43 protein-coding genes (1 of these 43 running past the window's edge) are annotated in these 57,671 nt (G+C 35.2%); 17 read left to right on the top strand and 26 right to left on the bottom strand.

The window, feature by feature from the left end; all coding sequences use genetic code 11:
- From T1L09_RS03555 to T1L09_RS03535, 5 genes are all read right to left on the bottom strand, one after another.
- On the bottom strand, nucleotides 1-133 hold the 5' end (the start) of the coding sequence (locus T1L09_RS03555) for a ComEA family DNA-binding protein (RefSeq protein WP_322549577.1). Its footprint begins 746 nt before the window's first position; only the first 133 of its 879 coding nucleotides appear in the window; it begins with the start codon at nucleotides 131-133; its stop codon lies off the left edge, out of view.
- Nucleotides 134-144: 11 nt separating this feature from the next.
- On the bottom strand, nucleotides 145-300 hold the full coding sequence (locus T1L09_RS03550; protein ID WP_322549576.1) for a hypothetical protein: 156 nt from the start codon (nucleotides 298-300) through the stop codon (nucleotides 145-147).
- A 28-nt stretch (nucleotides 301-328) separates the two neighbouring features.
- Nucleotides 329-2,149 carry a sodium-dependent transporter gene (locus tag T1L09_RS03545; protein ID WP_322549575.1) on the bottom strand — a complete coding sequence of 607 codons (1,821 nt, stop codon included), beginning with the start codon at nucleotides 2,147-2,149 and terminating at the stop codon, nucleotides 329-331.
- A 78-nt stretch (nucleotides 2,150-2,227) separates the two neighbouring features.
- Nucleotides 2,228-2,449: a PspC domain-containing protein gene (locus tag T1L09_RS03540; RefSeq protein ID WP_322549574.1), complete on the bottom strand. Its 222-nt coding sequence runs from the start codon at nucleotides 2,447-2,449 to the stop codon at nucleotides 2,228-2,230.
- A 28-nt stretch (nucleotides 2,450-2,477) separates the two neighbouring features.
- Nucleotides 2,478-3,746, bottom strand: coding sequence for a DUF2851 family protein (locus T1L09_RS03535; RefSeq protein ID WP_322549573.1), 1,269 nt, complete (start codon nucleotides 3,744-3,746; stop codon nucleotides 2,478-2,480).
- Nucleotides 3,747-3,812: 66 nt separating this feature from the next.
- Here T1L09_RS03535 and T1L09_RS03530 point away from each other — a divergent pair, with 66 nt between their 5' ends.
- Nucleotides 3,813-5,483, top strand: a complete 1,671-nt coding sequence (locus tag T1L09_RS03530; protein ID WP_322549572.1) for a GLPGLI family protein — start codon at nucleotides 3,813-3,815, stop codon at nucleotides 5,481-5,483.
- A gap of 87 nt (nucleotides 5,484-5,570) precedes the next feature.
- On the opposite strand, the gene T1L09_RS03525 is transcribed toward T1L09_RS03530, so the two are convergent.
- From T1L09_RS03525 to T1L09_RS03500, 6 genes are all read right to left on the bottom strand, one after another.
- Entirely contained in the window at nucleotides 5,571-6,932 is a 1,362-nt protein-coding gene (locus T1L09_RS03525) for a pyridoxal-phosphate dependent enzyme (protein WP_322549571.1), read from the bottom strand.
- A 196-nt stretch (nucleotides 6,933-7,128) separates the two neighbouring features.
- Complete coding sequence (locus T1L09_RS03520) at nucleotides 7,129-9,021, bottom strand: putative porin (protein WP_322549570.1); 1,893 nt, start codon at nucleotides 9,019-9,021, stop codon at nucleotides 7,129-7,131.
- A gap of 181 nt (nucleotides 9,022-9,202) precedes the next feature.
- Nucleotides 9,203-11,095: a S8 family serine peptidase gene (locus T1L09_RS03515; protein WP_322549569.1), complete on the bottom strand. Its 1,893-nt coding sequence runs from the start codon at nucleotides 11,093-11,095 to the stop codon at nucleotides 9,203-9,205.
- A 206-nt stretch (nucleotides 11,096-11,301) separates the two neighbouring features.
- Nucleotides 11,302-12,060 (bottom strand): hypothetical protein, encoded by a 759-nt coding sequence (locus tag T1L09_RS03510; protein ID WP_322549568.1) that lies wholly within the window; start codon nucleotides 12,058-12,060, stop codon nucleotides 11,302-11,304.
- Between the two features lie 58 nt (nucleotides 12,061-12,118).
- On the bottom strand, nucleotides 12,119-13,510 hold the full coding sequence (locus tag T1L09_RS03505; protein ID WP_322549674.1) for a RagB/SusD family nutrient uptake outer membrane protein: 1,392 nt from the start codon (nucleotides 13,508-13,510) through the stop codon (nucleotides 12,119-12,121).
- A 54-nt stretch (nucleotides 13,511-13,564) separates the two neighbouring features.
- Nucleotides 13,565-16,597, bottom strand: a complete 3,033-nt coding sequence (locus T1L09_RS03500) for a SusC/RagA family TonB-linked outer membrane protein (RefSeq protein WP_322549567.1) — start codon at nucleotides 16,595-16,597, stop codon at nucleotides 13,565-13,567.
- A gap of 193 nt (nucleotides 16,598-16,790) precedes the next feature.
- Between T1L09_RS03500 and T1L09_RS03495 the strand changes: the two genes are divergently transcribed.
- A complete protein-coding gene (locus T1L09_RS03495; protein ID WP_322549566.1) occupies nucleotides 16,791-17,450 on the top strand; it encodes a ribonuclease HII in 660 nt (219 codons plus the stop codon).
- A 157-nt stretch (nucleotides 17,451-17,607) separates the two neighbouring features.
- Here T1L09_RS03495 and lipB read toward each other — a convergent pair whose 3' ends face one another.
- Complete coding sequence (gene lipB, locus T1L09_RS03490) at nucleotides 17,608-18,303, bottom strand: lipoyl(octanoyl) transferase LipB (protein WP_322549565.1); 696 nt, start codon at nucleotides 18,301-18,303, stop codon at nucleotides 17,608-17,610.
- A 303-nt stretch (nucleotides 18,304-18,606) separates the two neighbouring features.
- On the opposite strand from lipB, the gene lysS reads away from it, so the two are divergent.
- Both lysS and T1L09_RS03480 read left to right on the top strand, forming a co-directional pair.
- On the top strand, nucleotides 18,607-20,304 hold the full coding sequence (lysS, locus tag T1L09_RS03485; protein ID WP_322549564.1) for a lysine--tRNA ligase: 1,698 nt from the start codon (nucleotides 18,607-18,609) through the stop codon (nucleotides 20,302-20,304).
- A 70-nt stretch (nucleotides 20,305-20,374) separates the two neighbouring features.
- Entirely contained in the window at nucleotides 20,375-21,238 is an 864-nt protein-coding gene (locus T1L09_RS03480; RefSeq protein ID WP_322549563.1) for a T9SS type A sorting domain-containing protein, read from the top strand.
- Nucleotides 21,239-21,374: 136 nt separating this feature from the next.
- On the opposite strand, the gene T1L09_RS03475 is transcribed toward T1L09_RS03480, so the two are convergent.
- Nucleotides 21,375-21,752, bottom strand: a complete 378-nt coding sequence (locus T1L09_RS03475; RefSeq protein ID WP_322549562.1) for a hypothetical protein — start codon at nucleotides 21,750-21,752, stop codon at nucleotides 21,375-21,377.
- A 142-nt stretch (nucleotides 21,753-21,894) separates the two neighbouring features.
- Between T1L09_RS03475 and T1L09_RS03470 the strand changes: the two genes are divergently transcribed.
- The 3 genes from T1L09_RS03470 to T1L09_RS03460 all read left to right on the top strand — a co-directional run bounded on the left by T1L09_RS03470 (nucleotide 21,895) and on the right by T1L09_RS03460 (nucleotide 24,357).
- Nucleotides 21,895-22,482 (top strand): Crp/Fnr family transcriptional regulator, encoded by a 588-nt coding sequence (locus tag T1L09_RS03470; protein WP_322549561.1) that lies wholly within the window; start codon nucleotides 21,895-21,897, stop codon nucleotides 22,480-22,482.
- The gene (locus tag T1L09_RS03465; RefSeq protein WP_322549560.1) at nucleotides 22,482-23,711 is read left to right on the top strand and encodes a hypothetical protein; all 1,230 of its coding nucleotides are present in this window, start codon (nucleotides 22,482-22,484) and stop codon (nucleotides 23,709-23,711) included. The genes T1L09_RS03470 and T1L09_RS03465 overlap by 1 nt, the downstream gene beginning before the upstream one ends.
- 88 nt (nucleotides 23,712-23,799) lie before the next feature.
- On the top strand, nucleotides 23,800-24,357 hold the full coding sequence (locus T1L09_RS03460) for a fasciclin domain-containing protein (RefSeq protein ID WP_322549559.1): 558 nt from the start codon (nucleotides 23,800-23,802) through the stop codon (nucleotides 24,355-24,357).
- 99 nt (nucleotides 24,358-24,456) lie between these two features.
- Here T1L09_RS03460 and T1L09_RS03455 read toward each other — a convergent pair whose 3' ends face one another.
- From T1L09_RS03455 to T1L09_RS03415, 9 genes are all read right to left on the bottom strand, one after another.
- On the bottom strand, nucleotides 24,457-24,900 hold the full coding sequence (locus T1L09_RS03455; protein WP_322549558.1) for a copper resistance protein CopD: 444 nt from the start codon (nucleotides 24,898-24,900) through the stop codon (nucleotides 24,457-24,459).
- Nucleotides 24,897-25,271 (bottom strand): group III truncated hemoglobin, encoded by a 375-nt coding sequence (locus tag T1L09_RS03450; protein ID WP_322549557.1) that lies wholly within the window; start codon nucleotides 25,269-25,271, stop codon nucleotides 24,897-24,899. The genes T1L09_RS03455 and T1L09_RS03450 overlap by 4 nt, the downstream gene beginning before the upstream one ends.
- A 70-nt stretch (nucleotides 25,272-25,341) precedes the next feature.
- Nucleotides 25,342-26,109 (bottom strand): ABC transporter permease subunit, encoded by a 768-nt coding sequence (locus tag T1L09_RS03445; RefSeq protein WP_322549556.1) that lies wholly within the window; start codon nucleotides 26,107-26,109, stop codon nucleotides 25,342-25,344.
- Nucleotides 26,093-26,815, bottom strand: coding sequence for an ABC transporter ATP-binding protein (locus tag T1L09_RS03440; RefSeq protein ID WP_322549555.1), 723 nt, complete (start codon nucleotides 26,813-26,815; stop codon nucleotides 26,093-26,095). The genes T1L09_RS03445 and T1L09_RS03440 overlap by 17 nt, the downstream gene beginning before the upstream one ends.
- Nucleotides 26,812-28,041: a nitrous oxide reductase family maturation protein NosD gene (gene nosD, locus T1L09_RS03435; RefSeq protein WP_322549554.1), complete on the bottom strand. Its 1,230-nt coding sequence runs from the start codon at nucleotides 28,039-28,041 to the stop codon at nucleotides 26,812-26,814. Before nosD ends, T1L09_RS03440 begins: the two co-directional genes overlap by 4 nt.
- 6 nt (nucleotides 28,042-28,047) lie before the next feature.
- Complete coding sequence (locus T1L09_RS03430) at nucleotides 28,048-28,467, bottom strand: nitrous oxide reductase accessory protein NosL (protein WP_322549553.1); 420 nt, start codon at nucleotides 28,465-28,467, stop codon at nucleotides 28,048-28,050.
- On the bottom strand, nucleotides 28,467-29,051 hold the full coding sequence (locus tag T1L09_RS03425) for a hypothetical protein (RefSeq protein WP_322549552.1): 585 nt from the start codon (nucleotides 29,049-29,051) through the stop codon (nucleotides 28,467-28,469). The genes T1L09_RS03430 and T1L09_RS03425 overlap by 1 nt, the downstream gene beginning before the upstream one ends.
- A gap of 65 nt (nucleotides 29,052-29,116) precedes the next feature.
- Nucleotides 29,117-31,099, bottom strand: coding sequence for a Sec-dependent nitrous-oxide reductase (nosZ, locus tag T1L09_RS03420; RefSeq protein WP_322549551.1), 1,983 nt, complete (start codon nucleotides 31,097-31,099; stop codon nucleotides 29,117-29,119).
- 62 nt (nucleotides 31,100-31,161) lie between these two features.
- Entirely contained in the window at nucleotides 31,162-31,632 is a 471-nt protein-coding gene (locus T1L09_RS03415; RefSeq protein WP_322549550.1) for a c-type cytochrome, read from the bottom strand.
- Nucleotides 31,633-31,794: 162 nt separating this feature from the next.
- Between T1L09_RS03415 and T1L09_RS03410 the strand changes: the two genes are divergently transcribed.
- Together T1L09_RS03410 and T1L09_RS03405 are read left to right on the top strand one after the other, a co-directional pair.
- A complete protein-coding gene (locus T1L09_RS03410; RefSeq protein ID WP_322549549.1) occupies nucleotides 31,795-32,241 on the top strand; it encodes a hypothetical protein in 447 nt (148 codons plus the stop codon).
- 74 nt (nucleotides 32,242-32,315) lie between these two features.
- A complete protein-coding gene (locus T1L09_RS03405; protein ID WP_322549548.1) occupies nucleotides 32,316-32,636 on the top strand; it encodes a hypothetical protein in 321 nt (106 codons plus the stop codon).
- Between the two features lie 90 nt (nucleotides 32,637-32,726).
- Here the strand turns inward: T1L09_RS03405 and hemL are convergent, their stop codons facing one another.
- From hemL to T1L09_RS03385, 4 genes are read right to left on the bottom strand one after another with little or no spacing between them, the layout of a single operon-like run.
- The gene (gene hemL / locus T1L09_RS03400) at nucleotides 32,727-34,013 is read right to left on the bottom strand and encodes a glutamate-1-semialdehyde 2,1-aminomutase (RefSeq protein WP_322549547.1); all 1,287 of its coding nucleotides are present in this window, start codon (nucleotides 34,011-34,013) and stop codon (nucleotides 32,727-32,729) included.
- A complete protein-coding gene (locus tag T1L09_RS03395; RefSeq protein ID WP_322549546.1) occupies nucleotides 34,013-34,870 on the bottom strand; it encodes a glucosaminidase domain-containing protein in 858 nt (285 codons plus the stop codon). Before T1L09_RS03395 ends, hemL begins: the two co-directional genes overlap by 1 nt.
- A complete protein-coding gene (locus T1L09_RS03390) occupies nucleotides 34,863-35,771 on the bottom strand; it encodes a 1-aminocyclopropane-1-carboxylate deaminase/D-cysteine desulfhydrase (RefSeq protein ID WP_322549673.1) in 909 nt (302 codons plus the stop codon). The genes T1L09_RS03395 and T1L09_RS03390 overlap by 8 nt, the downstream gene beginning before the upstream one ends.
- A gap of 51 nt (nucleotides 35,772-35,822) precedes the next feature.
- Nucleotides 35,823-37,658: a T9SS sorting signal type C domain-containing protein gene (locus tag T1L09_RS03385; protein ID WP_322549545.1), complete on the bottom strand. Its 1,836-nt coding sequence runs from the start codon at nucleotides 37,656-37,658 to the stop codon at nucleotides 35,823-35,825.
- 583 nt (nucleotides 37,659-38,241) lie between these two features.
- Here T1L09_RS03385 and T1L09_RS03380 point away from each other — a divergent pair.
- From T1L09_RS03380 to T1L09_RS03345, 8 genes are all read left to right on the top strand, one after another.
- Nucleotides 38,242-40,491 carry a beta strand repeat-containing protein gene (locus T1L09_RS03380; protein WP_322549544.1) on the top strand — a complete coding sequence of 750 codons (2,250 nt, stop codon included), beginning with the start codon at nucleotides 38,242-38,244 and terminating at the stop codon, nucleotides 40,489-40,491.
- A gap of 3 nt (nucleotides 40,492-40,494) precedes the next feature.
- Entirely contained in the window at nucleotides 40,495-44,607 is a 4,113-nt protein-coding gene (locus T1L09_RS03375; RefSeq protein WP_322549672.1) for a GEVED domain-containing protein, read from the top strand.
- 232 nt (nucleotides 44,608-44,839) lie between these two features.
- A complete protein-coding gene (locus tag T1L09_RS03370; RefSeq protein WP_322549543.1) occupies nucleotides 44,840-49,447 on the top strand; it encodes a GEVED domain-containing protein in 4,608 nt (1,535 codons plus the stop codon).
- 188 nt (nucleotides 49,448-49,635) lie between these two features.
- Nucleotides 49,636-51,081 (top strand): hypothetical protein, encoded by a 1,446-nt coding sequence (locus T1L09_RS03365; RefSeq protein ID WP_322549542.1) that lies wholly within the window; start codon nucleotides 49,636-49,638, stop codon nucleotides 51,079-51,081.
- Between the two features lie 460 nt (nucleotides 51,082-51,541).
- Complete coding sequence (locus T1L09_RS03360; RefSeq protein ID WP_322549541.1) at nucleotides 51,542-51,718, top strand: C1orf53 family protein; 177 nt, start codon at nucleotides 51,542-51,544, stop codon at nucleotides 51,716-51,718.
- A gap of 80 nt (nucleotides 51,719-51,798) precedes the next feature.
- Nucleotides 51,799-53,784: a urocanate hydratase gene (locus T1L09_RS03355; RefSeq protein ID WP_322549540.1), complete on the top strand. Its 1,986-nt coding sequence runs from the start codon at nucleotides 51,799-51,801 to the stop codon at nucleotides 53,782-53,784.
- A gap of 57 nt (nucleotides 53,785-53,841) precedes the next feature.
- Nucleotides 53,842-54,360 carry a DUF4136 domain-containing protein gene (locus T1L09_RS03350; RefSeq protein ID WP_322549539.1) on the top strand — a complete coding sequence of 173 codons (519 nt, stop codon included), beginning with the start codon at nucleotides 53,842-53,844 and terminating at the stop codon, nucleotides 54,358-54,360.
- A gap of 123 nt (nucleotides 54,361-54,483) precedes the next feature.
- The coding region (locus T1L09_RS03345) for a beta strand repeat-containing protein (RefSeq protein ID WP_322549538.1) at nucleotides 54,484-57,671 on the top strand (3,188 nt) is incomplete at its 3' end.

The raw sequence follows: 57,671 nt of genomic DNA, 5'->3' as shown, positions 1-57,671 counted from the left end.
GTTTCTGATTTGCAAATAATTTGTCCGCAAATAAGAAATAACTCATTTGCACGATAATAATAAAGAAAAATAACAAGAAAATCCCACTTCGGTGTTCTCTTGAAAACTGGAAGTAGGATTTTATTTTATTCATTGTATCTGATATTAATTTTCTTTTCTAACTAATTCATCATCATTTTCAGAAAAGGAATCTGGTTCTTGTTTTGGCGGAATTGTCAAAACTTTATAGAAAAAATAAGCAGCAAAAGAAACGACAATTCCTTGAGCACATATCATTGTTATTAATGCTGATGTATTCATATTATTTTAATTTAAATATTAATAAAATCTAAAAAGTAGCTCTTCCTTCTCTTGCTCTTTTCTTATAGGCAAAGTAAACAATTAAACTAATAAAAGCAAATAACGAAAGTAACAACATTCTACCCATAAACTTATACAAGGTGTCGTTTGTAAAATCTCCTTTAGCAATTACATCTTTTGGCTTAACGATATCCCCTTTTTTAACCGACACTATTTGATTTTTATCTGAATCAAAACTATATTCTTTATAATTTTTGAATTCAACTTCTTTTATTTTTTCAGTTTCTCTATCAAATACCTTTTTGGTATCCATAAATGAAAGCTTGATTGTTTTATCAGTTGCTTCTTCCACTACACCACTTTCTGTTCCATTGCTTCCAAAACTTTCAGCATAATAATCACTTGCGAACCATTCTTTATTGTTGGTGTCGGCATCTCTTACTTTATCAATCCAATCCGGCACACTTGAAACTAAAACCCATCCTAAAAGTGCTGGTGTTACAATTAAAATCACATACTTAAAAAAGATTGGCACTTTGATATCGGCACCCAAATTAATTTCTTCCCATCCTTTCTTAATTCCGAAAATATACGAAAATAAAATTGTTTCTAGGAAGGCGAAAACAACTAAACTTACCGTTCCTGCCCAATAATCATACTGGTCAAAAAGACCTTCATTATAAAAAATAACTGTTGGTAATCCCATTATTAAAACTAAACCTCCAAAAGACCAAGCGCCTTTATTCTTACTCCAATTAAATTCATCTTGCATGAAACCCATCCAAGGTGTTCCCATCGCTAAAGAAGACGTAATCCCTGCAAAGAACAACAATCCGAACCAACATACACCAGCAACAACAGCTAATACAGGCCCCCATTGTTGGAACAAATAAGGCATTGTTTGAAAAGCCATTCCAAAACCAGCGTTTTGAATTACCCAATCTAATCCTAAATAACCTGCAGCAATAGGAATAACAATTAAACTTCCTAACACCACTTCTACGAATTCATTCATAAAACCAGCAGAAACAGCATTTAAAGCAATATCATCTTTAGTTTTTAAATAAGCTGCGTAACAGTGAATTGTACCCATCCCTACAGATAAAGTGAAGAATATTTGACCAGCAGCGGCCAGCCAAACTTTCGGGCTTGTTAGTGAATCGAACTGCGGCGTCCAAAGGAAATTCAGACCATCCCAAGCATTTGCATCTGGAAAAATATCAGAAGCACCAGAAGTACCCAACGTTAAACCTTTAACGGCCAATACAACCCCAAAAAGAATTAATAAAGGCATTCCGATTTTGGCCACTTTTTCAACGCCTCCTAATCCTTTTGATAAGATAAATGTATTTAAAAGAAGACATAAAACATAAAATACGACCGCTTCATAAGGAATACCAGTGGTAGATTGCGAAATATCAACATAAGAATTAAAGAATCCTGCTACTTCTCCCTGGCTCATTCCATTGAATGTACCAGATAAAGTATGATAGACATAAGACATTGTCCACGATTCAATATAACAGTAATAAGCAGCTACTGCAATATTAGTAAAGATTCCGAAAACACCTACGTATTTCCATAGTCTACCTTTTACCATTGAGTCAAGGATATAAGGTGTACTGTGATTTCCGAACCTTCCGCCAAATCTTCCTGAAGACCATTCGATGAATAATAACGGAATACCCATCACCAAAAAACATATTAAATAAGGAATAATAAAGGCGCCTCCACCATTTTGAACTGCTTGTACTGGAAATCTAAGGAAGTTTCCTAAACCAACAGCATTTCCTGCCATTGCTAAAATTAGGCCAACTCGGGATCCCCAAGAATCTGCTTTTGTAGACATATAATTATATTGGTTGTTTATTTTTCAAAGATAAGAAAACAATCTAAAAAACAAATAAAACTTACATTTAATGTAATTTTACAAGTCAAATACTGAACTTCTTTTAGTTTTAATCATATCTTTTAATTTTAAAAGAAAAGCTAAGGTTAAATAAAATCCAAAACCTAAACCTACTGTGACGAAGGAGATATAAATAAAAAACAAACGAACATTAGAGGTACGCATACCTAATCGATCCGCTAATCTAGAGGCTACAAAAAAACCATGTTTTTCGAAAAAATGTAAGAGATTTTGTATCATTATTTTATTTTAGTATTCAAAATTACAATTAATTTTTGAGCAAATGAATACCAACAGCACATTGCAAGCATTTTTTTTGTTCACAATAATCCTTTTTCAATTGCAGTAAGGCTTGTGTTTGAAAGGCACTTTTCGAAATAATTCCTATTTCTTTAAATTTATCGATGATTATATTTTTCTCGGGCGGAATAGCCATCGCTAAATCAATAATTTCTTGTGAAATTTCCTTATTTAAACTTTGTTCATAAGCAAATCGAACGGGAATTATGGTATTTATAAGAATTAAATCGATAAATGAAGTAGTCATTTTTTTTTTCTTTTTCACGCTTTTTTTGTCGAAATTATAATGCGTTTCCCAATAATTACTAATTTCCAACTTAAACAAATCATAAATTTGCTCAATTGAAGTGACGCTCATTACTTTCGAAAACAAATTTTGTTCTTTATGATACAAAGCAGCTAATTGTGCCAAACGAATAGTGGGGAAATTATCCGGACGGTGTTTGAAAAACTCCACTTTATCGAAGATACTTTTTTGGATATTATGTTTGTATCCTAAATAATCAAACTCCTTTTGCAATTCAATAACATAACTATCTTGAAAATCGGAACCTAACATATTGGCTTGGCCGAAGAATAAAGCTTCTAAATTTTCAACTGCAAACGATTCTTTTCTAATTACGGAAAATGGAATTGATTTGGCCATTTTTAAAAACAATGCTCCATTAGTATTTAATCCGAAATTCTTGGCCAATAGACAAAATAGTATTGCTTCCCAATCATTATTCGATGCTTCTAAAAGCTGTAAAATTTCATTAGATTTTCGTTCTAATCGTTCAAAATACAAACGTTCTTCCCAATTTTTAAAAATAAAATCGGTTACAGAATGCAAATCGTTTTCACAATAAATCCAATTCTTTTGCGTAATTAAAGATTGATATTTACTTAAATCGGAAAGTTGGACGTAATTTTTTAGTTCTAACGTCGGAATTTCCGTGTTATTCTTTCTGAAAATAGGAGTATCGTGGTCCCAAACAACGTGTAAAATTACCGAATCATAATTACTGTCTTTTTCGTGATTGTGTACATACCAATCAGACGACTTGAGATGAATTTCGATGTTGCCCGCCCATTTTTGCTGGCCGATAATAATTTGTGCATTGAAAAAATCAGGCCCGGCAAGTTGGAGATATTGGCCTGAATTTAAAATCTGAATGGATTCTCCTGTAGTAGTTTTCAGATCAGTAACAGCAAATTTCTTATGCTGCCACAAGTGGTGCAGATAATCTTCTTTCATTTTGTATGGCGTATAGAGTTGAATAACAAATATAAAAAAATTATATTTGCTAACCAACACTACAGAATGAAAAAAATTATAACTATTGCATTACTAAGCCTTTTTACTTTTACGCAAGCTCAAAAGGGGATAAAAGTCACTTATTTAAAAAGTTCAAACGGAACACTTATTGAAAATCAAGATCCAATTTTACTTTTTACCAACAAAACGGAAACCTTACTAACTTCAGAAAGCATTCACAAACGAAAAGCAAAATTTCCTTTTGAGCAATCGTTGATTTTTCGTTCGGACGATAAGATTATGCAAATTACCCAATTACAAAAAACAAAATCAGTAACCACAATAGATAGTTTTTCTTTAGGTAAACAGCGCTTTGAATTTACTAACGAAACTAAAACGATACTAGGTTATAAATGTAAAAAAGCAAAAACTGTAATTAATTCTAATACAATCGAACTTTGGTATACTGACGATTTAAAGGTAAAGGGTGCACCAACAACTTTAGGTCAAAATCTAGGATTGGTTTTAGAGATGGTACGCAATGGAAATTATGCGATTACTGCAACTAAAGTTGAAAAAGCAAAATCGGTAAATCCAAAGCAGATTTTAGACCGAAATACAACAAAAAGTAAAGCAATAGACGGTTTGTCATATCGCGATTTGGTTTGGAAAAGTCGTTTTACTACGATAAAAGTATTTGAAAACGAAACTATTAATTTTTCAGACAAATCAAAATCGAACGATAGTATTTTAAAATTTGCTAATGGAACGCTAATTCTGAAAAAAGTTACATTTCCTGAAATTAAAAAAGGAGATTTGGTTTTTGTCGATTTATTAGAGCAATCTCAAGGCGATGCTTACGATAGAACAGGTTCCGTTTTTATGATTCCCGAAGACAAAAAACAATCTTTTTTTGATGGTTTGCAAAATGGTGCGAAAACTTTACCTATTTATGAAAATGGTAACAACAAACAATATCAAGGTGTAATTGCAACTTCGGAATATGCACCGCTAATCGAATTAATGCGATTTTTTACGCCTTTTGGGATTAAACAATACAATCACATTCAACTCAAAGATAAAACTTGGCACGAAATGGTTCCTTATCGTTCTGAAATTACAGAATTGAAAGCTAATTTATCTGGAAAATCGGTTTATGTGGGAACTTTTATTTCCAATTATCACCAAGGCGGACACAAAGTTTCATTGCATATCACTATAAACCCTAGCGAAAGCAAGTTAGACAAAACTAATTTCTCCCTTCCTTTATTTAATACAATGAATGTGATGGAAATGGCAAGTCAAGAATATGCGACAATGTTTAATAACGAGAAAGGTTTGGAAGTTCACTTTGTATTAGACAAAGACATTAAAAACGCAAAGTTACGCTATATTACTACTGGTCACGGTGGTTGGGAAAATGGTGATGAATTTGTACCAAAAAGAAATACTATTATTTTAGACGGAAAAGAAGTGTTTTCATTTCTTCCTTGGCGACAAGATTGTGGCAGTTATCGCTTATTCAATCCGGCATCTGGGAATTTTAATGACGGCTTGTCTTCTTCAGATTTGAGTCGTTCAAATTGGTGTCCGGGAACGGTTACGAATCCAAATTATATAGAACTTGGTGATTTGAAAGCAGGAACACATACCATTCAGGTGAAGATTCCGCAAGGTCCAAATGAAGGAACTAGTTTTAGTTCATGGAATGTTTCTGGCGTTTTGCTCGGAGAATAAAAAAACAAAGCCGTTCAATTGAACGGCTTTGTTTTTAGAAGCTGCAATAATCCCGACGATTCGGGACTGCTTGACAAACTAAATATTCTATTTTATCGAACCAATAATATCGTATTTCGTGATGATATGATGATTTCCATTTCCTAAATCAATTAATACCGCTTGGTTGTCTTTGGTAATTAATTTTGAAACTTCTTCCACTGGAGTTCCTACTTTTACGATTGGAAATGGTTTTCCCATAACTTCTCTAATTGGACGTTCGGCAGTATTTTTATCGGTAATGAAGCTTTGGAATAAATCAGATTCATCTACAGAACCTACAAATCCGTTGATGTCAATTACTGGAATTTGTGAGATTTTATATTTTCTCATTCTTTCAATCGCGTGCGAAACCAATTCTTCTGTACGAACAATTACTAAAGGTTTATCGATGTGTTCTTTGATTAAATCTTCTGCTTTTGTGATGTTTTCTTCTAAATATCCTCTTTCACGCATCCAATCATCATTAAACATTTTTCCAACATAACGGCTTCCAGAATCGTGAAATAAGACCACAACTACATCTTCTGTAGTAAAGTGTTCTTTTAGTTGCAATAAACCTTTTACAGCAGCTCCCGCAGAGTTTCCAACAAAAATTCCTTCTTCTAAAGCAATTTTTCTGGTATAAACCGCGGCGTCTTTATCGGTAACTTTTGTAAAACCATCAATTAAAGAGAAGTCCACGTTTTTAGGTAAAATATCCTCGCCGATTCCTTCTGTTACGTAAGAGTAGATTTCGTTCTCATCGAAAATTCCGGTTTCGTGGTATTTTTTAAAAACAGAGCCGTAAGTATCAATTCCCCAAATTTTAATATTTGGATTTTTTTCTTTTAAATATTTCGCTACGCCAGAGATTGTTCCTCCAGTTCCAACACCCACAACAAAATGAGTGATTTTTCCATCTGTTTGTTCCCAGATTTCCGGACCTGTTTGTTCGTAATGTGCTATGGCATTACTTGGATTATCGTATTGGTTTACGTACCAAGAATTAGGAATTTCATCGCCTAATTTTTTTGATACAGAATAATACGAACGTGGATCTGTTGGTTCCACATCTGTAGGGCAAACAATTACCTTTGCTCCTACAGCTCGAAGAATGTCCGTTTTCTCTTTTGATTGTTTATCCGAAATTACAAAAATACATTTATAACCTTTTACGATCGCTGCTAATGCTAAGCCCATTCCGGTGTTGCCTGAAGTTCCTTCGATGATGGTTCCGCCTGGTTTTAAGCGTCCGTCTGCTTCTGCGTCTTCAATCATTTTTACGGCCATTCTGTCTTTTACGGAATTTCCTGGATTGAAGGTTTCTACTTTTGCTAATACCAAAGCATCTACTTCGGCAGTTACTTTATTTAGTTGCACTAATGGCGTATTTCCAATAGTTTCTAGTATATTTTTTGCGTATTTCATTATTTTCTGTTGTCAGTTGACTGTTATCTGTTATTGACTGTTTTTATTTTTGCAAAGATAGTGTGAATATTACGAATACAAAAACGAAAATGGAAACCCTCCTAACCCTGATAGGAGTGGTAGCTCCCGATTGAAAAGCGGGACTTTAACGGACAGCAGGAACAAGGAAACCAAATAAAGCCCAAGCGATTCGTTTCTATTTAAAGAAATTCCATACCAATCCGAAGCGAATCATAAAATCACGATACGGATAATTTGGCCCTGAGTAGAAATTATTTCCAGTCATTGCGGAGTTAAAGTGTTCGGCTTTTAAGAACAAACGCGTTTGGCGGACTCTGGCATTGATGAAGAAATCGACCATAGGGAAATCGCCGATCTTTTTCTCGTTTTGCACGTAGAATTCTCCGATTAATGGATTGTAATCGTTTCCGTAGTATTTTGTGAAATACTGAAATGTGAATCCGGTTTGAATTAACATTGCTCTTTTGAATACGTAATCCGAGAAATAAAGGGTGTTTCTTGTGGTGATTTGAGGCACATTTACAATATTATCCGCTTGATCTACAGCCTGATAAAGAATGGTATTGTCTAAAGCTAATTTCCAGAATTTAATTTCTTTACTCGCTTTGACAGACAAATAATTGATGGTTTTATCGTATTGCACCGGCTTAATCAGTAAAGATGCAATGTCGTTTGTAGTATTATCAAAATACAAATGATCATTTAATACTTTATATTCGGCTGATAAATTCACCCATTTTGTGTTGGCAGAAAAAGAGAATTGATTTGTTTTTTCAGTTTTAAAATTATTGTACCAGTTGTAACTGATGTAATTGCTTTGGTATAAAGTGTAATTTAAATTAGGCAAGCTGTTTAACTTCTGATAATTAAACTCAAATGCTATAGCATCGTTGAATCTATATTTTGCATTGGCTTCGATATTTGAAATCGAAGGATCGCTGATGGATTGCGAAACAGTGACATTTGTAAGAATATCTTTGATGCGATAGGTATAATTTCCACCAAACATATTGATTCGGTCTGAAATGGAGTTTGGCACTTCAATCGCTCCTGAATTTCCGTAAATTACGCTGTTGTAGTAATAATTATAATTGGCATCATCTACAAAAAAGGATAAATCGCCATAAGATTTTGTGGTATAAGCAACTCCAACCTTGTTGTACATTTGGTTAAAGCGGGTTTTATTGCTAATATTGTTGGAATATGAAGCGCCAAATCTTGAACTAACGGTAGGCTGTGTGAATTCAAAAAATTTGTATTCGTATTCAAATTGATGCGTGAATACTAAACTATTGGGGTTAGTTTTGTTTAATTTGAAGGAATGATCAACGAAAAAGCGATTTCCCTTCAATAACGAAGTAGCATTTTCGAAATAGACATCAATACGATTTCTCTCTTTAAATCTCGTGTCACCTGACTCAAAATCGGCCGTGTTTATAATTCCTCCATTTTCTTGATTAGAAATATCTTGACCAGTGAAATGCGTATTTAAAAAATAACGTTTGTCTTTAGTAAAATAACTACTGGTAAATCTGAAATTACCAGAACTGGTTAAAATATTGACATATTTACCTAAAGACCGGAGTCCTTTATATGCAATTGAAAAATTAAAATTTTCTTTAGTGTTCACCGTCAAAAAAGCATCAAGTGATTGCCCTTGCTCCATCACGGTTTTATAGTACAAATCAGTTAAAGGTGTAGGTACAGAGTAATACTGCACGTCGTTAGCTTCTATGTAATTAAAATGTTTGGCTGTGAAGCCCATATTAGGTTGCAAGCGCTTTTTAATTAACCCAAAATCTAAAGTATTGTAAGTTTGTCCTTCATTTGAAAAGGGTAACAAACCAAAAATATCTTTTCTAAGCAAATTGTATTTGTACTCACTTTGAATTGTTAAAGTAGTATCTACAAAAGTAGAATCTTTTTGAAGATTATAAATTTTATAAAGTGTAATGGAAGGTTTTGGTTCTTTCCCTTTCACTACAACTTCCGTATTATTTAAATCAAGATCTTGCGCAAAAGCAATTGTTAGGAATAAAAGGAAAAAGGAACTAAAGTATTTTTTCATATCAAATAAATAAAAGCAAATGTAAACATAAAAAAACTAGACTAAAAGTAAGTTTTATTTTTTAAAAATAGATTGTCACTAAAATTAAGCAAAATTAAATCAATGAAAAAAGCACTTACGAAAAATTTCACAAGTGCTTCATATTATTATATCTTTAATTAAATTATTGTGTGTGCAGTAATTAATTCTTAACAAATTTCTTTGTAAATGAACCTTCTTCAGATGAAAAAGTTACAAAATAAATTCCAGATGATAAATCGGATACATTAATTTGATTTGCCGTTAAGTCTGAATTGTTTGAAAATATTCTTTTACCAGAAACATCACTTATAGTAATACTATTCAACACTATATCATTTGAAAATGAATAGTTTAAGATATTATTTGTTGGATTAGGATATAAAAATACATTATCATCATTTAAGTTAAATTCATTGTTAGAAAGCGTCATATTAGATTCTGAAGAAGCAATTAATGAAAATTTTTGAACTCCTCCCACTCTACTAAGCGATCCTTTATGAGAAACTGTTATAGTATAAACTCCATCTGGATTATCGATTTGAATTTTTTCGAAGTTATCTCTGAAATTATCCGCGTTTCTAACCGCAGGTTCATAAGTAGCAGCAGGGTTTAAAGTCCAAGGATAGAAAGTTTGTCCATTTTTCGTAATTCTTAAATCTAAATCATTTACCAAGTTTAAATTTGTAGGATCAATTACAGAATTATTAGCAGTGCCCGAAGGATCAGTCCACGAAATTGATACCATTAAAGGTTTAGTTCCTGAAGCGGCTATACTTTTGGTATAAGTTTGGCCATTGCCTAATTGCACTTCAGCTATAAGAGCTTCGCTTTCTTGGTTTGCTTTAATAAGTGAAGCGCCGTTTTCAGCATTAATTAATCCCCAGCCAAATGAATAATCAGGACCATCGAACTCTCCAGCCTCACTTGCAGTGTGCAAAATCAACCCTTTTAATGTAGCGGCTTTCATAAACACATTATTTAACGAGTTGTAATACTGTTGTAATAAAAGCGCCACTCCAGCGACTCCTGGTGAAGCCATTGAAGTTCCTTGTAATGTTGCGAAGGATGTGTCTGAATCAATAGTTGTAGATTTTACACCTTGTCCTTTGGTTACTATTTCAGGCTTTATTCGACCATCGTCTGTTGGGCCCCAACTACTGAATCCCGTCATCACAACTTGAGCGGGTGAAGTATAATTTGAAACTTGCGAAACAGCACCTACCGTTAAAATATTTTTTGCATTTTGCATACCCTTTATTAAATTATAACCACCTTTTTCTCCAAGATATGGACCAATTTGAGGATCATTAAAATCATTTCTATCATTACCCGCTGCTGCTACTGCAAGATAAAAAGGAGCATTTAAAGCAATATCGTCAAATTGTCTTGCTTTTGAATCGTACGCACCAAAAATATATGTTCCATTAAAAGAAGTACCATAAGAATGATTAGACACCAACATTCCTGCACTAGCTTCAGTAGTCATTTCTGTTAAATCATTGTTCCAATCATAAGAAGCGCCACTTGCATCAAAAGCGATACCTCGCAAGGAAGTGTTTATGCCTTGCGCAACAATTGTACCCATTACATGCGCAGCATGCTCGTCCTCAAAAGCGCCATCGATACTGACCACTTTGTTGTTGGGAAACTCAGTATGAGTTGTTCTTGGCGAACCACCATCCCATACATAAGCAACCATATCTTGTCCCTGTATATTTATCCCTAAAGCACCACCGGAATATAAAGATGTGGCTCTAGCCGTCTTAGCCGCACCCGCATTAAAAGTAGTGTAATATTCAACTACGCCTTCTGGCGAAACGTCATAAATTTCTTTTAAAACCCCGTTTTTATAAAATCTACTAACAACTTGAGGATTATTAAGTAAATACTCCTTAATTCTTTCTTTTCTTTCAAGAAATTCTAAATGAAATTGAGTGGACAATTGATTTAAAATTTCTGTATTTGAATTTTTAATGATATCCTTTCTTTGATCCTTCGTTTGGGCAAAAGAAAAGCTAACAAATAACATAAATAAGTAAAAGTAATTTTTCATAGCAAATAATTTATAAATACAAATTTATAATATTAAATACAAAGTCTAGTTAAACTCATCTAAAAAAATGTTAAATTAAAAGCATAAAGTCAAGATTATCATATTATAATAGAATCTAGTTCCACTTTATAATTTTTGAAATGACCTAAAAAAAAAGCCGTTTCTATAAAGAAACGGCTAAATTCTGCTTTTAAAACTATCTCGTTCTAAAGTTGTATAAATACTTCGTTTTTATCTCCATATCCACCAACGTTTGGTATATAGTAGTTCACCCATAATGATATTTTACCAGTACAAGCATCAACTAATGAAACATTAGAAGGAACTGTAGACATTCTCGCATAAATTGGCCCTTGAGATCCAGTATATCCAGTATAAACCTCAGCGAAAGTAACTTTGTTATTATCGTTAGGATCATAAGTTAAAATAAAATCTGGGGCAACAGCGTTATCCGAAAAGAAATTAACAATTTTTAAACTATTAGGTGTATCTCCTGCAATAACTACATTAACAGCTGGACCTGCCCACCACGTATTAGAGCTAAAATCTCCTAAAAAAGTAGCTAAATCAACAGCACAAAATTCCACTATATTAACAACAACTCTGTCAGAATCGAAACTTTCGTTTACACCATAACCTGATACCTTTAATGTTAACTTTTTAATATTGGCATCAACTAAACTGTTATCAGTACCAGTAACCGTAAGGTTTCCTGTATAACTATTCGCTGGAATAGTAAACGTCGCAGGAAATGAGTATGTCGCAGGATTTGCATCAGTTTCCGAGGTAATTAGTTCTACACTATAAGTACGATCAGTACTAACTTTATTACTTGCCTGTAAAACTAAGTCAACAGAGTTAGACGCATTAATAGGCACTTTTAAATCATACACGTTGCTTTTAAAAGCAATAAATGCTTTATCGTCACTATATGTTGCCTGATCATCGGCGGTGCAGCCCGCCATACCGAGCGCAACTGCAAAAATTAAAATAAATTTTTTCATTTTTTTAATTATTTAAATATTAATATCCAGGATTTTGCGCCACTGTAGGGTTTGCAAATATCTCATCTTGTGGTATTGGAAAGGTAAATCTATAATCACTTGCACTTAACGCTACTTGAGCAGAGAAAGTTGCAGCATCATTAGGATTTCTATTGATACCTTGATTAATTTCTCTACCAATTCTTTTGATGTCTAAATATCTATGTCCTTCGAAAGCGAACTCTTTTCTTCTTTCTAGTAATATATCAGTAAGCGCTGCATTAAGATCTGCATAAACAGGTAGTGGTGCAGCGGGAGATATACGTAGTTTTTGTATATCTTGAACGTCGGTAGCAGCACCAAGAAGGTTGCTATTTCTTGCTTTACATTCTGCTAAGATTAATTTAACCTCTGTAGTTCTAAATAATTTAATATCATTAAGTCTATTAGTGGTTGTATTCTTACCTTTATATTTCCCTATAGGAAATTTACCAGCTGCAGCGTCTACGGCTCTGAAATTAACACCACGTCTCACATCGGCAGTAGCATATAAATCATATAATTGTCTTGAACCTTCATAAATTGGATCAGAAGGACCATCGTTAAAATAATATAATGCGCCCACAACATTGTTTCCTAAAAGACGAGATAAAGTGAAAAAAGATTCGCCTGGAGCCGTGTCTAAGAACATATTAGTATAAATTGTTTTTGTTGCTAATGCTGGTGTAGTTGCAAGAAGCGACTGTGCTAAAGTCTCAGCAGTAGGATAATCACCACTTAATAAAGCTACTTTAAGGTTAATAAAATTACATGCATTAACTCCTAAATAGAAATTAGTATTATAATTAACCGAGCCAGGATTGAACAGAGACAATGCAGTAGTTATATCATCAGAAATAAAATCTAAAATCTCATTAACAGTATTTCGTGGATACACTTCTTTATAATCTGCGGGAACAAAATCCATTTTAATTACTGACAGACCCGTAGGACTTTGATAATCAGGTGTATAATATTCAAACAAATCAAGATGACACAATGCTCTCAAAGCTAGCAAGTTAGCTTTAACATGATTCGCTTCTGTTTGCTCAGCAATTGTAAAATTAGGGAACAATCTATCATAAGCTACTAAAGAACGATTAATTCTGTTGATTGTAGCATATCTGTTACTCCAAATTTGACTTGGCGCAGTTGAATTTGGCTGTAGAAGAAATTGATATTCTTCTGTACCTCCACCTGTATTACTGCTTCCGCGTCTCATGTTATCAGTGAAGAGATCATTGAATAGAATTGCATCTCCACCAAAATCTGGACCATACGCAGCGTATGCACCATTTAGACCAGTTTTTAAATCCGTCAATGTTAAATACGCATCTTCCTCAAAAATGATACCCTCCTGTGTTATGTCGGTAGCATCATTACAAGAAAACATAGTAGCGAATAATAGTAAATAAACTATTTTACTTATCTTTTTCATAATTGTGTATTAAAAATTAATTACTGTTCCAAAAGTTACGATTTTTGGAGTTGGATAGTTTCCTCTATCTGTACCTCTAAATCCAGCCTCAGGATCCCAACCTCTCCATTTTGAAAAGGTAACCATATTTTCAGCTTGTACGTAAAATTTCAAGCCTTTAAGAAATGCGATTCTTTTTAAAGTTTCATTACCAAAAGTATATGAGAAACTAATATTTCTTAATCTTAAGTATGAAGCATCGTCTAAGTATCTATCAGTACCATTGATATAGTTAATCTCATTGTATCCATTTCCAATTCTTGGCATTGAAGTGATATCACCCGGATTAGTCCAAGCATTTTGAATTGAAACCGCACGATTTCCTCCATTATCTAAAGTTGAAACACTTTCTAAAGTAGCTAAGTCTAAGTTATTTCTAGAAAGATCAGCGACAAAACTCCATTGCGTGTAAAGATTAAATCCTTTGTAAGAAACGTTAGAGGTAAAACCTCCTTGCCATACTGGATAAAGTTGCTCACCCGTAAAAACACGGTTTGCATCTTCTAAAATTTCAGTTAAACCACCAGAAGGCGTTTTAAATAATGGATTACCGTTAACTGGATTTACACCTGCATATTCACTTACGTAGAAAGCTCCAACTGGTTGCCCTTCAGCGATTGCCGTAGAACCACCTGCAAAAATTAAACCATTTGCAGATTCTGGCAATTCAAGAATTTTATTTTTATTATAAGAAACATTACCTCCTACAGCTACTCTCCAATCTTTATCATTGTATACTCGGTAATCAAGAGAAACTTCAAAACCTTTATTTTCTAAAGATCCTATGTTAGCATCAATTGAACTCGTACCTTGAACAGGTGAAACTGGCGTACCTTGATATAAATCTTCAGTAACTTTTCTATAAACATCTATACTACCTTTAAGTTTATTATCTAAAACCGCAAAGTCAAGTCCAACGTTTAATTGATTAATTTCCTCCCATTTCACGTCTGGGTTTTTAATTTGAGATAAAACCGTTGAAGAAGTTCCATTATAACCAGTACCTACTGAATAAGTAGTGTATGGTAATAACAACGCACTATATTGTGCATTATTAACTCTTTGATTCCCTGAAGTACCGTAAGAAGCTCTTAATTTTAAATCATTAAAAACAGTAGAATTTTCTAAGAATGCTTCTCTAGATAAATTCCAACGTCCACCAACAGACCAAAAAGTTCCCCATTTATTATCATCAATAAATCTAAAAGAAGCATCTCTTCTTACAGTTGCACTAACACCATATTTACCATCATAATCATAGTCAATCGCACCAAAATAAGAGAATAAACCTTCTTGTACTTTAAATGAACCGATTGTAGGGATATACTGTGTTGCAGTTGCACTTACAGCTGGCTCTATAACTGGTGTTATAAATGCCGCACCAGTACCTAAAGCTCTCGGATCTAAACCTCTTTTTTGATAATTAAAGCCATTGAAATGTGCTTTGTAATATTCTAAATAAAGACCTGCATCAACAGTATGCTTCTCGTTGAATGTTTTGTTATATTTTAAATAAGTATTACTATTGAATCTAAAATCACGTGAAAAAGATTCGCCTTGAATACCACCATACTGAGCTGAGATATTAACCTGGTAAGGACCTAGAAAACTTCCTGGATTAGTTAAATTGAAAGCAGTAAATGATGAATAATCAACTCCTAAATTAATTCCGGTAGAAATCTCTTTAGTTATTTTATAATCAGCAGTCAAATTTGTTAAAATTTTAAGCTCTTCATCCAAGTTTTTATTTAATGCAAGAGAGTTCAAAAGAATCAAAGGCGCATTATTAACGTTAGGCGCTCCAGTTATAGTCAAAGCTGTAGATGGGTCTAAATAAGGTAAACCTCTTATAGCAGCAGTAAATGGTTGGAAATAAGTTGCATTTCCCCCTGCCCCTGCTACGTTATTACTTTTTGTATAATTAAGACTCAAACCAGCCGTATAAGTAAATTTATCATTACTAGTTTTACCAGTAAAATTATTTCTAAAATTAAAACGTTTAAAATTAGAAGTGATAAAAATTCCATCTTGATCTAAGAAACCAATAGATGTATAATTTTTAGAGTTTTTTGAACCAGAAGACATTGAAACATCATGTTGTTGCGTTGTACCTGTTCTGAAAAATTGATCTCTCCAGTCCGTATTTAATGCTGCTGCGATTTGTGCATCAGTCATACCCGCTCCTGCTCCCACATTATACGTTCTCTGAAATTCTAATAATTGCTTAGAATTCATTACGTCAATTTTAAATTCTTGTAAATTTGAAACACCATACTGACCTTGATATTTAATTTCAAGTTCTTGCTCAAATTTACCTCTTCTTGTTTCAATAACAATTACACCATTAGCACCTCTATTTCCGTAAATAGAAGTTGCAGCTGCATCTCTTAAAACAGATGTTGATACAATGTCATTTTGACTGATAGATCTAAATCCATCTTCATCAACAGGCATTCCATCAACAATAATTAATGGCTCAATATTTCCGTTTAACGAACCTACACCTCTTAATAGTATTGTACTATCAGATCCTGGTTGTCCTGAACCTGTAGCAATATTCAAACCAGCTACCATTCCTTGTAGGTTTTGAATAACAGATGCTTGGGCTCTTTCTTCAAGTTCTTCTACGTTTACAGTAGTAATTGCAGACGTGGTCTTTGCCTTGCTCTGAACTTGATAACCAGTTAATACCACATCTTTTAAAACAGTTACGTCAGATTCTAAAGAGACGTTAATCTTGTCTGAATCTCCTACAACAATTGATTTTGTCGTAAATCCTAAATAAGAAAACACTAGTACATCACCTTTTTTTGCATTTATGGTATAAATACCATCAAAATCAGTTGTTACACCACGTGTAGTTCCCTTTACAATTACAGTTGCACCTGCGATTGTACCTGCTTCATCAGATACAACACCTTTAACAGTTTTTTGTTGCGCGAACGAAAACTGCATCGTAAACGCTACTAATAGCGTAAAAATCCATTTGAACTTCGATCTCATATTAAATTTATTTGAGTTAGTTATTCCGCAAACTTCTTAAAAATTTCTTAAATAACCAAACAATACTGCAGAATATTACAATTGACAATTGTTAAAGTTTGACTTAAAAAAAAACGATATAAATATTAATCTCATTATTAAGATGCAGATATAACAAAAAGGTTGCTTTAAAAATTATATTTTTGCAAAAAAAATGTTAAGCAAAAACTACAGTAAATTAAATTATGAATGCGGCACTGATGAAGCTGGGAGAGGCTGCCTAGCTGGCCCTGTAACTGCTGCGGCCATTATATTGCCGAGCGATTTTAATGTACCCTTGCTAAATGATTCTAAACAATTGTCTGAAAAAATAAGAATGCAACTAAAACCACTGGTAGAAACTAATGCCGTGTCATTTGCCGTAACGCATTTATTTAATGAAGAAATTGACGAAATTAATATTTTAAATGCCTCAATGAAAGCCATGCAAACCTGTATTTTGCAATTACGCCCGTTACCAGAATATATTATTGTAGATGGAAATCGACCTTTAAACAGTAAATTAGGGATGAAACAAAAGACAGGTAAATCGTTTACTGCTGCCGAAATTGAATTATTACAAGCGATCCCAACTACAAGCATTGTAAAGGGCGATTCCAAGTTTTTGAGTATTGCAGCCGCTTCGGTGCTAGCAAAAACGTATCGAGATGAATATATGGACCAAATCCATGAAGAATTTCCGATGTATAATTGGAAAAAAAATAAAGGCTACCCTACCAAAGAGCACAGAGCCGCTATTGCAAAATATGGTGCAACGAAATATCACCGCATGAGTTTTCGGTTATTACCAGAGCAGTTTAGCTTAGAACTTTAACAAACTTACGTGGCACAAGTATGGCATATGCTCGGGATATGTACGGGGTATGTACGGGATATGTGCCAGATATGTACGTGAATTTATTAAGGTATAATTCGGCTGTTGGCTTTTGATTACTTAGGTTGTAGCAACAAAACTAGTTTAAGTTGAAATTCTATCGCGTAATTTCTGCTTCAAAAAGGGTTTGAAAATGTTTTAATATTTTTTCTTTTACTTCTTCCAAATCTACTGGCTTCCCTAATTCTGCGTGCATTGAGGTGACTGCTTTTCCTTTTATACCGCAAGGAATGATGTTGTCGAAGAATCCCAAATCGGCATTAGCATTCAGTGCGAAGCCGTGCATTGTTACCCAGCGTGAAGCTCTCACACCCATGGCACAAATTTTTCGTGCAAATGGCGTTCCCACGCCTAACCAAACTCCGGTTTCTCCGTCGCTTCTTTCGCATTGCAAACCGTATTCGGCTAAAGTTAGAATAATGACTTCCTCTAAAAAGCGTAAGTATTTATGAATGTCCGTAAAAAAGTTTTCTAAATCTAAAATGGGATAGCCTACAATTTGACCCGGTCCGTGATAAGTGATATCTCCTCCTCTATTGATTTTATAAAAAGTAGCCCCTTTTGCTTCTAGTTGTTTTTCAGATAATAATAAATTAGAAAAATCGCCACTTTTCCCTAAAGTATAAACGTGCGGATGTTCCACATATAAAAAATAATTATCCGTTTCAATTGATGGATCTTCGCGTTTTAGTTTTTTTTGAGCTACTACTTTGGCAAACAACTCTTCTTGATACTCCCAAGTTGCTTTATAATCTTTATTTCCTAAATCTTGAAGTTGGACTTTTTTATTCATAGTAACCGAAATTGTGTTTTGAAAAAGTGAAGCAAAGATACAAAGAGTTTAGTAAATAGCCCTGATTATCTCACTTTGAAATATTTTAGAAGGAGTTCGATGAATTTCATTTGAAGAGAAAATCCTTTTTAAACCTGACAGGTTTCGGAAACCTGTCAGGTTTAAAAAGATTGAAACGAAAAGCGGGAACATAGAAACCAAAAAGGCGCTTGCCATTCGCTTCAAAGAAAAGTTTTGAGTCTTGCGTTCTTAGTTGGCAGTTTTTTAATTTATACCTATCTTTGCACCCTTAAATATAGTTATATGCAACTTTCGGAACAAGAAATCATTAGAAGAGACAAGCTAAACGCTTTGCGCGAATTAGGAATTAACCCTTATCCGGCGGATTTATATCCGGTGAACCATACTTCAAAACAGGTAAAGGAAAATTTTGAAGAAGGTAAGCAGGTTATTTTAGCGGGTCGTTTGATGAGTGTTCGTGATCAAGGAAAAGCTTGTTTTGCTGAATTACAAGATAGCGAAGGCAGAATTCAGTTGTATTTGAATCGCGACATGCTATGTTTAGGCGAAGATAAAACGCTTTACAACCAAGTATTTAAAAAATTGACCGATTTAGGTGATTTTATTGGAATTGAAGGTGAATTGTTTATGACTAAAGTAGGCGCGATGTGCGTGCGTGTTGATGGCTTTAAAATATTAAGCAAGACTTTAAAGCCCCTTCCGTTACCAAAAACAGATGAAGAAGGTAAAGTTTATGATGCTTTTACGGATCCTGAATTGCGTTACCGCATGCGATATGTAGATTTAGTAGTAAATCCGCAAGTAAAAGAAGTGTTTGTAAAGCGTACGAAATTGTTCACTGCCATGCGTAATTTCTTCAATGAAGCGGGCTATATGGAAGTAGAAACTCCTGTTTTACAAGCCATTCCTGGTGGCGCTGCAGCACGACCTTTTATTACACATCATAACAGTTTAGATATTCCATTATACATGCGAATTGCTAACGAATTGTATTTAAAAAGACTAATCGTAGGTGGTTTTGATGGGGTTTACGAGTTTTCTAAAAACTTCCGTAATGAGGGAATGGATAGAACGCACAATCCGGAATTTACAGCAATGGAAATTTATGTAGCTTACAAAGACTACAACTGGATGATGGAAATGACTGAAAATTTATTAGAATATTGTGCCAATCAAGTAAACGGAACTACCGAAGCTACTTTTGGTGCACATAAAATAAACTTCAAAGCGCCTTATGCTCGTGTGACGATGACAGATGCGATTATTCAATTTACTGGATTTGACATTACTGGAAAATCGGAAGATGAATTGCGTGAAGCTGCAAAATCAATGCATATTGAAGTTAACGAGACGATGGGGAAGGGAAAATTAATTGATGAAATTTTTGGTGAAAAGTGTGAAGGAAACTTCATTCAGCCGACTTTCATTACGGATTATCCAAAAGAAATGTCGCCTCTATGCAAATCACACAGAGATAATCCGGAATTAACGGAGCGTTTTGAATTGATGGTTTGTGGGAAAGAAATTGCGAATGCTTATTCTGAATTAAATGATCCAATTGACCAAAGAGAGCGTTTTGAAGCACAAATGGCGTTGGCAGAAAAAGGTGATGACGAAGCGAATGGAATTATCGATGAAGACTTCTTGCGCGCTTTAGAATATGGAATGCCACCAACTTCTGGTTTAGGAATTGGTATGGACCGATTAATTATGTTTTTAACAAATAATCCATCTATTCAGGAAGTATTGTTTTTCCCTCAAATGCGTCCGGAGAAAAAAGGACCTGAATTAACAGAAGATGAAAAGCATATTATTGAGGTCTTAAAAGCTAACGAAGGCATTTCGATTGGTGATTTAAAAATTAAAGCCGATTTAAGTGGTAAGAAATGGGACGCTGCCAGTAAAGGGATCAGCAAGCACGGTTTACTAAAAATTCGGGTAGATGGCGATAATAAAATAGCCGAATACTTAGGAAAATAATTATTTTTAGATCGTATCTTTTTTTTAGCTACTTTTATAATTCAATTAGTAGTAAATATAAAAAAAGCGTATGAAAAAAATTACTTTAGGTTTTCTTTTAGCCTCTTCTCTATTTGGATTTAGTCAAGTTACTTTAATAGATCCAAATGGAGACGGTGGTTTTGAAACGGGTGCAACTTTTGCAGCAAATGGATGGACAGAAATTGGTCCGCCAAGTAACACCAATAGGCGTTGGTATTGCGGAACAGGACAAACCGGCTTTACAGGTACACGAGCCGCTTTTATTGGCGACAACGAAACTACTGTTAGTACAGCAAACGGTGCAAAAAAAGTACATTTATACAAAACTATTAGTATTCCTGCCGGAGCAACCAATATTGTTTTAAATTTTAAATACAAACAGGAAGTTGCGGACTTCATTAGTCCAAATAATTACTATGATTATATCACTGTTTCAACGGGAACCGATATTCCTGCAACAGGAGCTATTTTCACTTCTGGTACAACACATTTTGGCCCCTTTCCAAGTGCTAACATAACAAGCTTTACTAATCAAACAGTTACGCTTCCAAATACGCTAGCTGGGACGACTACAAATTTAGTTTTTTCGTTTATTTGCGACAATATTACTCCCAAAGGTTATGGTGCAATTGACGATGTTTCATTGGTATACACCGCAGCGCTCTCCACGATTGATGTAGTTAAAAGTTCGATTAAAGTTTATCCAAATCCCGTGAAAAACGTACTAAATTTATCACATTCAGAGTCAATTACATCCGTTGAAATTTTTAATACATTAGGACAATCTGTTTTAACGGCAGAAATAAATAACTCAAAAGCGGCTATCAATATTTCACAATTGGCAATCGGAAATTACATTGTTAAAGCAAAAACTCCAAACGGAATTGAAAACATCAAAATTATAAAAGAATAATTCAAAAGCAATAATACAACAATAAAAAGGTTCTAAAAGAAAAAAGTTTTTAGGACCTTTTTTTCGTTTATCCAGTAACTATTAAACAAAAAAAACACCTTAAAGTGTTGCCAAAAATGGGACTGAAAATAAAAAATTAAGTGCTAAAAATCGGCGGTCTAAAAACGGAACAATCTGCCATGTGAAAGTAAAGGTTGGCATAATTGTCTCCAAAAGAAGTTATATTATGATTATAAAATTGTCGCACTACTACTACTTCAATATCTTGACAAAACAAGACTTGTGTATTTTCTTTTAAGTTATTCTTTTTATCTGATTTTACAGGTTTTTCATAAGCAACAGTTTTTGCTAATTCTGAAACCAAATGACATTTCCCATTGCATTTTAGCTCTAGCTTATCCGTATTTTTACAAAGGGTCGTTGAAATATAGTCATATTGCACAATGTATTCTAAAACTGGATAAATAGGTTTTAGAAATAACACGAGTACCACTATGACAATTATTCTTTTCACAAGGTCAAATTTAAAGTAAGAAAATCACTTAAATTATGATTGTGGTCATATTTTTAGTAGATTTATATCAATTATTTTGTAACCGTAAGTTAGAGCAGCTCAAAACAGTAGCGCTGCCGACTTAAAACACTCATTTTCAACTATGCAAATAGATTTAGATTTACTTTATACTTGGGGCGCAATTGCTAAAGAATATAAAAAAAACGAAATCCTTTTCAGCGAAGACGAGGTAGCAAGTTTTTACTATCAAGTGGTAGAAGGTTGCGTTAGAATGTTTAATTCTAATGACGACGGAAAAGAATTTACACAAGGTTATTTTAATAACGGTCAAAGTTTTGGTGAACCACCCTTATTGATTGATGAAAAATATCCATCATCGGCCGTGGCTTTCTGCGATTGTAGAATTATTAAATTATCAAAGGAAAAATTTCTGAAAATTTTAGATGAAAATCCCGAGACTCAGAAAGGTTTTCTGCATTTATTAGCTAAACGCATTCACAACAAATCCAAAACATCAAAAGATATTATCAATCAAAAACCAGAATTTAGAATTTTAGCTTTCTTGAACACCCATAAAAAAGGCAATGAGAGCACCAAAGAATTAGTTCCTTTTACGCGTCAAGAAATTGCAAACTTTACAGGCTTGCGTGTAGAAACGGTGATACGAACCTTCACGAAAATGAAAAATGCTAAAAAAATTGAAATCATAAATCATAAATTATATTACTGATGTTATCTAAAGCTACGTTTTGGTTAAAATTCTCATTATTCAATCTACTTTTAGTAGCAATTTTAGGACTTTTAATGCGCTATAAAATAGGATTTGAATTTCCTTTTCTAGACCAAAAAAATTTGCAACACTCCCATTCTCATTTTGCTTTCGCCGGTTGGATTAGTCATACTTTGATGGTGCTAATGCTTGTCTTTTTAACACAAAAAGCAACCAAAGCGACGACCGATTATTTAAAAAAATACAATTTTGTATTACTAGCGAATTTAATTTGTGCGTACGTGATGTTGATTTCCTTCATCATTCAAGGATATGGTATGGTTTCGATTATTTTTTCCACTTTAACTATAGTTGTAGCATGTGTTTTCTCTTATATGTATTGGAACGATTTAAAATGGGTTCCTGCTGCAGATTTGTCCATTAATTGGTTTAAAGGCGCCTTGTTTTTTAATGTAATTTCATCCCTTGGCACTTTTTATTTGGCCTATATGATGGCAACGAAAACCATCATTCAAAACAATTATTTGGCTTCCATTTATTATTATTTGCATTTTCAATATAACGGCTGGTTTTTCTTTGCTTGCATGGGCTTTCTAATTTCGATGTTGCACTTAAAAACTTCGGACCATCCGTTTTATAAGCAATTTTTCTATCTGTTTTTCATCTCTTGTATTCCGGCTTATTTCTTATCGACACTTTGGTTAGATTTACCACTTTGGGTTTATATTTTAACGGTACTTTCGGCGATTATTCAAGTTTACGCGTGGTTTAAATTTTTATATATTGTTGTAAAAACAAAGCATGAAATCATACAAAATTATCCAATTTTCTTGCGTAATATTTTTCTTTTTTCGGGTCTAGCGTTGTGTATAAAGTTTTTGTTGCAATTAGGCTCCACAATTCCTGCATTGAGTCAACTTGCGTTTGGCTTTCGACCTATTGTAATTGCCTACTTACATTTAATTTTATTAGCTGTTTTTTCTTTATTTTTATTGTTTTATATTTTCGTAAATAAATTGATCTCACTAAATAAAGTTATAAAAACAGGCCTTATTACCTTTACAATTGGCGTTTTTCTTAACGAAATTATCTTAGCCGTACAAGGTGTTGCGGCCTTTAGCTACACTAGAATACCTTATGTAAATGAGATGCTTTTTGGCGCTGCTATCGTTTTAGTGCTGGGTATTGGAATTGTTGCTTTGTTTTCTTTAAAAAAAGTTAAAATTTAGCTTTCTTTATGATTATACTCATAAAAAATACTGAGAATAATCAGGTACTTTGTTCTTATAATTTGAATGTATTATAAAACCAATTATTATGAAAAAAACAATTAAAACGTTATTAATTGCAAGTTTATTATTTGCTTTTAATTGCAAGGACGCCGACCAAACATCTTCAGAGTCGACTATGGAAACAACAGAAGCTCCTGCTGGTGGCGGACAAGAAAATGTAGTAGACGACACTTCTATGCCGAACATTGTACAGACGGCAGTTGCCAGTAAAGATCACACGACTTTAGTAACGGCTTTGAAAGCAGCAGGATTAGTGACTTCTTTAAGTAATGCTGGTCCATTTACGGTTTTTGCACCAACTAATGCAGCATTTGATAAATTACCTGCAGGAACTGTCGAAGGCTTGTTAAAACCAGAGAAAAAAGGCGATTTAGAGAATATTTTAGGTTACCACACTTATGTTGGTGTTTTAAAAACGGAATACATGCAAGATGGTCAATCGTTTGATATGGTTTATGGTGGGAAAGTAAAAATCACTAAAGTAGGCGACAAAACTTTTGTAAATGGTTCCGAAATACTTAGTACAATTGAAACTGCTAATGGTGTAATTCACGTAATTGCAGATGTTCTTTTACCAAAATAAAAAACACTTATTACTTCAACCTATTTCTATTTTATAAAAGTTAAAAAAGCGTGAATATAACAGTTCATGCTTTTTTATTATGTGCCATTCTGATAGATTTTATATCCCTCCTACTCTTACTAAACTTCCCAAAACCACCATTATTACAGCTATACTCGTTACTACTAAAATGAAAACATACAAAATTGGTTTCGGTTCATTTTTTAATCTTGGAAAAATAAATTTAGTAGCAGACATCCCTAGTAGCAATGTAGTTAGAAAAAGTATTAATTTTATACTCACTACACGCTCAATAGCTCCTTTAAATTGAAACCATTTATCAATTGAAACATCGTACTCATACGCTAACAAAACCCCGGTAATTAGCAGCAGCAACAGTGATGGCATTCCGATGCATTCAAAGTTTTTTCTAAAAAAAGATATCCCATCAAGCGAATTGCTTTTTTTGGATTTTGGAACGTAGATAAGCAGTAAAATTAAATGGCCGCCCACCCAAACGGTAGCGGCCAATAAATGTATTATTAACAGTAATTGATGCTTCATTGCGCTAAGGTTTTACTCATTAAAACCGCTGAAATATTCATCGCTCTATTCTTAATTTCCTCTGCTTTGGGACCGACGAAGGATTTATCGACGGTTTCTTCAAACAGTTTATTCCAATGTTTAAAATGCTTTGGATTTAATGGACTTTTTTCGTGTAAATCTTTATGAACCACCATAGGACTTCCATTGTAATTACCCGTGTAAAATAAAATATTTTCCCAAAAGTTATACATAGTCGGCAAGTGTTTTTCCCAATTTACATTGGCTACATCGCTAAACAAATAGCCAATTACAGCGTCTGTTTTTATCTTTTCGTAAAATGAATTTACTAATTTTTCAATATCTTTTCTATTTCTAATATCCGTTTTCATTTTAAAATAATTTAGAAATTAGTACTTCATTATTTTGTTGCAAAATGTAAATTTATTTGACCTTATTTATTTACAAATCTTTTGTTTTAAACTTTCTAAGTGAAATCAAAAAAGGAATAATCACCCATAAAACAAGTAAGAATAAAGAAACGGCGATTCCTATTCCATTCCCAAAATATTCTTTGAACAAAGCGCCTGTATATCCCATCATTGCCGAAGCATCTAGGTGCAGTAACATTTGAATTCGGGCTAAATCAATCGGGCTCATTGAGGTTACAAAAATCATTGGTTTTTCTATTGGATAATCTGAAAACTGAAACAATAAAAATAAGATTAAACCATCAAAAATTAAGGCAAAGAACAACCAAATTACAATTGAAGTTCCAATTCCTCTTGCTTTATCGCGATTAAAAATAGCACTAAAAAAGGCTAGCGAAACGAATATTGCCGTAATTAAAAGACCAATGATGAGCATCATTAACCCATTAAAATTAGGCGCATAAATCATTAGAGGAATTCCAGATCCTACAAAAAAAGAGATGACTAGAGACAGCATTAAACTAATGAACAAACTGATCCAAATTTTACTTCTTTTAATGGGCTGACTTACGAGTAATTCTATAAATTCAGCACTATTATAGATGTAAATGGTTGAAAACAAAATAGCTACCAAAGGCACTGTGAATAAAATCACATTTAATACGGTTAGCATTCCCTTAGCTGTGTTGTCTTCCATTGCGAAGGAACTCCATGATAAAACAGCTAATATTAGCGTGTAAACTATTACTATTTTATTCTTTAAAATGTCGGATAATATGATTTTAATTATTCTGTTCATGGGAATTGGCTCTTAAAATTTTGGCTATGGCTTTGGATATCTTGTCTTCTTGCGTTTCTTTTCTTAACTCGTTTACGTTTTTGTGAAAAAACACTTTCCCTTCTTGCATGAAAATAATTTCAGAGATTAAATCATCTAATTCACTCAATAGATGAGAAGTAATAATGATTAACTTTCCTTTCTCTTTTTCTTTTATAATTTTGTCTTTTAACAATTCCGAAGCTAATGGGTCTAAACCGGCAGTAGGTTCATCTAAAATTAAAACATCTGGGTTAAACAAAAAGGCTAAAACGGCACTAATTTTTTGAGTAGTACCTCCAGAAAGTGTGCGCATTTGTTTGTGCAACATTTTTTCGATTCCGAAAGCGTGGTATAAATCCTCGTCTAATGTTTCTTTTGAATTTCTAATTTTCTTGACCATTTCAATAATTTCGCCTATTGTCATGGTGTCTGGATAACGGCCAATTTGCGGCATGTATCCAATTTTTTCGCGATACAAATAATCGCCAAATACTGACTTATTATTAAATTCCATTGCTCCTTTATCGGGCAAAACCATTCCTAAAATTGATTTGATTAAAGTGGTTTTTCCGCATCCGTTTGGTCCGATCAATGCAATACATTGACCCGATTTACACGAAATAGAAACGTCTTTAAGGACTTCTAATTTTCCGAATTTTTTACTGACCTCTCTTACTTCTATCATAATGGCAATGGTTTCATTAATGGTTTATTATCGATAAAATTATCGGGTGTTATACTTGGTAATACTTTTTCTGATTTATCTAAGAGTGTAATCATAAAACTTCTAAACAAAAGCATTGCTGAAGGATTATTTTCAATTAGTACGGCAAACAAACTCAGTGGATGGTAGGGCACATCACCTATCTCGTCCTTATTGATATCGTATCCTTCATATTTGTCCCAAAAATTATTGTTAAACGAGTTTAATACAAGGCTTCCATTGGTTCCCATATCAAAGGTATTTCCTTTAAAATTATTGTTTACAACCTCGTTGTCTACACTATTGGCTTGCATTTGCATTGCCCAGCCGTTTGCGTTAAATTGGTTTTTTTCAATTTTGACTCGGCTACTTCCTTCAATATAAATTGCAGAAGTGTTTGAGTTGAATTTATTGTTAAAAATATAACTGTCTGAAATATCTTTTAAAAGCAATCCATACGCTGAAGGTCCCCAGTTTTGATCGAATGTATTATTAAACATTTTCACATTTTTAGTATACATCACTGACACTCCCGCACCATTATTTCTAAAAATATTGGTAATGTATGAGTTACTGTGTGAAAACATAAAATGAAGGCCGTATCTGATGTTATTCGTACATATATTTCTCCATACGACAGAATCGTAGACAAATTCAAAATAAATACCATCTCTATGCCCGTCTATCCGATTAGCAATAATTAAAATATCATTTGATTTCCAACAATGTATTCCGTTTCCAAGTTCTTGTTCTTCTAAACCGTGTGCTATTAGGCGATTATTTTTTATGGTACACTTTTGGCTATTTTGAAGATAAATACCAAAAAAATTATCCTCTAAGACATTGTTCTGAATTAAAACGTGTGATTTGTTATACACTTTGATTCCACATGGATCTGTAATGGTTGCATAAGCCGATTTAATTATTTTAAAACCATCAACTACAACGCTATCTGCTTTAATAGATAACACTTCATGTTTTTTTTCCCCATCTAAAACGGGTAAATCTTTGCCAATAAAGACAATTTTTTTATCAATTATTATATTTCCTTCCTTGTACCATCCGCCATGCACCATTAATGTATCGCCAGCTTTTGCTAATTCAATTCCTTTTTTAACGGATTTGACCGGATGATTTTTACCTACATGAATAGTGTTTGCTTTCAATGCAAATGAAAAAAAAAGTAGTATAATTATGAAATATTTCATTTAATTTTATTTAATAATTTCGCTCCACGAAATAGGATTTGCTTTGAATTTTTTGGCCATTTTGTTAGCTTCTTCATCTGTTTGAACTGCAATTGTATTGCCGCGCATGGGACTGTTTATTTCTCCACCTTTAACGTAGTAAGCGGTTTCTGCAGCAATCAGTGTGTTATTTTGATTAAAATCATGAATAAAAAAAGATTGCACGTTAGTTGCACTATTTTCTTTATGATAATTGATCATGCAATGAATGTCATCAAATTTATAGATTCTCCCTTTGGTGGTTATTAATTCCCCGCCAAATTTACCATCTGCAATTTTCATTTTACAAAATTCGCATCCATCAATATTTAATTTAATAGGCTCAGCACCTTTAGGGGCACAAGATACCATTGCGATAAAAAGTAAGAAATACGATATTTTTTTCATTATACTGTTTTTTTAGATTTGTATTCTATCCACAAGATTGCGGCTAATAAAAGTCCGGCTGCTGTAAGTAGCCATCCTCCCACATCTGGAATAGAAAAAGCACCAAAATTCAACAATTGTTTGTATCCTAATAATGGTGGTTGATAGGCCATTCCCGGTACAATAATTGCGGCATGTGGATCTAGATTGTGTCCATATTCATAATTCCATCTGTAAAAATCTATTGCAGAAAGCACTATAAACAGCACGTAAGTTATAAGAAACGCCATAACTGCTTTTCTGTTATTAACAAAAATTAAAACGACAGCTATCAATGCAAAAGCACCAAAGATATAAGGTAAAACTTGAAACTCAAAGAAATTCTCTGTGTGTAAGGTTGCCATCCCAATATAGTGATTCAATCCATTGATAATATTTACATCTCCGGCAATTTTATTAGCATGTAATTGTAGCGTTAATCCTTCTGGATATTGTGGTGCATCTAATTCGATTCGCCATAAAGGTAAAAACAAAGACGCTACAAAAAGCAAGCCTACTATCAAAAGCATAACTTTTGAAACCAAAGTTAAATTAGATGTTTTCATTTTGAAAGTTTATTAAAAAAATAAGGGAGCCTTTTAATGTGCTCCCTCATTTCTTATTAATTTTATTATTTTGAAGAAGCCGGTAAATTAGTACCTAGGCTATAAGAAATTGGAATATTACTTCCCGCTGGTGATACTCTCATATAACCTTGCATTTCTTGGTGCAATGCACTACAGAAGTCTGTACAATAAAATGGTACAATTCCAACTTTAGTAGCTTTCCAATATAAGGTAGCTGTTTCGCCTGGCATAATTAAAAGCTCTGCTGTTGGCGCATTTTTAATTGCAAATCCATGAGGAACATCCCAGTCTTGCTCTAAGTTAGTAATGTGGAAATATACCTCATCACCTACTTTGATCCCTTCTATGTTATCTGGAGCAAAGTGGGAACGAATCATTGTCATGTAGACATGCACTTTGTTTCCTTCTCTAACTACTTTAGTTTCTTTTTCTCCTTTAGCAACTCTTGGATGCTTGTTATTTTTTAGGTCATAAATTTTTAATTGACCGTTGTTGCGAATTAAATCCGCTGGAGCTGCTTGCGCATAGTGAGGCTCTCCAATTGTAGGGAAGTCTAACAATAATTGCATTTTATCCCCTGTAATATCAAACAACTGAGCCGATTGTGTTAATTCTGGACCTGTTGGTAAATATCTGTCTTTTGTAATTTTGTTGTAAGCCACTAAGTATTTTCCAAATGGTTTTCTAGAGTCTCCTCCAGGAATCATTAAGTGACCTGTTGAATAAAAGGTAGGTGATCTATCTAACACTTTAAGTGTCTTGATATCCCATTTCACAATTTCGGAAGAAACGAACATCGTTGAGTATGCGTTTCCTTTTCCGTCAAATTCTGTATGTAATGGGCCTAGACCTGGTTTTTGAACTTCTCCATGTAAAACTGAAGCATATTTTAAAACTGGAATTCCTTCATAATCTCCTTCGAAATCTTTTTTAGCGATAGCTTTTATCATTTTGTCAAAACTAAACACAGGAATTAAAGCCGCTAATTTTCCAGAACCTACAATATATTCTCCTGTAGGATCCACGTCACAACCGTGAGGTGATTTTGGACATGGCATTAAATATAAAACATCTTTCAAGTTTTCTACATCTAATACTAAAACTTCTTCTTTAATTACAGATTTTCCAGTATGCGTTTCATCATCCCAAGTGTTATGAGCGTATCTCGCTTTTTCCATTTTACCTTTACCCGCTTTGATGTACTCTTCTGCTTTTTTCCAGTTTACTGCCATGATAAAATCTTTATCATTTTGAGAAGCATTCACCTCTAACAGCGTGTTAGCTTGTTCTGAATTATAACAAGTAAAGAAGAACCAACCGTGCGATTTTCCTTTTCCTGCGTGCGAAAGGTCAAAATTCACTCCAGGTAAACGCAATTGAAATGCGATATCCATTCCACCCGTTTCTTTATCTACACTGATAAAACTGATGTGTGCTTTAAAATTCTTTTTGTAGGTATTCAGTGGCACATCGCCATCTTCATAGTCTCCTGGTACAGAAAAACGTGTTCCTGCCACTACATATTCCGTGTTTTCTGTTATAAAAGGTGATGAATGATTACCTGCTGAGTTAGGTAATTCAATGATTTCAGCCGTTTTAAAACGTTTTAAATCTACTCTCGCAACACGTGGTGTATTGTTTGCGTTTGCAAAAATCCATCTACCGTCTACTTCTCCGTTTGTTTGAGATAATTCCAAATGGTGTTGGTCATCCCAAGGAATAAATCCTGCAGAGGTGTTTAACATTGGTTTTGTTTCTTCACTAAAGCCCCATCCAGTTTCTGCATCCTGCGTGAAAATAGGAATAACTTTTAATAATCTAGCACTTGGTAATCCGTAGATACTCATTTGGCCACTAAAACCTCCAGATACGAAGTTGTAGAACTCATCGTACTTTCCAGGTGCTACATATACACGCTGAGCAGCATCACCGCTGACTGCGTCGCCTGTGCTTTTAGGCTTACAAGAAGTGACAAGAGCACTCCCCAATGCAATTACTAGAATTGCTTGTACAAATTTATTTTTCATAATATTGGTAATTAAATTTTGGAAATTGAGTTACTTTCACCTAAATCAATTTCCATTTAAGTTTATTTTACACCATCATTCTGACGCATGTATTCCAAAATTTCTCTTGCTTCAACATCAGAAACACCTTGATTTGGCATACGCACTAAACAAATTTCTAATTGTGCTTGTACTTCAGGGTCTTTATCAATCATTGGATCTGGATTGGTAATGAAATTCATAATCCATTCTGGTTTTCTTCTTTCAGAAACACCTTTCCATCCTGGTCCCACTAATTTTTCATCTGTCATTTTGTGGCAAGAAGTACATTTTACCTCTGCAACTTCAGCTCCTTTTTTAGCCATTGCTAAATCAAGACCCGTTCCTAAATCTACACTGTCGTGTTTTCCTTCACCACGATTTGGATCGTATTTTGAGGCATCAGAAACACCTTCTTCAGTAGTTGGAGTAGAAAAATCAGCTCCGCTTTCTTCTTTTTTACCACAAGCTATTACTAGTACAAATGATAGGATTAATAAAAATGATTTGTTCATGATTTTTAATGTTAAAATTAATAGTACAAATTTGCAAAATTATGGACACATAAAGTATGACCACAATCATACTTAATAAACAATTCTTAATTTTTTGTTAACTCTTTTAAACCTTTTTAAATCTTTCGTGTCTTATTATCAAACCTTATAAATTAAGATATTATGAAAAAGTTATTATTAGTTGCCACTATTGTGCTTTCTACTTTAACATTTGCGCAAGAAAGAACAACCAAAGAAGAGCGTTTAACACCTGAGCAACAAACCGAATTAAAAGTGAAGCAAATGACTTTAGATTTAGACTTAACCGCAAAACAACAAAGCGAACTAAAAACTATTATTTTAGCGCAAGCGCAAAAAAGACAAGCGGAAATTGTGGCCAAGGAAAAAAATAGAGTAAAAGGCCAAAAACGCTCTGCAAATGAACGATTTGAAATGAAAAATAAAATGTTAGCCGAGCAAATTGAAATGAAAGCTCAAATGAAGCAAACCTTAAGTGCCGAGCAATTCAGTAAATGGGAAGCAAAAAAAGAAAATAGCGCTAGCAAAATGAAAGAAAATCGTAAGAAAAGAGCGAAACAAGCAAAAGCTAATCAGGAGGTTACCAAATAGTTTTTTATATTTTTTTTGGTAATCCAAAAAAAACTATTAGATTTGGATTTCGAAAACTATAAAAAAATAACTATATGAAAAATTTATTTACTGTACTGGGTCTTTTTTTCGCCTTTACATTAACCTCTTTTGCTCAAGAAGAAATACAGCAAAAAGCAGCCGTGTCAGCTAAGGCAGAACTACTTGCTTTAAATAAAGTTGTTGCATTTGATGATCAAATTGCAACGGGATTAAACACGCTTTTAGTTTACAAGCATGAAATGGTAGCTAGATTTCCTGAGAAAAAAGAAGAAGTGGCTAAAACTATTGGAAGTAAATTAGAAAGCACCTTAACTCCTGAACAATTTACAAAAGTAAAAAATAACAAAGTCCTTTATAATGACTTACTTTACTAATAAAATATAGAACGAAAAAAAAGCCTTTACACTTGTAAAGGCTTTTTTTTGTTTCAGTTCTTCTCTTAGCTCTTCTTAAGCTTCTCTATATTACAATTCTTTTGCTACTGCTGCTACCGCTTCAATCGTATAATCCAAATCGGCATAAGTTAGCGCGTCCGTTATGAACCAAGTTTCATAAGCAGAGGGGGCAATATAGATTCCACGATTTAATAAACCGTGAAAAAACTTTTTAAAGGTTTCGTTATCGCCATTTTTAGCCGTCATGAAGTCGTATACCGGATTAGCATCAAAATGCACGGAAATCATAGAACCTACTCTATTTATCGTATAAATTATTCCTGCTTCCGTTAAAACACGGCGCATTCCTTTCTCTAGATAAGCTGTTTTTTCTTCTAAACTGGTAAAAATACCAGCATCGCTATTTAGCGCTTTCAACATTTCTAAACCAGCTGCCATTGCTAGCGGATTTCCCGATAATGTTCCTGCTTGATATACGGGTCCAAGTGGCGCTAAATAATTCATAATCTCCTCTTTTGCTGCAAAAGCTCCTACTGGCAATCCGCCCCCGATTACTTTTCCAAAACAAACGATATCGGCTTTAATTCCATATAATTCTTGTGTTCCCCCTTTTGCTAAACGGAATCCTGTCATTACCTCATCAAAGATTAATAAGGCTCCGTTTTCAGAACAAATCGTTCTCAAACCTTCTAAGAATCCAGCTGCCGGTGGAATACATCCCATATTTCCCGCTACAGGTTCGATAATTATTGCTGCAATTTCGTTTTTATTGGCTTCAAATAAAGCTTTTACATTTTCAATGTCGTTGTAGTTTGCTAACAAGGTATCTTTTGCCGTTCCTTCCGTTACACCCGGGCTATTTGGTACGCCAAATGTACTCAAACCACTTCCGGCTGCAATTAAAAACGAATCTGAATGCCCGTGATAACAGCCTGAAAACTTCACAATTTTATCGCGTTTTGTGTAACCTCGTGCTAAACGAATGGCGCTCATACAAGCTTCTGTACCCGAATTTACGAAACGAATTTTATCAATATTTGGCACCATCGCAATGGCTAAAGCGGCAATTTGTGTTTCCAACTCGGTAGGCATCCCGAAAGACGTTCCTTTTTTTGCTCTTTCAATTACGGCATTTACTACCGGCTCAAAAGCGTGTCCTAAAATCATAGGTCCCCACGAATTGATGTAATCAATTAATCGATTACCATCTTCATCATACAAATAGGCTCCTTTTGCTTCTTTTACAAAAATAGGTGTTCCTCCTACTCCCTTAAAAGCTCTCACTGGTGAATTTACTCCGCCTGGAATCACTTTATTGGCTTCAATAAATAATTCGCTACTTCTCTTGTATAACATTATTTTGTTCTTATTTTTTGACCAATGCTTAGTGCATTGTCTGATAGGTTATTTATTCTTTTTAAATCGGCTACCGAACGATTAAATTTTCTAGCTAACGAATATAGGGTATCCCCTTGCTGCACCGTATAATTTCCTTCTGCTAATTCAACCACAGGATCTTTTTTAGCCAAGGCAAAATTACGCGAAAGCACTTCGTTATCATATTTATACAAATCAAATCGTTCTATAATGCCAATAAGTTTCGCTGGATATTTTACATCGGTAGCATATCCTGCCGCTTTTAGTCCTTTTGCCCACGATTCATAATCGCCTTTATCTAACTTAAACAAAGACGCATAACGACTTCTTGAGGTTAAAAATAACGAATGGTCTCGGTATGATTCTGAAGCGTGCGTATATTTTCTAAAACATTCTTGTGCGGCATCATCATCGTGTTTCACGCTTTCGCCATTCCAGCCCGTGTGGCATTTTATCCCAAAATGATTGTTGGCACTTTGCGCTAATTTCCCTTTTCCTGCACCTGATTCTAAAATTCCTTGTGCCAAGGTGATGCTTGCAGGAATTCCATGTGTTTTCATATTACTCTTTGCAATTTCACTAAAATCTGCAATATAAAAACGGATTTCATCGTCATAAGTGCGCACGTTTGAAGTGGCTTCTAACTGAACTTCAGTTCTCGTATTTGTAGGCGTTGTAGTTTGTGGCGCGATTGGTTTAGGCGTGCTAGCGACTGGTGTTGGTTTTTTCTTAATCGCAGTCGTTTTAGATTTTGAAGTCGTTTTCGTTACTGATTTTGTACTGTTACAGCTCATTGCGAATGTAACTACTAGTAGAAGGACGATTTTTTTAATCATTATATACTATTGTTTGTTTATGCTTCTTATTTAATACTTTGTTCATCCCTTGAATACCTTGCAAACCACCGGTATGAATCGCTAAAATCTTAGCATTTGGCGCGAAATAATCTTGCGCTATTAAATCTAAAATTCGGTACATCATTTTACCTGTGTAAACAGGATCTAAGGGAATCGTTGTGTTGCGATAGAACTCATTTAAAAACTGAATGAGTGGGTCTGAAACTTTTCCATAACCTCCAAAAATATCGTCACAATAAGTGTTCCAATTATCTTTGGTTGCAAAATTACGAATTACATCAGACAAAAAATCACCTTTTAACGAAGAAAATCCAATAATTTGTTGCTTTTCGTTTGAAGAATTGATAATTCCGGAAATTGTGCCAGCTGTTCCCATAGCGCAACAAACATGCGTAAAATATGCTTTGTCTGTTTCTGTTAGGATTTCTTCACAACCTTTAATGGCTAATGCATTGGTTCCTCCTTCCGGGATTAGATAAAAATCGCCGTATAATTGTTGTAATTCTTCTACAAAAGTAGCGTCTGTTTTATTTTTATAGGTTGTTCGGTCTACAAAATGAAATTGCATTCCATTTTCTTGTGCAAATTGTAAGGAAGGATTGTCTTGTATTTTATCTTTAATTTCTTCCCCTCTTATTATACCAATAGTTTCAAAACCAAATTCTTTTCCCGCTCCTGCAACTGCGGCTATGTGATTAGAAAAAGCGCCTCCAAACGTAAGTAATTTCTTAAACCCCTGGTCTTTAGCCGCTATCAAATTGTATTTTAATTTTCGGTATTTGTTTCCTGAAATTATTGGATGCAACAAATCTTCTCTTTTGATGAAGAGTTCAATGCCCTTTGGCAAAATAATATTTACTTTTTGATTGACGGATTCCATAAAAAAAGCAGCTAAAGAAGCCGCTTTCAAATATACTATTTTAATTGTATATTATTTTTTATAAACTGATACTTTTTTGCTCACTACAATATTGTCTGTCGTTGTTGCTTTTACGACATAAACACCATCACTCAACGCTCCTGTAGCAAATTCGTATGAAGCAGCAGTTCCTAGATTTGTTTTGTTTATTACTTGTTTTCCCGTAATATCATAAACAACTACAGCTGCAATTTCCTTATTATTTGTGTTTATCAAAGTTAACATTCCTGCATTGTTATTTTGAATTACCGTAAATGAATTATTAATTGCAGCAATATCATCTGATGACAATGTTCCGTTTTCAAACGTTATTTCAAAACGGGTTCTGTTATCGCCAGCAGGCAAAGTCATTTCAAAAGAATTGTCTTTAATATCGTGATAAATACCTGTTTGTTTGTCAAAAATATAAACTTCTTGATTGGCATCAAAACCATATAACACTTCGCTTACTTTGATTTTAAAAGTAGCTTGTGCATTGCTTCTTAAACCAATTGGCAGTCTTTTCTCGCTATCAAATGAAGTTACAGACATGGCAAATTCATTAGGTGAATCGTTTAAAACATAATAAAACCCAAAAGGTGCATCATCTGAAGTTGCTCTTGCGTCTGCACTATAATCGACACCGTCTGTATATTGATCGCCAAAACCTAAAGCTGTATGGATAATTCCAGCTTCATTTACCACCGCATTAATTCTTATTTGTGGTGCGTATCCTCTTCTTACTGTGGTATAATCAATACCCGCAACATTTGGAATTTCAGGATAAAACTCACTTTCTAGCGTGTTGTTACTTGTTAAATCATTAGCGCTTCTTGCAAATTCAGAATCATTTAAAACTCCCTCTTTTTTAAAGGTTCTAAAAGAGTTTTTCATAGTCACTACGCCATTTGCTTTCCCCATCACCATAAAACCCTGACCTATAGGCGAAAACTTTCTTTTGTACAATGCACCATTAAGCGTCGTATCAGAATTTACCGATCCATCTCCATTGTACGTCAAAACATCAGCAGGTAAATAACCATTGGCTTTTGTATAAACGCCGTACCCTCCTTGGTATTGATTTAAAATATGGGTATTGATAACCGATTGTTCCCAAAAATAAGCCGTTCCATCGATCACAGCCGCATTTGCCGGATCTGAAAGATACGCATCTAAATCTATTGCACTTGGATAAGGATTTCCCACCAAGGTAAAATTATTAGTGGAAACTGCAACTGCAATATTCCCTTCATTTGGTTTTCCTCTAAAATCATACCTTTGTTTGCTTCCTGCGTTGTTTTGAACTCCTTCTGCAGTTTGTGCTATGAAATTATCAGTACCCGAAGTTCCTTTCATGGTGAAACCTTCTCCGGGATTAATTGTAGTATTTTGACCTACAAAAACCCATTGTGCATAAGCGGATGAAGTTATAAACTTATAAATCCAACGCGTTGATATTGTTAGCGGATTGGCAACCCCATCAAAACCCGAAGTTGTGGTTATTGCCGCACTGCTTGTAAGCCCCGTAGGTTTAAACAAACGTGAAACTCCAAATGGATTGTTTCCTGCTGCAGCGACAGCGGCACCTACAGGCGCACACCAGTAATTGTATTGAAAATTATTAACCGTACCTTCTTGAAAAACAGACAAGTCGCCACTACCGCTATTGGTACCTGCAACTGTTCCGCCTTGCAACAACTGCGCATTGTTTCTTAAATAGAAATTGGCGTTGTTTTGTAAATTTACATCTTTTGCCACGTACATAAACTGATCGTTTACAAATACATAACTATTTGGACTAACGTATATTTGAGAAAATGCAGTGAAGCAACTTAAAAAACCTAAAACCGAAAGTATGTCTTTTTTCATGTCATCAGTATTATAATAGTAAGCTACAAAATTACTACTTATTTTAAGGATAAACGATTTTATAACAACTTTAGATTGTTGTAAACAAAATTTTAACGTAGTTTTATGAATTAAAGTAGTACAATTTAGCAATTAATGCTTTTTTGTTGTTTTCTGAAGTCGCTTTGCCTCATTTTAGTTTGTATAACGCTGCATGTATTATTGTTCCTTTTTTACGACCAATTTTCAACCATAATAAATACTATTTTTCAATCGATAAAAGCTGTTTTTTTAGATACTTATAAGCTGTTTTTTGCTGTGCGAATTTATAAAATTGCTTCATCTTTAAAACTGCTTTTAGACACTGCTTTCATCGTTTATTTTTTTACCATTCATCGCTTATTTTTTACCATACATCGCTTATTTAAAATTTAGATAAAACGGACTTCATATTCCTTAAAAAAACACTTGTTTCGTTGGATAATTTTAATATATTTGACGTTAATTAACTGTTAATTAAACGGTTTTTACAAAATAATTAAGTAAAAATTTACACAATCAATTCAATAGTTGTTAAAAATAAAATACATAAATACCTTCTTTTATGAAACAGAAATACAATTTAGCAAACGGTTTTGAAAGGTTTAGAAACATATTTAAAAATGTACCCGTGAAAATTTTACTTATTGCTGTAGTGCTGTTTTTTGGCGTAATGGATGGGTATGGGCAAGCATTATTACCTGTTTATAACACTGATCCAACAATACCCCAAGCTGGATGGGCTTATGGAGTAGACATAGATGCACCAACTCTTAACTTAGATTGTACAGGAACTAACGCAATTCGATTTAACGGGACGACTAACGAAAACGTTGTGGTAAATTATGCAACAGCTGCTACAAATGTTTCTTTTAACATACAGCGAAATAACAATAATAATAAAGAGCTCTTAGTTGAACAATCTGTTGACGGGATCACCTACACTACAGTAGCTACAATTACAAACACACAAGTTGCAGTAGACGGCACAACCTATACGTTAAACTATGCTTTAAATAGCACATCTAGATATGTGCGTTTTAACATGACTGTCCGTGTTGGCGGAGCTTATTTTTTAGATGCTATTGCTGTATATAACACAACCGCACCTCTATGTGGATGTACTTCTGTACCAACATCTAATGACGGTTCTGGAATTACTAGTACAACCGTAGGTTCTGCAACATTTTCGGTGGCAGACGTTACTTACTATAATTATGTTGGTTCCGTACCTAATTTAACCGCAGGTGGTAGTATAACATCTTCCATAACATTTGCAACTGGTTTTACATATGACTCCCATATTTGGATAGATTTTAATGATGATGGTGTTTTTGATAATACCACTGAAAGAGTATATTCAGGTGCATCTCTTGCAGCAAACCCTACTACGTTAAACACTACATTTCCATTACCGGCTGGTGCAACTCCTGGTCAGCACAAAATGCGCATAGGAACAGCAGATTCAGGTCAAGCAACTCCAAATCCTTGTTATTCAGGAACCTATGGAGTTACCATAGAACTTTTTGTGAATATTATTGTACCAACTCCCCCAACAATAACTTCTTTTACCCCCTCCAATGCTTGTGCCAGTTCCTCACAAACCGTTGTTATTACAGGAACTAATTTTACAGGAGCTACTGCCGTTACTATTGGTGGTACTGCTGCAGTCTCTTATATAGTGAATTCTGCTACACAAATTACTGCCACTATAGGTACAGGTACAACAGGCGTAATAAGAGTTACAACTGCTGGAGGAATTGCTACTTCGGCGGGTAATTTTACTGTTAATCCTTTGCCGGCTGCAATTGGTGGGGGAGCAGCAACTGTTTGTACGGGAGCAACTTCACCTGCCTTTACCAATGCAACAGTAGGCGGAACTTGGTCCATTACTAATGGCACAGGTTCGGCAACTATTTCTGCAGGCGGTGTCGTAACGGCTGGTACGGCTGGTACGGTTACTGTTGTTTATACTTTACCTACTACTTGTTCTATTACTAGAGCTTTAACTGTGCAACAAACCCCAGGTGCAATTGCTGGTGGCGCTGCAACCGTTTGTGTTGGCGCTTCAACACCAGCGTTTACCAATCCTAACGGAGGGGGAACATGGTCTGTACTTGCTGGCTCAGGTACTGCAACAATATCAGCTGGCGGTGTTTTAACAGGAACAGGAGCGGGAACTGTAACCGTAAGGTATACTATTGGTGCCTGTACTCCTGCAACTTTTGGAGTAACCGTAAATGCTGTACCTGTAATCACTACCCAACCCATAGTTGCAAGTATATGCACTACAAATTCGGGGACTTTTAGTGTGGTGGCTACTGGCGCAACAACTTATCAATGGAGAAAAGACGGCGTGGCTTTAACCAATGTGGCTCCTTATAGTGGTGTAACTTCTGCAACCTTAACCATTACCAACCCAGCGGTTGGTGCTGCAGGGAATTTTGATGTTATTGTAGGTAACGGAACTTGTTCTGTTACTTCTGCTTTAAGAGCTTTAACTGTACTCACAGCACCAGCTGCAGTAGCTACGCCTACACCAGCCAATACCGTAACCGGTGTTTGTTATGCAGGTGGCGGAGCCGTTACTAGCATTTCGTGGGGTTCAGCGGCTGGAGCCACATCGTATGATGTATATTTTGGCGCAGGAAGTTTACCTGGTGCTGTTACAGCAAATGTTGCAACTAATTCATTCACGACGGGTACACTTTTAGCCAATACGACTTATTATTGGAGAATTGTGGCTAAGAATGGTTGTGGCAATGCCGCTACTTCAGCTACTTTTTCGTTTACAACAGCTAGTGGGCCTTGTTAATGTATTCCTGCCTATTCTTTCTCTTGTTCAGGATTTATTACTAATGTCACTTTCAATACGATAAACAACTCAAGTGGCTGTGCTAACACAACTAATACGTCATATACTAATTATGCTGCTTCTGGAACACCTACAACAAGTCTTTTAATAGGAAGCAGTTATAATTTAAGTGTAACAACGGATCTTTCTTCAATAGTTTCAGCTTGGATTGATTTGAATGCAAATAGCGTTTATGAAGTGTCAGAATGGACTCAAGTGTATGTTACGGGAACAAATGGTAATGTAAATATTTTGATTCCTGGAACAGCTACTCCAGGACTAACCACTATCAGAATTCGTTCTAGACAAAGTGGTAATCCAAATGGTAGTGGAAATGCTTGTTCAGTAATGGGATCTGGAGAAGCGGAAGATTATGGAATAACTTTAGTTACTACAACACCTTGTGCAACACCAACCACTCAACCAACGGCTTTAAGTTTAACGCCTGCCGGTACTTCTATTTCGGGTAGCTTTACAGCGGCAAGCCCTGCGCCCAACAATTATTTAGTTGTAGCGAGCACATCAGCAACCCCTCCAACAGCTCCAGTAAATGGCACGAGCTATGCCCCTGGAAGTTCAATAGCTTCAGGTTATATTGTGGTAGATAACGATTCAAACACTACCTTTACCGCTACTGGACTAAACATTAGTACTGCCTATTATTTTTATATTTATTCCTTCAATAGTTTATGTACTGGCGGACCCTTATACTATGCAACAAGTCCCTTATCTGGTACTGCAACCACTACAGGAGTTTCGCCTAATTATTGCACCCCTTCATCCGTTACTTCCACCTACTATATTTCAAGTATGCGTTCCGTAGGGACAATTGCTGATGTTAGCAACAGCCCTACTGGATATTCTCCTGGGGGTTATGGAAATTATACGGGAACAACCATTGCTACTCAAGTACCGGGAGGTGGAATTAATTTAGAAATTATATTAACAGGAACTGACGCCTCTTGTAGTGCATCTCCAAACACTCAATTTATTAAAACTTGGGTGGACTGGAATAAAGACGGTGATTTTGATGATGCAGGGGAAGAAGTGTATATGTCTGGAACTCCTACATCACCAATATCTACTACACTTGATAATATTTATGGCTTTATTGTACCCTCAAATACTTTTCCTGGAAACTATAGAATACGAATAAGAACTATTTCTCACTGCAATGGCTCTGCATTAACCGCTTGCCTCTCTCTTAGTACAGGAGAAACAGAGGATTATACTATAGCCGTAGTTGAAGATTGTCCTTCCAAAATTTTAACCGTAACGGGAGGTTCTGCCTGTGGCCCATCCAACACCGTTGCGCTACAAGCTACTAAAACCGCATCAGCCATTGGCTTCAAATGGTATTCCACTATAAGTGGTGGCAGTGCAATAAATACAACAACTGATGGTACTTGGACCACGCCATTAATTAGTACTACAACTACATATTATGTAACGGCATATGATGGCATTTGTGAGTCTATTCACAGAACCCCTGTTGTCGCAACTATTTTAACAACTTCCAACATTACAATTACGCCCTCAGTACCTGAGGTTTGTGGCGAGGGAAATGTGGTGGAAATTTCTGCAGTTGGAGATTTGGTTACTGAAACGTTATTGTTACAAACTTTTGAATCTGGAATGGCCCCATTTACCGTTACTACACCCACAACTACAAATGGTGGCACCGACACGCCCTGGAGTGTAAAAACCAGTGTGTATGTCCCTATGGGTACAACCGTTTGGCGACCAGCAGTTAATTCAGGAGCTGTGGGAACTTTAGGGAACAGATTTGCATTCACCACTTCTGATTATCAAAATTCGAATATTCAAACTATAATGACCTCTCCTGTTATTAATGCTGCTTTATACACTACATTGGCTTTGACATTTGATCAAATGTACGGAGCGTTCTCAGGAGATTCTGCGGTGATAGAGGCTTATGATGGAACGACCTGGACAACAATTGCAAGCTATACTGCAACCGATATTGGAACGCCTTCTCTATTTGCTAAAATGGCTCCAATTAGTTTAACCGATTATGCAGGTAACCCCAACTTACAAATTCGATTTATCTACACCGCACAATGGGATGACGGTTGGGCAGTAGACAATATTAAAGTGGAAGGCACCCGACCTCTTAACACGACCTTTACATGGACCGGTGGAAGTGTCAATGCTTTTACTGATCCTGGCTTGTCGATTCCGTATACCAATCAAGCTGTTCCGACTGTTTATGTTGTTCCTAGTGCGTCGCAGTTGGCTTCCCCCTCTTGGTCGTTTACGGCTAATGCTACTTTAGGAAATGGGTGTCCTATTTCTCAATTGGTTACCATTAACAACAAAACAAAACTTTGGAAAGGTACTGTCAGTAATGATTGGTATGATGGAAATAACTGGTCACCAATTGGTGTTCCTGATGCAAATACTTGTGTATTCATCTATGACGGAACCCCTTTTGATTCTAACATTAACATTTCAGCTAATAACGCTTTTGCAAAGTTTATAACTGTAAGACCACTGGGATTATTAGAAATTCAAACGAATAATAAGGTTACTGTAACGGATGCCGTAAGTGTAGACGCCGGTGGAACATTTACCATTGAAGACTCTGGAAGCTTAATTCAAATTAACGACGTAGCGAATTTAGGAAACATCAACTACAAGCGAATTGCACCGGGCATCAGAGGCCTTGATTATGTGTATTGGTCTTCGCCAGTTAGCAATCAAGCAATGGAAACTATTTATAGTTCACCTATATCGGGGCCAAAATATTTATGGAATACTACGGTTCCCAACACCAATGCTGGTTTAGGAAACTGGGAAACTGCTAGTGGTATCATGCAACGTGGAAAAGGGTACATTATTCGTGGTTCTTCTAGTTACGGAATGGGAGCCACCAATATTGCCGCTACGTTTACCGGCATACCTCATAATGGAATTATTCCGTTTACAGTTGCGCGTGGTAGTTATATAGGAGTTCCTTATAACGGCACTAACGGAGTGCAAATTACAAACTTAGAGGACAACTATAATTTATTAGGAAATCCGTATCCTTCGGCAATCGATGTGGCTAATTTCTTAGGTCAAAACAGTTCCGTTATTCACGGTAATGTAAAATTATGGCGCCACGGCAGTGCTCCTGCGGCGATTGTGAATCCGTTTTATGGCTCATTTACATACAATTATAATGGTGATGATTATTTAACGATAAACAGCCTGGGTATTAGTGATCCTGTAGGCTACGATCCAATCATTAAATCGGGTCAGGCGTTTTTAGTTCAAATGTTAGATGGTCCAGCAGCAACAGGAATCATAAACTTTACGAATAGTATGCGTTTGCAAGCGGGTCTTCCATTAAGTAATAGCAACTTCTTTAGAAATTCTGACGCCGTTGTAAATTCTGAATCGACTGAAAAACACCGTATTTGGTTAGATATAATGGATCAAAATAATATTGTTTCGAGTACATTAGTTGGTTATGCTACAGGTGCATCTGATGCTTTTGACTCACCTTTTGATGCGCGCTCATCGGTTCCAACTTTTATGAAATTATATTCCCTAATTGACAATGAAGTGTATGACATACAAGGAAGAAGCTTGCCCTTTAACAACAACGACCAAGTGCCTTTAGGAATCACAACTGTGCAGGCGGGAACTTATTCAATAGGTTTAAACACTATTGATGGCTTATTTTTAGCAGCTAATCAAGGAATTTATTTAGAAGATAAAACGACTAACATAATTCACAATCTAAAAACAAATCCTTATAGTTTTACAAGTGCGGTAGGTACTTTCCACAATCGTTTTGTTTTACGATACACTAATGAAATCTTAGGAAATGATGATTTTATAGCAAATACAGTTACCGTTTATGCAAATGAAAGTATCAATGTTATGGCTAAAAACCAAATTATTAAATCAATACGTGTTTATGATTTATTAGGAAGAGTTATCGGTTCATTTGCGACCATCAATGCTGATACCTTTAGTACTAGCACTGTTGCAAAAACACAAAGTGCTTTATTAGTAGAAGTGACTTTAGATAATGGAGCAACTCAAACTTTTAAAGTAATTTTCTAGAAAAAAACTAAATGATTTTCACTTAAGGGACTAACAAATGTTAATCCCTTTTTTCTTTAAGCTATTCCTAAATATTTATTATAATTTAGAGAATAACTCTTTTTTTTACCTTAAAAATTAGACTACTTAACAAGAAAATAACTTTTTTTTAACATTTTTTTCATAAATAATTGGTTTTCAAACAAAATCGTATATATTTGTTTTATTCTAGTAACCCCAAACTTCTAAAACTATGAATAATACTACTTTAGTAAGGTTTATTTCTATGTCTTTTTGTTCTAAAAATACAATTTTTCTTTTTGTTTTTCTTTTTGTCCTAGAAAATGCATTTTCACAAAGTAATAATTGTGCGGCAACACCGACTCTTACGATTGGTACAAGTTGCAGCACAACAAACTTCACAATGCCAAATGCTTCATTTGCAAATTCAGGAGTAGCTGTTTCTTGCGGAATTTCCTACCGAGATGGATGGTTTACCTTTGCTACAGATGCAACAACAACGCTAATAACAATACAAGGAACATCAAACCGGAGACTTGGATTGGCATTATATTCTGGAGCTTGTGGCTCATTAACAGAAGTCACTTGCACACTACCAAACGCTTCCAATGCAAATCTTACAAATGTAGTAGTTTCTCCAAACACCACCTACAGACTACGTTTGATGAAAACGAATAACAATACGAATGATATGACTGGTACTGTGTGCATCTACAAACCAGCTACTACATATTGCACACCCACTAACACCTTCTCTACTTCATATTACATCACAAATGTAACAACAACAGGAGGAATTGCTAATTTCAATAATAACTCCGCAGGCTTTTCGGCCTATACCAATTTCTCTGCTCTTTTTGTAAGTCAATATGCAGGCGCTAGCTTTTCTCTAACTGCAAGTCACCCATCAAGTACTTATGGTTACAACGTTTGGGTTGATTGGAATAACGATACTGATTTTATTGATGCAGGAGAAAGTATGATTTCAACGGGTTATCTAGCTACACCTGCAAATTTAGGTTCCATAACTATACCTGTAGGTACATTACCAGGAAATTATAGAATGCGGATTAGAAATGCCTATCTAAATGATCCAGCAACTGCATGTGGTTCTTTTGATTATGGTGAAGCCGAAGATTATACAATACGTGTTGCAGCACCGCCAGCATGTTCAGGTACACCAACAGCAGGTACGGTAACAACTAGTCCAGGCTTAGGAAACGCAGGTTCAACTTATGCTGTATCGGCAAGCGGATATACTAATTCTTCAGGCTTGACATTTCAATGGCAGTATAGCACAAATGGTGGTGGCTCTTGGACCAACCAAGGTGGTGCTACTGGTACATATTCTAATATTATAGCTACTGCCCCAGCATTAGGAACAACTGTTTTATGGCATTTAATTGTCACCTGCACAGCGAGTAGCCAAAGTGCTACTTCAACTAACGGAACATTTACTTCAGTAACTTCTCAAAATGTACCGGCTTCTGGGAGTAATACCGTAGCTTGTGGAACAAATATCGTATTATATGATAATGGTGGTGCAGCTGGAAATTACGCAGATAATTCAAACGGATATACTATTTTAGGAGCTGGATTAGGAGCTACAATTACTATTTCAGGAAACTACACTATTGAAAATAGTGATACAATCAGAATTTATAATGGATCGGGAATTGGGGGTACATTATTAGCTACTTATTCAGGCACGGGTTCAATTAATTATACAGGAACAGCAGGACAAACTTTAACGCTTCAATTTTATTCCGATAGCTCTGTGGTTTATTCGGGCTTTTCACTTTCCGTCTCTTATGCGGGTGTTTGCTTTCCTGCTTGTACTGGTACACCAACAGCAGGCACTGTTACAACAAACCCAACTACTGATTGGCCAGGTACTCCTTATGTAATATCGGCTGCTGGTTTCACATTGGCTTCTGGATTAACTTATCAATGGCAATACAGTATAAATGGAGGCACAACATGGCTTAATGCAGGAAGTACAACATCTACTTATGCAGACTATAACGCAACTGCTCCTGCAAGTGGTGTTGTGTTATGGCATCTAGTGGTTACTTGTACAGCTAGTTCAAGTAGTGCTACATCAACAAATGGTACGTTTACTACTTTACAAATCAGCGATGTTGTTACCGGTTGTCCAAATGTAGTTTCAGGTGGACTAGGACTCAATGGCGCTGATCCGGCAATTATTACTTGTGTTTCCTCATCGGGCTGTGTAGACCTAGAAGCTACTTATTTAGATTTAGGAGATACTTCAAGTTATATTGTAGAGCCCATAATTTATAACCCTCCATTTGCTTTTTCAGGATTAGCCAATCCTGTTAGTGTAAATATTGACGACAGATGGTCTCCAATAATTAATTTACCTTTTAAATTTTGTTTCTTTGGAAATACGTATGATCAATGCTTAATTGGTTCTAACGGAGTAATTACTTTTGACATCCTTAACAATACACCAACAACGGGAACTTGTGAATGGGAATTTGACACGTATAATCCTGGAACACTTCCTATTAGCGGACATAATGCATTAATTGAAAATGCGATATTTGGAGTTTTTCAAGATATAGACCCTGGAAAAGGTGGGAATATCGGATGGGAACTTATTACATTACCTTCAGGATGTAGGGCTTTAGTAGCCTCATGGTTTAACGTACCAATGTTTTCGTCATCTTGCAATAGCCAACTTTATACTGGTATGATTGTATTATACGAAAATTCAAATATTATTGAAGTATATACACAAGAAAAAAATGTTTGTTCCACTTGGAATGATGGCAATGCAGTTATTGGTATCCAAAATGCAAATGGCACTTTAGCATCTGTACCTCCGGGAAGAAATGCTTTAGACCCTAACTGGACCGTAACAAATGAAGCTTGGCGTTTTGTACCCAATGGTACTTCTATTGCTTCAATAAAATGGTATGAAGGCGCTGGAGTTACAGGTCCACTAGTAGCAACTACAGATGTAATCAATGTTTGCCCAACAAATACAACTATTTACACTGCCGAAATCACCTATACATTATGTGATGGAAGAACAATTAAAGAATTAGACCAAACAACCGTAACCGTTAATAAAGATAAAATATGGGATGGTTCTTCAAACACAGATTGGAATACAGCCGCAAACTGGACTCCTTCTGGCGTGCCAACATTTACAGAATCTGTAACTATCCCTAATGTTGCAAATGACCCAATTATTAATACAGGTGCAAATGCAGTCGCCTGCAGTTTAAACGTAGAATCTGGCGCTGTTTTAACCCTAAGTGCAGGAAAAAATCTTACAGTTACCAATACCATAACTGTAGCTGCAACAGGAACATTCAATGTAAAAAATGCTGCTAATCTTGTGCAAATAAACAACGCAGCTGTGAATACAGGAATTATTAATATGGAACGTATTGCCACTGTTCGATTACAAGATTATTCTTACTGGTCATCGCCAGTGGGGAATCTTGGAGCAGGCACTTTCCCGGTACAAAGTGTTTCACCAGCTACACCGGCGGGGTACATATTCAAATGGGGAACAACAACGCCAAATGCAAATGGAGGTCAAGGTACGTGGGTAAGCACCTCTGAAAATATGATTCCTGCGAAGGGCTATATTCTGCGCGCTCCGAATGGATTTACGAATGCCGCAACAAGTCCTTTAACCGCTAATTTTATTGGAATTCCTAATAACGGCATATTTTCTCCAAACATTTATCGTGGAACAGACTTTACAGGAGTCGGAACTCAGGGAATGCTAAGAACAATTTCAGATGATAACTGGAATCTTGTTGGAAATCCTTATCCTTCTTCTATAGGTGTAAATGAATTTTTAACATTGCCTGCAAACAACACCATAGTTGGAGGTGTGAGAATTTGGACACACGGTCAATTGCCTACAAATTCTATTGATCCTTTTTATCAAAATTACGTCTTTAACTATTATCCAAATGATTACATTACTATCAATTTAACAGGAGCAACAAGCGGTCCTCTAGATTATAAAATTGGAGCAGGCCAAGGCTTCATGGTTCTTATGAATGATGGAGCGGCAGGATCAGGAACCATTACATTTAACAACGCAATGAGAAGTGCTTCTTTTGCAAATAACTCATTCTATAAAAGTAGTTCAGAATCAAATGCGACAGAAACTATTGAACAAAATAGAATTTGGTTAGATTTAGTTGCACCGACAGGATCGGTAAATAGACTTTTAGTTGGTTATGTAAGTAATGCAACGCAAGCAGAAGATCGCTTATATGATTCCTTTACAGATTATAAAGAAAGTCAAAACTTTTATTCGTTAATTGGCAACAATCCAATGGCAATTCAAGGCAGAACTTTACCTTTTGATGTAAATGACACAGTTAATTTAGGCGTTACAATTCCACAAAACGGAACTTATAGCATTGCAATAAGCGCTTTAGACGGATTGTTTGAAACTACAAATCAAACTATTTATATTGAAGACACACAGACAAATATCATTCATAATTTAAGACAAAATCCTTATTCTTTTTCAGCAATTAGCGGAAACGACCCTAATCGTTTTGTTTTAAGATACACGAACGGAACTTTAGCAAACGAAGATTTTATATACGATGCTTCCTCAGTTTGGGTAAGCTCAACCAATGAATTAACAGTAAAATCATCGAAAACGGAAATTCAATCAGTACGTGTGTTTGATATTTTAGGAAGAGAATTAGCAAATTTCCCTAATGTAAATGGCTATGAAATTCCTTTAACTAAAATTCAAAAAAACAATTCAGGTTTAATTATACAAGTAACTTTAAAAAACGGTATAGTTATTAACAAAAAAACTATTTATTAATTTCTAATATATTTCAAAAACCTCCAAAAAGACCTTTGCTTTAAATAGTGAAGGTCTTTTTTTTGTTTAAAAATGTAACTTTTTACTTAAAGATGTGCGTTTCATCGATAAAATTATAACTTCGTCGATATTTATTGTAAAACATTTTTTATAAAATGGTAGTATGCTACTTTTGCAAAAAAAACAAAATGAGATTACCCCTTCTTCTATTGTTATTTTGTACCCTTTCATATGCTCAAATTGGAATTGGAACAACGACACCTAATGCTGCTTTAGACATTACCGCTACAAATGATGGCTTATTAATTCCGAGGGTTGCCTTGGTCGCTTTGAACAATGTTAGTCCGCTAACCTTACCAACAATTTCGGAAATGGTTTACAATACTGCAACTGCAGGAACGGCTCCAAACAATGTAACCCCCGGTTATTATTATTGGAACGGAACTAGCTGGAGCAAATTAGCCATTACAACAAATACGAGTTGGTCTACTGCTGGAAATGCAGGAACCAACCCGGCTACAAACTATATTGGAACTGCAGATGCTACCGATATGGTTTTTAGAGCCAATAACCTTGAAAGAATGCGGATTATCAGTAGTAATGGAAACATTTCCATAGGAGATGCAGTTTCTGGAACAATAAGATCCAATAAGGAATTAGTATTAAGACAAGATGGGGACACTTATGGTTCTTCCGTTTTACGTTTACGAAATAGAAATGCTGAAAACGGCGCTATTTTCGAAAATTTAAATCCTACTCCAGTGGGCACAAATTTAGTAGATTTTATTTTTAGAACTGGAACCACTGCTACTCCCATAGCAAGTAATATCCGATTTGAAACCAGAACAAGTAGTTTGAAAGTTAGCGGAAACACTACAGAATGGCAATTTGGACAACCTGATAATCTAAATGGAGGACCAACGTTAGTAGTTGGTGCAAGTGGTACAGGTTCAGTTTCTGCATTTTTAACAGGAAGAGTGGGCATTGGAACTTCAACACCTAGAGCAGCGTTAGATGTAAGTTCTTCAACGAATGGAATATTAATTCCGCAAGTTTCATTAACTAGTAGTTCTGTTGAAGCTCCCGTAGTAAATCCAGCAACTGGTGCGCTTGTAATTGGTACCATGGTTTATAATTCTCAAACTACTGGAGACGTGACTCCAGGATATTACTATTGGACTGGAACAAAATGGTCTCGTTTTGCAACTAATGCAACGGCTGGGACTACACTTAATACAGCAATGATCAATATTAATGTTGGTGGTGATGCTACAATAAGTTCAACAACATTTGCTGCAATAGCAGATTTTACTTACACTCCTGTTTCTAATAATTCGACAATTATTGTTGAATTCAATACAAAATATGAGATTGGCGGCTACTATGGAGACAGTTATTCATCTCAAATAACAGTTGACGGTTCTCAAATTGTTTACAGTACACAGACATATACCAATGCTAACGGTGGTGGAACACGTTCAAACACATTACTTCCTTTAATGGGTGGTTATACTAACACATCCTTAACACCAAAAACAATTAATATTCGAGTCAAAAGAGATTCAGGAGATGATAACGCTGTTTTTAAACGCGATGCGAGTACTTGGCTAAAAATTACAGAAATAGCTAGATAATAATTATTTCAAAAATACCTCAAAAACCTCCAAAAAGACCTTTGCTTTAAATAGTGAAGGTCTTTTTCATTTGCATAAGCTTCTCGTTCAAACGAAATATTTCTGTAAGCCGCATTCCAATTTTTATATTTTACATATCGAATTAAAAATTCCGCAAAATACCAAACATAAAAAAACAGCACCAACAACTCCAATTGCTGTCGGATGTGTATTTTTTCGTGATTCACCAACACCACATTTTCGCGATCTTGCTTCCCTAAAAGAAACACAAACGGAAAAATAGTAATACTGCGATATCCCTTCGGAATTAAATATTTATAAACTATAACGAACATATCAAGCAAAGTTGCTAAATTTCTTCTTAACTTTATTATTTAGCCAAAGGAAAGAAGTAATCTTGGATAAAAATATTTATTTTTGTGAAAGATAAAAATAAATATTTTTAAGTCTATTTGTAGTTATGAATAAAGCATTAGACCCAAATAATCAAAAAGAAGGCGAAGATTTTTATTACACGCCCGAAGGTTATAAGTGTTTTACTGAAAAGTATCACCTAAAAAGAGGCCATTGTTGCAAAAGCGGTTGCCGACATTGTCCGTATGGATTCGATAAAAAAACAGGAACAATAAAAAAGTAAAATGTATAATGTATTTTGTATACTGAAATTCAACATACAATTTTACATTATACATCAATACATTATACACTATTTATAAAATGACTTTTAAAGAACAAATACAACAAGGAATTCCAACGGAATTACCAAACGTAAAACCCTACGAATCCGCTATCAATCACGCACCAAAGCGTAAAGATCTCCTTACAGAAGAAGAAAAAAAGTTAGCCTTAAAAAATGCTTTGCGTTATTTTGATGCAAAACATCACGCCGAACTAATTCCGGAATTTAGAGCCGAATTAGAAACTTATGGTAGAATTTACATGTATCGTCTCCGTCCGGATTACGAAATGAAGGCGAGACCAATCGAAGAATACCCAGGAAAAAGCGAGCAAGCCAAAGCCATTATGCTAATGATTCAAAACAATTTGGATTATGCAGTTGCTCAACATCCACACGAATTAATTACCTATGGTGGTAACGGTGCGGTTTTTCAAAATTGGGCACAATACCTTTTAACAATGCAATATCTGTCTGAAATGACAGACGAACAAACCTTAACAATGTATTCTGGTCATCCTATGGGATTATTTCCATCGCATAAAGAAGCACCAAGAGTCGTGGTTACAAACGGAATGGTTATTCCAAATTATTCCAAACCAGATGATTGGGAAAAAATGAATGCTTTAGGTGTTTCACAATACGGTCAAATGACTGCCGGAAGTTATATGTACATTGGTCCACAAGGAATTGTTCACGGAACAACGATAACTGTTTTAAATGGTTTTAGAAAAATAAAAAAAGCACCAAAAGGCGGATTATTTGTCACTTCAGGATTAGGAGGAATGTCGGGCGCACAACCAAAAGCAGGAAACATTGCGGGTTGTGTTACGGTTTGTGCCGAAGTAAATCCAAAAATAACACACATTCGTCATTCGCAAGGCTGGATCAACGAAGTGATTGATGATATTGAAAAATTAGTACCAAGAGTTAAAAAAGCGTTGGCTGATAAAGAAGTAGTTTCGATTGCCTATTTAGGAAATATCGTAGACGTTTGGGAAAAATTTGATACCGAAAATTTACCTATTGATTTAGGTTCTGATCAAACTTCACTACACAATCCGTGGGCGGGCGGTTATTATCCTATCGGTTATACTTTTGAAGAATCGAACGAAATGATGGCGAATAATCCGGTGCAATTTAAGGAAGAAGTACAAAAAACCTTGCGCCGTCATGCCGATGCTATTAACAAACACACCGAAAAAGGAACGTATTTCTTTGATTATGGAAATGCTTTTTTACTAGAAGCTTCGCGTGCGGGTGCGGATGTAATGTCAGAGAATCCCACCTTAGGAAGAGAATTCAAATATCCTTCTTATGTGCAAGATATTATGGGTCCGATATGTTTTGATTATGGATTTGGTCCCTTCCGATGGGTTTGTGCTTCCGGAAAACCAGAAGATTTAGCCAAAACAGATCAAATTGCTTGTGAAGTTTTAGAAGCAATGATGCAGGATTCTCCTGAAGAAATTCAGCAACAAATGCAAGATAACATCACTTGGATTAAAGGCGCTCAAGAAAATAAATTGGTGGTAGGTTCGCAAGCACGAATTCTATATGCCGATTCAGAAGGTCGCATTAAAATTGCAGAAGCTTTCAATCAGGCCATTGCAAAAGGCGAAATTGGAACGGTAATTTTAGGACGCGACCACCACGATGTTTCCGGAACCGATTCGCCTTATCGAGAAACGTCTAACATATATGACGGTTCTCGTTTCACAGCCGATATGGCCATTCAAAACGTAATTGGCGATAGTTTTAGAGGCGCTACTTGGGTTTCCATTCACAATGGCGGCGGCGTGGGCTGGGGCGAAGTAATAAATGGTGGTTTTGGTATGGTTCTTGATGGTAGTAGAGAAGCGTCAAGACGCTTAGCATCAATGCTTTTCTGGGATGTGAACAACGGAATTTCTAGAAGAAATTGGGCAAGAAACGAAGGAGCGATTTTTGCAATAAAAAGAGCAATGGAGACGCAACCTTTATTGAAAATTACCATCCCTACTATAGTTGATGAAACATTATTATAAATTAGTTGAAGGTTTGAATTTAAAATCTTTGACTTTAAACCCTAAAAACTATTAATTATGAAAACAATACAATTACTTTCGGTGCTTTTTATAGCAACTTTAGCTTCATGCAGTTCGGTCCGCGTGAATTCAGATTATGATAAAAAAGCAGATTTTGGCTCTTATAAAACATATGCATATTTAAAAAGTGGTGTAGATAAAGCTGAAATTTCTGATTTAGATAAAAAGAGAATTTTATATTCGATTGATGAAGTGCTGGCGGCTAAAGGTTTTACAAAATCGGAAAACCCAGCAATTTTAGTAAGTATTTTTACTAAAGAAACCCAGCGCGTGGATGTGTACCAAAATCATGGTTTTGGATGGGGCTGGAATCCGTATTGGGGAATGAACATGAATTATTCTAATGTAAACACAACCCCTGAAGGCACGCTTTTTATTGACTTAATCGATGCCAAAACCAAAGAATTAATTTGGCAAGGTGAAGGAACCGGTTATTTGACTAAAAATACAGAGAAAAAAGACGCACGCATTAAAGAGTTTGTAGGTAAAATTTTAGATCAATATCCTCCGAAATAAAAATATTAAAAGGCGTAACTATATATTTACGCCTTTTTTATTAAATAATCTTTTTTTTTACACTATTTAGAACCTTTGTTTTGTAGATTTGTAGCCGCTTTTCAAATAAAGTTTATTATTCAAATGGCTCTAAAAAAAATCATACTTATACTAATATTAGTATTTTCTAATTTAGGATATTCGACTTCTTCTAAAATTGAAAACCATGTTAGTCATGCAGTTATTGCCCCATTAATAACGTCATTTACACCTGCTTCAGGTCCAAAAGGAACTAGAGTTACAATTACAGGATCTGGATTTTCAGCCACTTCTCAAGTTAATTTTAATGGTTTTAATGCTACTACCCTTTACATAAACTCAACTACATTACAAGCATTAGTACCTTTGATTGCAACCGGAGAAAACCAGACAATCACTGTAATTGATAGTGGTGTTTCAACCAATGCAGCAACTTTCTTTACTTTGAACACCACATTAGGTACGTGTGCTTCTTTTACAGATTTAATTATATCAGAAGTATATGATTCTGGAACTGGGAATGTATGGTATATGGAATTATACAATCCAACAAATACCCCAATAATTTTAAATGCTCCAGGAAGTATTTACAAACTAGAACGCTATGGGTCTATTGGAAACCCATCGCCTACTAGAACCATTGATTTAACCGGAACTGTCCTTCCTAATAGTGTTTATACCTTAAAACTTGGAAATGCATCACCAAATACTTGTAATGCAATTACATACAATTTCACAGAAACTGGTGCGGGTATTAATGAAGATGACGAAATTAGACTAACCAAAAACGGACTCCCTATTGATGTTGTTTATTGTCCAGATGAAACAGGTTATACCATAAAAAGAAATTCTAATGCAAGTGGACCTTCCAACATTTACGATGCAACAGAATGGACTACTTTATTATCAGAAACTTGTACGGATTTAGGCCAATTTACTGTTTCAAATAATTTACCGACCATTAACAGCCATCCAATTGATGTAACTGGATGTCCTTCAACAGCAACTTTTGCAGTTGGCGCATCTGCAACTGGCATATTAACTTACCAATGGTATTATAACAACGGAACAAACACAAACTGGACATTACTAACTTCAGTATTTCCTGGAGTTACGATTTCAGTAACAGCATCTCCTTCTTTAAGTTTGAGTGGTAACCTCACAACATTAAACGGTTATCAATTCTATTGTGCCGTTTCATTAAATGCGTCATGTACTGTAATTTCTAATGCAGCAACATTAGATATTTCATCAACCACAACACCTACATTCAATCAAATTTCACCAATTTGTCCTGGCCAATCCTTTACATTACCCTCAGCCTCAACTAATAGCACTGCTATTAATGGAACTTGGTCGCCAGCGATAAATACTACGACAACTACGACATATACATTCACACCAACTGCAGGACAATGTGCTACTACAACGACCATGACGATTGTAATAAAGCCGGCTGCTACTTTAGCTTTAACTTCGGCTACCGGCACAGCCAATCAAACCGTTTGTACGGGAAATGCCCTTATTCCTATTGCCTACACGTTTGGCGGTAGTGCTACAGGTGCTACCGTTACTGGACTTCCTGCTGGAATAACGGCTTCGACTTCTGGGAATGTACTAACAATTAGCGGAACAGCTGCAACAAATTTTAATTATACAATAACAACAGTTGATGGCTGTAGCCCAATTATACTTGGTGGAAATGTAGTTATTACAGCTAATGCAACCCTCAACTTAACTTCTGCAGCAGGAACTGATAATCAAACTATTTGTATTGGCACTGCAATTACTCCTATTGAATATACTTTTGGAGGTGGAGCAACTAGCGCAACAGTGTCTGGACTTCCAGCAGAAATTACCGCTTCCACTGCAGGAAATGTGGTTACAATTAGCGGAACTCCGGCGGGAAATTTCAATTATACAATAACTACAGTTGGTGGTTGTGGAATTATTACTTTAAACGGAGCTGTTGTTGTAAATCCGAATGCTACGCTTGTTTTAACTTCTGCAGCAGGAACTGATAATCAAACTATTTGTGTTGGAAATACAATTACACCTATTCAATATACTTTTGGAGGAGGTGTAACTGGCGCAACAGTAACAGGTTTGCCAGCAGGAATCACAGCTTCGACTACAGGAAACGTGGTTGCAATTAACGGAATTCCGTCGGGAAATTTCAATTATACAATAACTACAGTTGGTGGTTGTGGCAGCAGTATTACACTCAATGGCAGTGTAACAACAACTACGGGAATCACACCTATCTTCGCACAAGAAGCTCCAGTTTGTAGTGGAATTCCTTTGAATATTACAACCACATCTACAAACGGCATTGTAGGGACTTGGCAAGAAATTTCAAATACTGCTTCTACTATTACTTACGAATTTAATCCATATCCTGGACAATGTGCTACAACGACAACTATGACTGTTGTAGTTACACCGCGTCCTACAGTAACGATAACTTCACCAAGTACTTCATATTGTGCAGGATCATCAACGAATATTACTTTAACAAGTACAGTTCCAGGAACTACATTTACTTGGAATGCTTTGTCTTCTAATTTGGATACTACCCAAGTATTTAGCGGAAACGGTGCTACCATTGCACAAACATTAAATTTAGTAAATGATTTGAATGTTGGCTTTGTAACTTATAGCGTAACACCGTTTGCAAATGGTTGTTCGGGAACACCACAAGAGATTACGATATTTGTAAATCCAACGCCAATAATGACGGCTGTAGCCACTACTAGCGCTATTTGTTCAGGAGACACCGCGAATATTGATTTAACCAGTAATATTTCAGGAGTTACTTACAGTTGGACTTTTTCTGCTACGGGAGTAACAGGAGCAAGCAACGGAAATGGTATAAACATTAATCAAGTACTAACTTCAGCGGATGCTACTACAGGTGGCTTTGTTATTTACACCATTACACCCTCATTAAATGGATGTATAGGTTTACCGGTAACAGTTCAAATAGATGTGAAACCACGTCCAGAGTTCTTCGGAACGATTCCAACTACGGTTATTTGTAGTGGTGAGTCTATCAATATTGGTTTAAGCGCTTCTATTGCAGGAACTACTTTTAATTGGACAGTATTTAGTAGCGACAACGTTACGGGAGCAACAGCGGGTTCAGGAATAGCTATTATAGAAATTCTAGAAGCGCCAACAGTCCAAGGAACAGTGGTTTATACGGTTATCCCAGTATTAAACGGATGTTCTGGCGCTCCAATTACGGTGACAGTAACGGTAAATCCATTACCAAAACCAATGTTAGCTGATGG

It is taken from the genome of Flavobacterium psychraquaticum, from assembly GCF_034497725.1.
Lineage (GTDB): Bacteria > Bacteroidota > Bacteroidia > Flavobacteriales > Flavobacteriaceae > Flavobacterium > Flavobacterium psychraquaticum.
This window is presented reverse-complemented; position numbering and strand designations above follow the sequence as displayed.

Bases quoted from the DNA above. Each gene is read 5' to 3' on its own strand.
- T1L09_RS03550 (WP_322549576.1), bottom strand. From the start codon at position 300: ATGAATACATCAGCATTAATAACAATGATATGTGCTCAAGGAATTGTC.
- T1L09_RS03545 (WP_322549575.1), bottom strand. From the start codon at position 2,149: ATGTCTACAAAAGCAGATTCTTGGGGATCCCGAGTTGGCCTAATTTTA.
- T1L09_RS03540 (WP_322549574.1), bottom strand. From the start codon at position 2,449: ATGATACAAAATCTCTTACATTTTTTCGAAAAACATGGTTTTTTTGTA.
- T1L09_RS03535 (WP_322549573.1), bottom strand. From the start codon at position 3,746: ATGAAAGAAGATTATCTGCACCACTTGTGGCAGCATAAGAAATTTGCT.
- T1L09_RS03530 (WP_322549572.1), top strand. From the start codon at position 3,813: ATGAAAAAAATTATAACTATTGCATTACTAAGCCTTTTTACTTTTACG.
- T1L09_RS03525 (WP_322549571.1), bottom strand. From the start codon at position 6,932: ATGAAATACGCAAAAAATATACTAGAAACTATTGGAAATACGCCATTA.
- T1L09_RS03520 (WP_322549570.1), bottom strand. From the start codon at position 9,021: ATGAAAAAATACTTTAGTTCCTTTTTCCTTTTATTCCTAACAATTGCT.
- T1L09_RS03515 (WP_322549569.1), bottom strand. From the start codon at position 11,095: ATGAAAAATTACTTTTACTTATTTATGTTATTTGTTAGCTTTTCTTTT.
- T1L09_RS03510 (WP_322549568.1), bottom strand. From the start codon at position 12,060: ATGGCGGGCTGCACCGCCGATGATCAGGCAACATATAGTGACGATAAA.
- T1L09_RS03505 (WP_322549674.1), bottom strand. From the start codon at position 13,510: ATGTTTTCTTGTAATGATGCTACCGACATAACACAGGAGGGTATCATT.
- T1L09_RS03500 (WP_322549567.1), bottom strand. From the start codon at position 16,597: ATGAGATCGAAGTTCAAATGGATTTTTACGCTATTAGTAGCGTTTACG.
- T1L09_RS03495 (WP_322549566.1), top strand. From the start codon at position 16,791: ATGTTAAGCAAAAACTACAGTAAATTAAATTATGAATGCGGCACTGAT.
- lipB (WP_322549565.1), bottom strand. From the start codon at position 18,303: ATGAATAAAAAAGTCCAACTTCAAGATTTAGGAAATAAAGATTATAAA.
- lysS (WP_322549564.1), top strand. From the start codon at position 18,607: ATGCAACTTTCGGAACAAGAAATCATTAGAAGAGACAAGCTAAACGCT.
- T1L09_RS03480 (WP_322549563.1), top strand. From the start codon at position 20,375: ATGAAAAAAATTACTTTAGGTTTTCTTTTAGCCTCTTCTCTATTTGGA.
- T1L09_RS03470 (WP_322549561.1), top strand. From the start codon at position 21,895: ATGCAAATAGATTTAGATTTACTTTATACTTGGGGCGCAATTGCTAAA.
- T1L09_RS03465 (WP_322549560.1), top strand. From the start codon at position 22,482: ATGTTATCTAAAGCTACGTTTTGGTTAAAATTCTCATTATTCAATCTA.
- T1L09_RS03460 (WP_322549559.1), top strand. From the start codon at position 23,800: ATGAAAAAAACAATTAAAACGTTATTAATTGCAAGTTTATTATTTGCT.
- T1L09_RS03455 (WP_322549558.1), bottom strand. From the start codon at position 24,900: ATGAAGCATCAATTACTGTTAATAATACATTTATTGGCCGCTACCGTT.
- T1L09_RS03450 (WP_322549557.1), bottom strand. From the start codon at position 25,271: ATGAAAACGGATATTAGAAATAGAAAAGATATTGAAAAATTAGTAAAT.
- T1L09_RS03445 (WP_322549556.1), bottom strand. From the start codon at position 26,109: ATGAACAGAATAATTAAAATCATATTATCCGACATTTTAAAGAATAAA.
- T1L09_RS03440 (WP_322549555.1), bottom strand. From the start codon at position 26,815: ATGATAGAAGTAAGAGAGGTCAGTAAAAAATTCGGAAAATTAGAAGTC.
- nosD (WP_322549554.1), bottom strand. From the start codon at position 28,041: ATGAAATATTTCATAATTATACTACTTTTTTTTTCATTTGCATTGAAA.
- T1L09_RS03430 (WP_322549553.1), bottom strand. From the start codon at position 28,467: ATGAAAAAAATATCGTATTTCTTACTTTTTATCGCAATGGTATCTTGT.
- T1L09_RS03425 (WP_322549552.1), bottom strand. From the start codon at position 29,051: ATGAAAACATCTAATTTAACTTTGGTTTCAAAAGTTATGCTTTTGATA.
- nosZ (WP_322549551.1), bottom strand. From the start codon at position 31,099: ATGAAAAATAAATTTGTACAAGCAATTCTAGTAATTGCATTGGGGAGT.
- T1L09_RS03415 (WP_322549550.1), bottom strand. From the start codon at position 31,632: ATGAACAAATCATTTTTATTAATCCTATCATTTGTACTAGTAATAGCT.
- T1L09_RS03410 (WP_322549549.1), top strand. From the start codon at position 31,795: ATGAAAAAGTTATTATTAGTTGCCACTATTGTGCTTTCTACTTTAACA.
- T1L09_RS03405 (WP_322549548.1), top strand. From the start codon at position 32,316: ATGAAAAATTTATTTACTGTACTGGGTCTTTTTTTCGCCTTTACATTA.
- hemL (WP_322549547.1), bottom strand. From the start codon at position 34,013: ATGTTATACAAGAGAAGTAGCGAATTATTTATTGAAGCCAATAAAGTG.
- T1L09_RS03395 (WP_322549546.1), bottom strand. From the start codon at position 34,870: ATGATTAAAAAAATCGTCCTTCTACTAGTAGTTACATTCGCAATGAGC.
- T1L09_RS03390 (WP_322549673.1), bottom strand. From the start codon at position 35,771: ATGGAATCCGTCAATCAAAAAGTAAATATTATTTTGCCAAAGGGCATT.
- T1L09_RS03385 (WP_322549545.1), bottom strand. From the start codon at position 37,658: ATGAAAAAAGACATACTTTCGGTTTTAGGTTTTTTAAGTTGCTTCACT.
- T1L09_RS03380 (WP_322549544.1), top strand. From the start codon at position 38,242: ATGAAACAGAAATACAATTTAGCAAACGGTTTTGAAAGGTTTAGAAAC.
- T1L09_RS03370 (WP_322549543.1), top strand. From the start codon at position 44,840: ATGAATAATACTACTTTAGTAAGGTTTATTTCTATGTCTTTTTGTTCT.
- T1L09_RS03365 (WP_322549542.1), top strand. From the start codon at position 49,636: ATGAGATTACCCCTTCTTCTATTGTTATTTTGTACCCTTTCATATGCT.
- T1L09_RS03360 (WP_322549541.1), top strand. From the start codon at position 51,542: ATGAATAAAGCATTAGACCCAAATAATCAAAAAGAAGGCGAAGATTTT.
- T1L09_RS03355 (WP_322549540.1), top strand. From the start codon at position 51,799: ATGACTTTTAAAGAACAAATACAACAAGGAATTCCAACGGAATTACCA.
- T1L09_RS03350 (WP_322549539.1), top strand. From the start codon at position 53,842: ATGAAAACAATACAATTACTTTCGGTGCTTTTTATAGCAACTTTAGCT.